Genomic DNA, 54,775 nt, shown 5'->3' on the forward strand with positions numbered 1-54,775 from the left:
GGGACGCGTGCGGCGCCTGGTGTACGGCAGCACCACGGGCGTCTACGGCGACTGCGGCGGCGAGCGGTTCGACGAGACGCGCCGCGTGCGGCCGGCCACCGCCCGCGCGCGCCGTCGCGTGCATGCCGAGGCGCAGCTGCGCGCCTGGGGCCGGCGCAGCGGCGTGTCGGTGACGATCCTGCGCATTCCGGGCATCTACGCGGTGGACCGCCCTGGCGGGCATCCGGCCGAGCGGCTCAAGCGCGGCAGCCCGGTGCTGCAGGCGGGGGACGACGTCTACACCAACCACATCCACGCCGACGATCTGGCGCGTGCCTGCGTGGCGGCGCTGCACCGTGGCGCGCCGCAGCGCGTGCTGCACGCCAGCGACGACACCGAGCTGCGCATGGGCGACTACTTCGACCTCGCGGCCGAGCTCTGCGGGCTGCCGCGGCCGCCGCGCATCCCGTGGCAGGAGGCGCGGCAGCAGCTCTCGCCGCTGCAGCTGAGCTTCATGGGCGAGTCGCGGCGCCTGGACAACCGGCGCCTGAAGCGCGAGCTGCGGCTGCGGCTGCGCTACCCCACGGTGCGCGAAGGCCTGCAGCAGCCGCTGCCCCCGGGGACGTAGGCGGCCGCGCTCAGATGCCTTCAGCCTTGCTCAGCGTGGTCATGCGGTCCACGCTGTGCACGGTGAAGCGGCGCGGCTGGCCGTCGCGGCGGACGTCCAGCGTCACCTCGCGCTCGGCCTGGCCGCCGCTCCACAGCTGCTTCCACAGCTGCTCCAGCGACTGCACGCTGGCGCCGTCGATGCGCTCGATGCGGTCGCCTGGCTGCAGGCCCGCGACCTCAGCCGGACTCTCGCTGTTGACGCGCAGCACCTGCACCTGGCCGTCGCTCTCCATGCAGTTCAGGCCCAGCCAGGCACGGCGGCTGGCGGTCGAGCTGCCCTGGCTGCGCAGCTCGGCCAGGATGGGCTTGAGCAGTTCCACCGGCACGAACATGTTGCCCGGCATCCGCGTGGCGCCGTCGCCGTCCAGCGCGTTGGCCACCAGCAGCGAGCCCACGCCCAGCAGCTCGCCTTCGGCGTTGAACAGCGCCGCGCCGCTGTGGTCGGCGCGCGGCGGGATGGTGAAGACAGCCTGGTCGATCTGGTACTCCCAGTAGCCGGAGAAGGGGCGGCGCGAGATCACCTGGGCCAGGCTCACGGCACCGCTGTCGCCGCCGCTGACGATCATGATCGGCTCGCCGTCGCGCAGCGCGGTGCTGTCGCCCATGGGCGCGGGCGACAGCGGCAGCGGCGTGAGCGCCTGCACCAGGCCGAAGCCGGTGGCCACGTCGTAGGCCACCACGCGCGCGGGCAGGCGGCGCTGGTCATCGAGCACCAGCTGCACCTGATCGGCCTCGACGATGAGGTAGCCGATGGTCAGCACCAGCCCGTCGTGGTCGATCACCACACCGGAGCCCTGACGCTCGCGACCCACGGAGTCGTTGGAACGCGCGTTCGGCAGTGCCAGCACTTCCACGCCCAGCACCGCGTCGCTGGCGCGGCGCAGCGCCAGCATGCGCTCCTGCTCGGACATACCGCCTTCGGTGGCGGAGGCGGCCGGCGGCTGCGCGGCGGCGTCCGGCGGCGGGCCCTCCTCCTGCGCTTGCGCCAGTGTCCACACCCCAGCACTGGCCAACGCCGCGAGCATCGTCAGGCACCATCGCAGGCGCGGTGCGGACAGCAGGTGGCGCAAGCGGCTGCGCGGCCGGGGGGACAGCAAGGAGGTCATGGCGCGCTCCCGGTAGGGGACTGCCTGAACTTAGGCAAGGCGCATGCCAATTCCCAGGTAGTGCGGGCGCGGCCGGCGTGCGGAACTTCACGAGGCGCAGGCCACCGGGCGGCCATCTCGGCGATGGCGTGACGGTTGGATGATGGTGACGGCCGTGGCGGCTGCCGCCACGAGGCGATCTCAGCGGCGGCGGCCGAAGGGCGCTTGGCCGCGCCAGTAGCGGATCATCAGGAATCCGCCAAGCATGCCGCCGAGGTGGGCGAAGTGCGCGATGCCGCTGCCGCCCTGCAGCCCCAGCAGCAGCTCCAGCCCGCCGAACACGGCCACGAAGACCTTGGCCTTCATGGGGATGGGCGGGAACAGCGGAATGATGGTTCGGTTGGGAAACATCATCCCGAAAGCCAGCAGCAGCCCGAACAGCGCACCGGAGGCGCCCACGGTGGGCGTCATCGAGCCGATGAGCTGCGTGAACACCAGCTGCGCTGCGGCGGCGGCCAGCACGCTGGCGACGAGGAACTGCAGGTAGCGGCGGCTGCCCCACAGCCGCTCGATCTCGCTGCCGAACATCCACAGCCCCAGCATGTTGAAGAACAGGTGCACGACGCCGCCGTGCAGGAACGCGTAGGTCACCACCTGCCAGGGCCAGAACTGGCCGCTGCCCAGCGGCCACAGCGCCAGCAGCAGATCCAGGAAGGCGAAGGGCAGCAGCAACTGGACGCAGAACATTCCCACGCAGGCCAGCATGAACGCTTTGGTGATGGGCGGCATCGGGGGCATGGCGGTGCGGCAGCGAGGCGTGCCGGGCGTCAGGGGCGGGGGAAAGCTGCGGGCCGGACCGGCGCGCAGCCGGGACGGTGTGCCGGCAGCCGGCGAAGGCGGCGTTGCTGTCGCAACCATGCGTGGTGCCCGGGGCCGGACTCGAACCGGCACGCCTTGCGGCGGGGGATTTTGAATCCCCTGCGTCTACCGATTTCGCCACCCGGGCCGTGGGTGCGAAGCAGCGCTCGCGTACTGGACGGGATTATGTCATGCGCGCCGGCATGCTCCGAGGTCGGCTGCGACAATGGCGCACAAACGCATCCATTGCCTGCCCCATGCCCACGTACAAGACCCTTGAAGAGTTCATCGGCGAGACGCCGCTGGTGCGGCTGCAACGCCTCGAAGGCGCGATGCTCGCCGGGCGCAACAACGTGCTGCTTGGCAAGCTCGAAGGAAACAACCCCGCCGGCTCGGTCAAGGACCGCCCGGCCATCAGCATGATCCGCCGCGCCGAGGAGCGCGGCCAGATCAAACCTGGTGACACGCTCATCGAAGCCACCTCGGGCAACACCGGCATCGCGCTGGCCATGGCCGCGGCCATCCGCGGCTACCGCATGCTGCTGATCATGCCGGAGGACCTTTCGGTGGAGCGCGCACAGACCATGAAGGCCTTCGGCGCCGAGCTCGTGCTCACGCCGCGCAGCGGCGGCATGGAGTACGCGCGCGACCTGGCCGAGCAGATGCAGCGCGATGGCAAGGGCCTGGTGCTGGACCAGTTCGCCAATCCCGACAACCCGCGCGTTCACTACGAAACCACCGGCCCCGAGATCTGGCGCGACACCGAGGGGCGCGTCACGCACTTCGTCAGCGCCATGGGCACCACCGGCACCATCACCGGCGTGAGCCGCTACCTCAAGGAGCAGAACCCGGCAGTGCGCATCGTCGGCGCGCAGCCTTCGGAAGGCTCGCGCATTCCCGGCATCCGCAAGTGGCCCGAGGCTTACCTACCCAAGATCTACGACCCCTCGGCCGTGGACGAACTGGTGCACGTGAGCCAGGCCGACGCGGAAGATATGGCGCGGCGCCTGGCGCGCGAGGAGGGCCTTTTTGCCGGCATCTCGGCCGCCGGTGCCTGCTGGGCGGCGTTGCAGATCGCACGCACGGTGCGCGACGCCACCATCGTCTTCGTCGTCTGCGACCGCGGCGACCGTTATCTTTCCACCGGCGTCTTCCCTGCCTGACTCCCCTTCCGCCAGAGCGACTCCCATGCAAGTGGACAAGGAAATCGACACCCGCGGCCTGAACTGCCCGCTGCCCATCCTCAAGGCCAAGAAGGCATTGGCCGAGATCGACAGCGGCCAGGTGCTCAAGGTGGTGGCCACCGACCCGGGCTCGGTGCGGGACTTCCAGGCCTTCGCGCGCCAGACCGGCCACGAGCTGGTGGAACAGACCAGCAGCGGCGACGAGTTCGTGCACTGCCTGCGCAAGCGATAGCCGAAAGAAAAACACCCGCGCCACGGGCGCGGGTGTTGGCTTCGAGCGCCGCCGGTGGCTTACAGAGTCAACTGTTTGAGGTAGCCGCGGAACCAGGTGCCTACCTCCGGGTGATCCAGCGCCAGCTCGACGTTGGCCTTGAGGAAGCCCTCCTTGCTGCCGCAGTCGTAGCGCTTGCCCTGGTAGCTGTAGGCGAATACCTTCTCGCGGCGCAGCAGTCCCGCAATGCCGTCGGTGAGCTGGATCTCTCCACCCACGCCCTGGTTCTGGTTGCGGATCTCATGGAACACGCCCGGCGTGAGGATGTAGCGCCCGGCCACGGCCAGCCGCGACGGGGCCTCCTCGGGCGACGGCTTCTCGACGATGCGATTGACCTCGGTCATGCAATCGCTCACCGCCGTGCCGGCGACGATGCCGTAGCGCTTGACGTAGGCCTGCGGCACCTCCTGCACCGCCAGGATGGAAGTGCGCCATTCGGCGAACTGCTCCACCATCTGCTGCAGCACGGGCTTCTCGCCCACCATCAGGTCATCGGCCAGCAATACGGCGAAGGGCTCATTGCCCACCAGACGCTCGGCGCACAGCACCGCGTGGCCCAGGCCCAGCGACTGCGCTTGGCGCACGTAGATGCACTCCATGTCGGCTGGCTTGACGCTGCGCACGACCTCCAGCAGCTCCTGCTTGTGGGCCTGCTCCAGGGTCTTTTCGAGCTCGAAGCTCATGTCGAAATGGTCCTCGATCGGGCGCTTGTGGCGCCCGGTGACGAAGATCATTTCTCGCACCCCTGCGGCATAGGCTTCTTCCACCGCGTACTGGATCAGCGGCTTGTCCACCACCGGCATCATTTCCTTGGGCTGCGCCTTGGTGGCGGGCAGGAAGCGCGTGCCAAGACCAGCAACCGGGAAGACGGCCTTCTTGATACTCATCATGAGGTTCGATGCTCCAACAAAGGGGCTTGCATGGGACACGGGTCATTCTGACACGGGCCCCGAAGCGCTCCGGCTACCGGGACCCGGGCTCAGCACGGGGTTCGGTCACAAGCAGAAGGCATGCCGCCGCGCCACCGCAGCGGCACCCGTGTCAGGCCGCGGGCAGACGCTGCAGCTGCTGCTGCAGCCGCTGCAGCGTCTGGCCGAAGTCGGCCAGGCGCTGGCGCTCCTGCTCCACCACGGCGGCCGGCGCGCGGGCCACGAAGCTCTCGTTGCTCAGCTTGGCGTTGGCCTTGGCGATCTCGCCTTCGAGCCGCGCCACTTCCTTGGACAGCCGCGCGCGCTCGGCGGCAACGTCGATCTCGACGTGCAGCGCCAGCCTGATGTCGCCTTGCACCGCCACCGGCGCCATCTGCGTGGCCTGCGCGAAGGCGCTTTCGTCAGCGAACACGCGCACTTCCGACACCTTGGCCAACGCCTTGAGCAGCGGTGCCGCGGCGTTGACGAAAGCTTCATCGCCGAAGGTGTAGAGCGGCACGCGCTCGGCCGGCGAAAGGTTCATCTCGCCGCGCAGATTGCGGCAGCTGCCCACCAGCGCTTTCAACTTGCCGACCCAGGCATCGGCTTGGGCATCCACGCGCTCCAGTTGCGGACGCGGGTAGGCGGCCGTCACGAGGCCCTGGCCGTCACCGGCCACCTTGCGCCCGGCCACCGGCGCCACGCGCTCCCACAGCTCGGCGGTGATGAAAGGCGTGATCGGGTGCAGCAGCCGCAGCACCGTCTCCAGCACGCGGATGAGCGTGCGCCGCGTGGCACGCTGCTGCTCGGCCGTGCCGGTCTGGATCTGCACCTTGGCGATCTCCAGGTACCAGTCGCAGTACTCGTCCCACACGAAGGAGTAGATGGCGTTGGCCACGTTGTCGAGCCGGTACTCGGCAAAGCCTGCTTCGACGGCCGCCTCCACGCGCTGCAGCTCGCCCGTGATCCAGCGGTCGGCCGGCGAGAAGTCCAGGTAGCCGCCGGGCACGCAGGCCTCGGCGCCGTGCTCGGCCAGGCCGCAGTCCTGGCCCTCGCAGTTCATGAGCACGAAGCGCGTGGCGTTCCAGAGCTTGTTGCAGAAGTTCCGGTAGCCCTCGCAGCGCTTGGAGTCGAAGTTGATGTTGCGCCCCAGGCTCGCCAGCGCGGCGAAGGTGAAGCGCAGCGCATCGGCGCCGTAGCCGGGAATGCCTTCCGGGAACTCCTTCTGCGTGTCCTTGCGCACGCGCGGCGCGGTCTCGGGCTTGCGCAGCCCGGTGGAGCGCTTCTGCAGCAGCGGCTCCAGCGCGATGCCGTCGATGAGGTCCACCGGGTCGAGCACGTTGCCCTCGGACTTGCTCATCTTCTTGCCCTGCGCGTCGCGCACCAGGCCGTGGATGTAGACGTGCCGGAAGGGCACCTGGCCGGTGAAGTGCACCGTCATCATGATCATCCGGGCGACCCAGAAGAAGATGATGTCGAAACCCGTGACCAGCACGGAGGAGGGCAGGAACAGGTCCAGCTCGGGCGTCTTCTCGGGCCAGCCCAGGCTGGAGAAGGGCACCAGCGCCGAGGAGTACCAGGTGTCGAGCACGTCCTCGTCGCGGGTGAGCTCGCCGCGGTAGCCGGCGGCCTCGGCCTTGGCGCGGGCCTCCTCCTCGTTGCGCGCCACGAAGATCTCGCCACCGCTGCCGTACCAGGCCGGAATCTGGTGGCCCCACCACAGCTGGCGGCTGATGCACCAGTCCTGGATGTTCTTCATCCACTGGTGGTAGGTGTTGATCCACTGCTCGGGCACGAACTTCACCGAGCCGTCATCGACCACCTGGATGGCTTTCTCGGCGATGGACTTGCCGTCGGCGCCGGGCTTGGTCATGGCCACGAACCACTGGTCGGTGAGCATGGGCTCGACGATCTGCCCGGTGCGTGCGCAACGGGGCACCATCAGCTTGTGCTTCTTGACCTCGGCCAGCAGACTCTGCGCTTCCAGGTCGGCCACGATGCGCTTGCGCGCCTCGAAGCGGTCCAGGCCGCGGTAGGCCTCGGGCGCCTGCTCGTTGAGCTTCGCATCGAGGGTGAAGATGTTGATCATGGGCAGGCCGTGGCGCTGGCCCACCGCGTAGTCATTCTGGTCGTGCGCGGGCGTGACCTTGACCACGCCGGTGCCGAACTCGCGGTCCACGTACTCGTCGGCGATCACGGGAATGGTGCGGCCCGTCAGCGGCAGCGTGACCTGCTTGCCGATGAGCGCGGCGTAGCGCTCGTCCTCCGGATGCACCATGACGGCCACGTCGCCCAGCATGGTCTCGGGGCGGGTGGTGGCCACGGTCAACTCGCCGGAGCCGTCGGCCAGCGGGTAGCGGATGTGCCACAGCGAGCCGTCCTCCTCCTCGCTCTCGACTTCCAGGTCGGAGACGGCGGACTTGAGCACCGGGTCCCAGTTGACCAGGCGCTTGCCGCGGTAGATCAGGCCTTCCTCGTGCAGGCGCACGAAGGTTTCCGTCACGACCTTCGAGAGCTTCTCGTCCATCGTGAAGTACTCGTGGCGCCAGCTCACGCTGTCGCCCATGCGGCGCATCTGCTGCGTGATGGTGGAGCCGCTCTTTTCCTTCCACTCCCACACGCGGGCCACGAAGTTCTTGCGGCCGAGCTCGTGGCGGTCGAGTCCCTGCTCCTGCAGCTGGCGCTCCACCACGATCTGCGTGGCGATGCCGGCGTGGTCCGTGCCCGGCACCCACAGCGTGTTGAGGCCGCGCATGCGGTGGTAGCGCGTGAGCGAGTCCATGATCGTCTGGTTGAACGCATGGCCCATGTGCAGCGTGCCCGTGACGTTGGGCGGCGGCAGCTGGATGCAGAAGGACTGCTTGCTCGGGTCCAGCGTCGGCTCGTAGGCGCCGCTCTTTTCCCACAGCGGGCCCCAGTGGGCCTCGATGGCAGCGGGTTCGAAGGATTTGGCGAGTTCGGTCATGGCGGAAGCAGTGGCGTGCCGGCGCGCACACGGAGCGCACGCCGACACCGGGAAATCATGGGGGTGCGGGATTGTAGGGTGCCGCTTTCCACCCCCTGGCAGGACCCCGATGGTCCCGCCGCGCCCGCCCGGCCGGGGTTGCGGGCGGGCGTCCAGGGCTCACATCAGCAGGTGCTCGCCCGCGTTCTCGCCGCCGAGGATGACGTAGTTCACCTTGCGCAGGTCGCGCAGCTCGCGCCCGCCAGCGTAGGAGATGGAGCTCTGCAGGTCCTCGCGCATCTCGCGCAGCGTGTCGGCGAGCTTGCCCTTGACCGGCTCCAGGATGCGCTTGCCCTCCACATGCTTGTACTCGCCCTTGTTGAAGTCCGAGGCCGAGCCGTAGTACTCCTTGTAGAGCTGCCCATCCACCTCCACCGTGCGGCCGGGGCTCTCCTCGTGGCCGGCGAAGAGCGAGCCCACCATCACCATCGCCGCGCCGAAGCGCACGCTCTTGGCGATGTCGCCGTGGTGGCGGATACCGCCGTCGGCAATGATGGGCTTCGTGGCCACGCGCGCGCACCACTTCAGCGCCGAGAGCTGCCAGCCGCCGGTGCCGAAACCGGTCTTGAGCCGCGTGATGCACACCTTGCCCGGGCCGATGCCCACCTTGGTGGCATCGGCGCCCCAGTTCTCCAGGTCGATCACGGCCTCGGGCGTGCCCACGTTGCCGGCGATCACGAAGGCCTGCGGCAGCCGCTCCTTGATGTAGCCGATCATGCGCTGGACGCTGTCGGCATGGCCGTGGGCGATGTCGATGGTGATGTAGTCCGCGCCCACGCCCTCGGCCGCCAGGCGGTCGATCACGGCACGGTCGGCCTCCTTCACGCCCGAGGAGATGGAGACGATCAGGCCCTGCTCGCGCATCGAGCGGGCGAAGGCGACGTTGTCCAGGTCGAAGCGGTGCATCACATAGAAATAGCCCTCGCGCGCCATCCAGGCGGCGATGCCCTCGTCGAGCACCGTCTTCATGTTGGCCGGCACCACCGGCAGCTTGAAGCGGTGCGGGCCGAACTGCACCGAGGTGTCGCACTCGCTGCGGCTTTCCACGCGGCAGCGGCGCGGCAGCAACAGCACGTTGTCGTAGTCGAAGATGTCCATGTGGCTCCAGAAAAAGGTCCAGAGGCGGCGCGTTGAAGCAGTGCGCGGCCCAATGGCTGCGAGCGCTTGACCTGGAGCCCGGCGGTCCCGCGAGGCCGTCGGCAAGGACGGTACGGGCACAAAAAACCGGGCTCCAAAAATTTGGGCCCGGTGACGCATTCTACGCAGGCGCGGCGCCGGGCTCCGGCGTCAATGACCCGCTGCCGAGCAGGGCCGCCAGGTCGGCACTGGAGCGCTGCCCGATGGCGTTGCCCTGCTGCGCCAGCCACTGCCGGGCATGCGCGCGGCCGCGGTCGCGCAGCGTCTCCAGGAAGGGGCGGTGCGGGATCAACTTGGTGTGCATGGGCAACCCGGCCAACTGCTCGTCGGCCTCGATCACGTGCACCCGCAGCGACGCCACGCGGCGGCGCCAGCCCCAGCCGCGCCACGCGCCCTGGCGCGCCAGCGATTGCAGCTGCTGCAGCCAGCGCAGCTCGTGCAGGAAGCAGGCGCTGAAGCCGATCTCCAGCGCGCGCTGCTGGATCTGCGCCGCCGTGCGCGGCAGTTGGCCGAACACGCGCGGGTTGAGCGTGAGGATCAGCAGGTCCGGCGCGTCGCTTTCGCACACCAGCGGCAGCAGCGCGGGGTTGGCGGCATAGCCGCCGTCCCAGTAGGGCTCGCCGTCGATTTCCACCGCCTGCATCAGCATCGGCAGGCAGGCCGAGGCCAGCGCCACCTCCACGCTGAGCTCGTGGCGCCGGAACAGCCGCAGCTGCCCGGTGTTGGCGTTGGTGGCGGCGATGAAGAGCTGCGGCCCGGCAGTCGCGCGCAGCCGTTCGAAATCGACCAGCCCTTCCAGCAGCCCGCGCAGCGGGTTGAGGTTGAGCGGATTGAGCGCATAGGGCGAGAGCAGCCGCGTCCACTGCATCAGCGCCTGTGCCGCCGGGTGCAGCGAGGGCACCTCGTCGCCGTTGCGGCCCGCGCGCACGGCGCCGGCGGGCAACTGCTGGCTCAGGGCGTGCCAATAGCGGTGCAACGCCTCGCGCGCGCCCTCGCGTCCGCCGTCGAGCAGCCCGTGCGCCAGGACGATGGCGTTCATCGCGCCGGCGCTGGTGCCGCTGAGAGCCCCGATGCGCAGGTCCGGCTGCTGCAGCAGCTCGTCGAGCACGCCCCAGGTGAAGGCGCCATGCGCGCCGCCGCCCTGCAGCGCGAGCGCGACCGGACGCGGCGCCGGCTCGCGGCGCCAGGGCCACAGGCCGCGGCTCAACGCCGCTGCCCCTTGCGTTCGGCTGCGGCGCTGAGGAACTCGTGCAGGATCGGATCGCCATCGAGCCGGCCCGGGTGCGGCGCGGCGCCGGCCATGAACTCCGGATGCCACTGCATGCCGAAAACGTAGCTTGGCCCCTGCCAGCGCACGGCCTCCACCACGCCATCAGGCACGCCGCGCGCTTCCACCACCAGGCCTTTGCCCAGGTCCTTGACCGCCTGGTGGTGGATGGAGTTGACCTCGCCGTGCGTGGCGCCGCCGTAGAGCTGCGACAGCCGCGAGCCGGGAATGATCTCGATGTCGTGGAACTGCTGGTCGTAGCGCATGAGGTCACGGTGCCCGAGCGCCTCGGGCAGCTGGGTGGGAATGTCCTGGTAGAGCGTACCGCCCAGCGCCACGTTGATGAGCTGGCAACCGCGGCAAATGCCGATCACGGGCTTGCCCGCGGCGACGAAGGCGCGGAAGAGCCCGATCTCGTAGCGGTCGCGGATGCGGTCGCCGCCCCAGTCCTCGTGCATCGGGTGCTCGCCGTAGCTTTGCGGCGACACGTCGTTGCCGCCCTGCAACACCAGGCCGTCGAGCTGCTCGGCGTAGTCGGCGATGTTGACCTCGCGCCGTTGCAGCAGGCCCTCGCGCTCGATGGCCGGGATCATCAGCGCCAGCACGTGCGGCTTGAGGATCCAGTGCGCGACCGACTGCTCCAGGTAGTGCAGCGTGCGCGTGAACACGCCCCCGGTGTCGGCGACCGGGGCCTGCGGGTAGTAAATCCGGGCGGAAATGCCAATGAGCAGGGGTGCCATGCCCAATGCGGAGCGAATGCGGTGCCTGGAGTCAGTGCCTTGACGGTACTCCAGGTGCTCCCCCGTGACATGGGGGGCGGCTCCTAAAATGCCCCATGGGTTCCCCGTCAATCACCGCTGAAGAGGCCGCCGCCGGCGTGCCTCCCGTGCCGAGCGCGCTGCTGCGCCATCTCAATCCCGAACAGCTCGCCGCCGTGACGCTGCCGTCGCAGCCGGCGCTGATCCTGGCCGGCGCCGGCTCGGGCAAGACCCGCGTGCTGACCACGCGCATCGCCTGGCTGCTGCAGACCGGCCAGGTCTCGCCCGGCGGGCTGCTGGCCGTGACCTTCACCAACAAGGCGGCCAAGGAAATGATGGCGCGCCTGTCGGCGCTGCTGCCGCTGAGCGTGCGCGGCATGTGGATCGGCACCTTCCACGGCCTGTGCAACCGGCTGCTGCGCGCGCACTGGAAGCAGGCCGGGCTGCCCTCGGGGTTCCAGATCCTGGACGCCTCCGACACCGTCTCCGCCATCAAGCGCGTCATCAAGACGATGAAGCTTGACGAAGAACGCTTCGTGCCCAAGCAGGTGAGCTGGTTCATCGCCAGCTGCAAGGAGGAGGGCAAGCGACCGCGCGACGTCGAGGCGCTGGACCCGCACACGCGCCAGCTCGTGGCCATCTACGCCGCCTACGAGGACCAGTGCCAGCGCGAGGGCGTGGTGGACTTCGCCGAGCTGATGCTGCGCAGCTACGAGCTGCTGCGCGACCACGAGCCGCTGGCCGCGCACTACCGCCAGCGCTTCCGCCACTTGCTGGTGGACGAGTTCCAGGACACCAACCGGCTGCAGTACGCGTGGCTGAAGATGCTCGCTCCCCCGGGCAGCGGGCAGAGCGTGTTCGCCGTGGGCGACGACGACCAGTCGATCTACGGCTTTCGCGGCGCGCGCGTGGGGAACATGGCGGATTTCGAGCGCGAGTACCGCGTGCAGAAGATCATCAAGCTGGAGCACAACTACCGCAGCTACGGCAACATCCTCGACGCCGCCAACGGCCTTATCGCGCGCAACAGCCGCCGCCTGGGCAAGAACCTGCGCACCGAGGCCGGCCCGGGCGAGCCCGTGCGCGTGCACGAGAGCGTGAGCGACCACGCCGAGGCGCAGTGGCTCGTGGAGGAGGCGCAGCTGCTGCACCGGGGCGGGCTGCCGCGCAGCGAGATCGCGGTGCTCTACCGCTCCAACGCGCAGAGCCGGGTGCTGGAGAGCGCGCTGTTCAACGCCGGCATCCCGTACCGCGTCTATGGCGGATTGCGCTTCTTCGAGCGCGCGGAGGTGAAGCACGCGCTGGCCTACCTGAGGCTGATCGAGAACCCGCACGACGACACCAGCTTCCTGCGCGTCGTGAACTTCCCGGCCCGGGGCATCGGCGCGCGCAGCATCGAGCAGCTCACCGACGCCGCGCGTGCCAGCGGGCGCAGCCTGCACCAGAGCGTGGGCGCGGTCGCGGGCCGTGCCGGGGCGAACCTGGCGGCCTTCAACAACCTCATCCTGCGCCTGCGCGAGGACACCAGGGGCCTGACGCTGCGCGAGATCATCGGCCGCATGCTGCAGGCCAGCGGGCTGCTGGACTTCTACCGCATCGACAAGGACGGCCAGGACCGCATCGAGAACCTGGAGGAACTGGTCAACGCCGCCGAGGCCTTCGTGACGCAGGAGGGTTTTGGCAAGGAGGCGGTGGCGCTGCCCGTGGACGAGTTGCGCCCCGAGGGCGCCGAAGCCATCGGCGCCGATCTGCTGCCCGATGCCGAGACGGGCGAGATCGTCAGCCCGCTGTCGGCCTTTCTCACGCACGCCTCGCTGGAGGCGGGCGACAACCAGGCGCAGGCGGGCTCGGACGCGATCCAGCTCATGACCGTGCACTCGGCCAAGGGCCTGGAGTTCGACGCCGTGTTCATCACCGGGCTAGAGGAGGGGCTGTTCCCGCATGAGAACTCGCTCTCCGACGCCGACGGGCTGGAGGAGGAGCGGCGGCTGATGTACGTGGCCATCACGCGCGCCAGGAAGCGCCTGTACCTGAGCTTCAGCCAGACGCGGCTGCTGCACGGGCAGACCCGCTACAACGTCAAGAGCCGCTTCTTCGACGAGTTGCCCGACGGGGCGCTGAAGTGGATCACGCCGCGCACGGGCCTGCAGGGCGGCATGGCCTTCACGCCGCGGCAGGCGTGGCAGCAGGCGGCCTCCTCACCCTTCCAGGCGCGGCGCGAGCCGGCGCCGCCGCCGCTGGTGCCCAAGGCGCCGCCCTCGCACGGGCTGACGGTGGGCAAGGCGGTGTTCCACACCCGCTTCGGCGAAGGCGTGGTGGTGACGCTGGAAGGCTCCGGCGAGGACGCCCGCGCCGAGGTGAACTTCGGCCGCCACGGGCGCAAGTGGCTGGCTTTGTCGGTGGCCAAGCTCACGCCGATCGACTGACCGGCCGGCCGGCGCGGGTCCTGGCGTCAGCGCTTCTCTTCCTCGTCGTCCCCGGCCACCGCATCCACCGACTTCTCGATCACCTTGCCGGTCACGGAGACGCCGGTGCTCACCACCGCGCCGGTGACGGAGATGGCCGCGCCGGCGACGGCGCCGGCCACCGAGACCACGGCACAGCCGGACAGCAGCAGGGGGACGGCCAGCAAGGCGAGGAGCGGAAAACGGAGTTTTTTCATGGGGCGCGATTGTCAGCCCCTGTCCCGAGGCACCCGGCGTGCGGGCGTCATGGATGCGTCACGGGTGTGACATGCGCCCGTCATCGGGCGCCGTCAGCGTGTGGGCCTGGCTGCGCGGCGCGCGACGGCTCAGGCCGCGCCGTTCGTGGGCGCCTGGTCCTTGGGTGCGCCGCCGTCGCCGGCGGGCTCCGCGCTCCAGCCAAAGCTGTCGCTGAAGGTGGCGTAGAGCGAGGCGTAGAAGGCGCAGCTGAACATCAGCCCGCCGGGCAGCGCCGCCACGCTGGTGAGCTCGCGCGCGCCCAGCAGCGCGAACACGGTGCTCGCCAACAGCGCGAAGCCCACCGCCAGCGCCACCCAGGTCAACCCGTAGACCAGCAGCGCGCCGCGGTTGCGCCAGCAGGCGACCCAGCTGGAGAACAGCGACTGCGCCGCGCTCTGCTGCGCCCACCACACCAGTGCCGGCGCGTGCCAGAAGGGCAGTGCCAGCAGCGTGGTCAAGCCCAGGCGCAGCACCAGCCCGAACTGCAGCCGCGCATCGCGCATCAGCGCCGCGGGCTCGCCGCCCTCGGTCACCATCTCGATGTGCAGTTGCTCGAAGCGGCCGCCGTCCACCCAGTCGCTCAGCCCGGCGATCAGCGCCGTGGCCACGCCGTAGACGAAGCACAGCTTGAGCAGCTCGCGCTGGCGCGCCTTGGGCCGCGCGCGCAGCAGCTCCGCGTACAGCCCCGGGTGCACTGCCTTGCCGCCCAGCAGCACGCCGCGCGTGGCCACCATGAAGGCCAGTGACAGCAGCGGCAACGCCATCATCACCAGCACCTGTCCCACCCAGGGCAGCGACATCACGAACAGCGCCACGAACAGGAAGGACAGGAACAGCAGCGTGTAGCCCATGGGGCGGCGCAGGAACAGCTGGAAGCCCCGCTGCACCCAGGCCGCGCCCTGACGTGGCGGCAGGCTCTGCAGCTGCAGCGGGGGCGTGGTGGCCAGCGGGGGGATGGTCATGCCTCGCGTTCTCCCTGGGGGTGCCACGGCACGGCGATGCGTGCACGCAGCACGCGCTCGAAGTGCGTGGGGTCGTGCGGCTTGAGCATGCTGGCGTCGCGCGGCAAGTGCAGGTCCCACAGCCGCGAAACCCAGAAGCGCAGCGCGCTCGCGCGCAGCAGCGCGGGCAGCAGCCGGCGCTCGTTGCCGGTGAGCGGGCGCACGCGCTCGTAGGCGGCGACGAACACCGCCGCGCGCTCGTCCACGCCACGGCCGCTGTCGAGGTCGATGCACCAGTCGTTGAGGCACACCGCGATGTCGAACAAGAACGTGTCGACCCCGGCGAAGTAGAAATCGAAGAAGCCGCTGAGCCGCTCGCGGCCGGGCAGCCCCTCGAACATCACGTTGTCCCGGAACAGGTCCGCGTGCACCGGGCCGCGCGGCAGGTCCTTGAAGGCCGCGGACTCGGCCAGCGTGGTCTGGAAGGCCAGTTCTTCCTCGATCAGCGTGCGCTGCTCGGCCGTGAGGAAGGGCAGCACCACCGGCACCGTCTCGCGCCACCAGGGCAGGCCGCGCAGGTTGGGCTGCGCGAGCGGGAAGTCCTTCCCGGCCAGGTGCATGCGCGCCAGCATCTCGCCGACCTGCTCGCAGTGGTGCAGGTCCGGGGCGAGTTGGTGGCCGCCGGGGAGCTTGTTGACCAGCGCGGCGGGCTTGCCCTTGAGTTGATGAAGGATCTGGTCGTTGTCGTCCGAGCGCGGCTCGGGCACCGGGATGCCGCGCTGCGCCAGGTGGCGCATCAGGTGCAGGTAGAAGGGCAGCTGCTCGAAGGTGAGGCGCTCGAACAGCGTGAGCACCCATTCGCCCTGCGTGGTGGAGACGAAGTAGTTGGTGTTCTCGATGCCCGCGCCGATGCCGCGCAGGGCCGTGACCTGGCCCACGTCGAGGGTGGCGACGAAGGCCGCGGCCTCGTCGAAGGTCACTTCAGTGAAGACGGCCATCGCTCAGAAATTGAAGACGTTCCACACGCGCTGCCCGACGGCACCGCGGCTGCTGCTCGGTCCGGCGCTGGTGTCGCGCCCGCCGCCCTCCGGGATCACCTCGTAGGCCGCGCCCTTGCGCGGCTGCACGTGGATGCGCTGCGTCTGTCCGCGCACGCGCAGCTCCTCGATGCGCGCGCCCTCGTCCTCGGTCACCAGGTGCTGGACATTCGGTTCGGGAGGGAGCTGGCGCGGGGCGTCGGTCTGTGCGGCCAGCGGCAGCGCTGCGCTCAGCACGGCCAGCGCCGCCGCGGGGCGGAGGAGGGCATTCATGGCGCCATTGTAGGAGCCGGCCCACAGCCGCTTCGGTCAGCGCGAGGGCGTGCAGCCCTGATTGACAATCCAGCAGATGAGCGAGAACAAGACCCTCCTGCTGGTGGATGGCTCCAGCTATCTCTACCGCGCCTACCACGCACTGCCCGACCTGCGCGGCCCCGGCGGCGTGCCCACCGGCGCGCTGCACGGCATGGTGGCGATGATGCAGCGCCTGCGCGAGCAGATTCCCGCGGCGCACGCGGCCTGCGTCTTCGACGCCTCCGGGCCCACCTTCCGCGATGACTGGTACCCGGACTACAAGGCGCAGCGCGCGCCCATGCCCGAGGCGCTGGCCGAGCAGATCGAGCCCATCCACGAGGTGGTGAGGCTGCTGGGCTGGCCGGTGCTGCAGGTCGAGGGCGTGGAGGCCGACGACGTGATCGGCACCCTGGCGCGCGTGGCCGCCGCCGCCGGCCACGAGGTGGTCGTCTCCACCGGCGACAAGGATTTGGCTCAGCTGGTCACGCCGCAGGTCACGCTCATCAACACCATGAGCAACGAGCGGCTGGACGAGGCCGGCGTGCTGGCGAAGTTCGGCGTGCCGCCCAACCTCATCGTGGACTACCTCACCCTCGTGGGCGACACGGTGGACAACATCCCCGGCGTGGAGAAGGTGGGCCCGAAGACGGCCGTCAAGTGGCTCACGGAGCACGGCTCGCTCGATGGCGTGATCGCGGCGGCGCCGAAGATCAAGGGCGTGGCTGGCGAGAACCTGCGCAAGGCGCTGGACTGGCTGCCCACGGGCCGCCGCCTGGTCACCGTGCACTGCGACTGCGACCTCGCCAAGCACGTGCCGGGCTGGCCGTCGCTGGACGCGCTGGTGCAGCGCCCGGTGCAGCGCGATGACCTGCTGGCCTTCTACAACCGCTACGGCTTCAAGACGCTCAAGCGCGAGTTGGAGGAGCAGATCGCGATGGAGGGCCGCGCCGACGCCGAGGGCGACCTGGTCACGCTCATGGAGACGGCCAGCACGCCCGTGGAGAAGCGCTACGAGACGGTGCTGACCATGGAGGCGCTGGAGCGCTGGATCGCCAGGATCGACGCCGCGCCGCTGACCGCGCTGGACACCGAGACCGATTCGCTGGACGCGCTGCGGGCCAACATCGTGGGCCTGTCGCTGTCGGTGGAGCCGGGCGAGGCCTGCTACGTGCCGCTGCGCCACGACTACGCCGGCGCGCCGGATCAACTGCCGCTGGACGTGGTGCTGGAGAAGCTGCGTCCGTGGCTGGAGAACCCGAAGAAGCCCAAGCTGGGCCAGCACGCCAAGTACGACCTGCACGTGTTCGAGAACGTCGGCATCCGCGTGCGCGGCTACGTGCACGACACGCTGCTGGAGAGCTACGTGCTGGAGGCCCATAAACCGCATTCGCTGGAGAGCCTGGCCGACCGCCACCTCAACCGCCGTGGTCTGAGCTACGAGGATTTGTGTGGCAAGGGTGCGAACAAGATCCCGTTCGCACAGGTGGACGTGGAGCGCGCGTCGGAATACGCCTGCGAGGACGCCGAGATGTGCCTGCAGGTGCATCGCGCGCTGTGGCCGCGCGTCGAGGCGGAGCCCGGGCTGCTGTACATCTACCGCGACATCGAGCTGCCGGTGTCGGCGCTGCTGGCGCGCATGGAGCGCACGGGGGTGCTGATCGACGCGCAGGTGCTGGCGCAACAGAGCCACGCCATCGGCCAGCGGCTGCTGGCGCTGGAGCAGGAGGTGCACGCGCTGGCCGGACAGCCCTTCAACCTGGGCAGCCCCAAGCAGCTCGGCGAGATCCTGTTCAACAAGCTGGGCCTGCAGCCGGTGAAGAAGACCGCCAGCGGCGCGCCCTCCACCGACGAGGAGGTGCTGGAGAAGCTGGCGCTGGACCATCCGCTGCCGGCGCGCCTGCTGGAGCACCGCGGGCTGGCCAAGCTCAAGAGCACCTATACGGACAAGCTGCCACAGATGGTCAACCCGGCCACCGGCCGCGTGCACACCACCTACGCGCAGGCGGTGGCGGTGACGGGGCGGCTTTCCAGCAACGAGCCCAACCTGCAGAACATCCCCATCCGCACGCCCGAAGGCCGGCGCGTGCGCGAGGCCTTCATCGCGCCCGAAGGTTGCGTGATCGCCAGCGCCGACTACTCGCAGATCGAGCTGCGCATCATGGCCCACATCAGCGGCGACGAAGGTTTACTCAGCGCCTTCACCGAGGGTGCCGATGTGCACCGTGCCACCGCCGCGGAGGTGTTCGGCGTGCCGGCGGCGGAGGTCAACGCCGAGCAGCGCCGCTATGCCAAGACCATCAACTTCGGGCTCATCTACGGCATGAGCGAATACGGGCTGGCGCGGCGGCTGGGCATCGAAACCAAGGCGGCGCGCATCTACATCGAGCGCTACTTCGCGCGCTATCCGGGCGTGAAGCGCTACATGGACGAGACCCGCGCCCAGGCCGCCGAGCAGGGCTACGTGGAGACGGTGTTCGGGCGGCGCCTCTACCTGCCCGAGATCCGTGGCGGCAGCGGCCCGCGTCGCGCCGAGGCCGAGCGCCAGGCCGTCAACGCGCCGATGCAGGGCACGGCGGCGGACCTGATCAAGCTCGCCATGCTGGCGGTGCAGCGCGCGCTGGACGAGCAAGGCAAGCTCACGCGCATCGTGCTGCAGGTGCATGACGAACTGGTGTTCGAGGTGCCCGAGGCCGAGCTGGCGTGGGTGAAGGCCGAGGTGCCGAAACTCATGGCCGGCGTGGCGCAACTGAAGGTGCCGCTGCTGGCCGAGGTGGGTGTGGGACGCAACTGGGACGAGGCGCATTGACACGGCACTGACGCCGGGCTGACGCGCCGCGGGGCGTTGCTAAGATGCGCGCCCCCGACCCGCCGTGCCCGCCGTGGCACGGTCCGTCCCTACTGCAGACCGCGCCCTGGCGCGGTCGCTCCTTTTCCCATGACTCTTGCGTACATCGTCGCTGCCACGCTGCTGGGCGGCCTGCTCTCGGTGCTGATCGCCGCGCAGCTCACGGTCAGCGTGCTGGGCCGGCTGGTCAAGAGCTTGGTGAGCTTGTCGGCCGGCGTGCTGCTGGGCACGGCGCTGATCAACGTGCTGCCCGAGGCCTTCGAGGAGGGGCCGGATCCGCACGGCCTGTTCCTGACGCTGCTCGCGGGCCTGCTGTTCTTCTTCCTGCTGGAGAAGGCGGAGCTCTACCGCCACGGCCATCACCACGAGGGCGACGACCCGCACCACCATCACCACCACGGCTTCGATGCCGAGCAGGCGGGCAAGGGCGGCTGGAGCGTGCTGCTGGGCGACAGCATCCACAACTTCTGCGACGGCGTCATCATCGCGGCGGCCTTCCTGTCGGACACGCAGCTGGGCATCGTGACGGCGCTGGCGGTGATCCTGCACGAGATCCCGCAGGAGGTCGGCGACTACATCGTGCTGCTCAACGCCGGCCTCTCGCGCCGGCGCGCGCTCTTCTACAACGCGATGTCGGGCCTGGCCTCGGTGGTGGGCGGCGTGGTGGGCTACCTGGTGGTGGAGCCTTGGAAGGAGTGGTTCCCGTACCTGCTGGTCATCGCCTCCAGCAGCTTCATCTACGTCGCGGTGGCGGACCTGCTGCCGCAGCTGCAGCGCCGCCTGAGCCTGCGCGACACGCTGGCGCAGCTGGGCTGGCTGGCCGCCGGATTGGGCGTGGTGCTGGTGGCCACGCGCACGCTGCACCACTGACCCAGAAAAACGCCGGGACGCGTCGTTCGCGGTCCCGGTGAAGGCCTCCAGCCGAGCGCGCAGGGCCTGGGCGCTCGGTGTCTCCCCTGTGGTCGGTCAGCGCACCACCAGCACCGGGATGGTGGCGTGGGTGAGCACCTTCTGCGTCTCGCTGCCCAGCAGCAGCGCGGCCACGCCGCGGCGGCCGTGCGAGGCCATGACGATGAGGTCGCACCCTTCGTTCTTCGCGTGCTCGCAGATGGCTTCCCAGGGGTGCAGCGCCTCGACGGTGATGGCCTTGCAACTCACGCCGGCCTGCTGGGCCGCGGCCAGCACGCTCTTGACGCGCTGGTCGGCGATGCGCTCCTGCGCATCGAAGAACTCCTGCGGCGGCGTGGGCTGCATCTCGGAGATGGCGCCGTAGGGGAAGGGCTCCTTGGCGCTGAGGGTCAGCACCTCGGCGCCGCACAGCTTGGCCAGATCGATGGCCTGGCGCACGGCCTTGGCAGTGATCTCGGAGCCGTCAGTGGGCACGAGGATGCGCTTGTACATATGTGATCTCCTTCAAGAGGCCCGTGCGGGCGATGGGACCAGTGTCGCGCCGCCACCTGCCGGTGTCTTGATGCCCATCAAGACCGTGCGACGGGCCGCGCCGGGTCGCTGCACCACTCGCTCCACGATCCGGAATACAGCGGCGTCACACCCAGTCCGGCGTGCTCGAAGGCCAGCACGTTATGGCAGGCGGTCACGCCCGATCCGCATTGCTGCACCAGCCGCGCGGCCTCGCCGCCGGCCAGCAGCGGCGCGAGCTCCGCGCGCAGCGCCTCGGCCGTCTTGAAGCGGCCATCGGGCTGCAGGTTGAGCTTGAAGAAGCGGTTCAGCGCGCCGGGGATGTGGCCGGCCACGGCGTCCAGCGGCTCCACGTCGCCGCGCCAGCGCTCGGGGGCGCGGGCATCGAGCACGCGCAGCCGGCCCAGTTGCGCCAGCAGCTCGCCCGCCTGCAGCGTGGGCATGGTGGCGGTGCCGGCGGGATAGGCGGGGGCGGCGGCGTCGCGCGCGGGCACGGCGGTGTCGAGGGCGCCGCCGGCCTCGACCCAGGCCTGGCGCCCGCCGTCGAGCACCGCCACCGCATCGTGGCCCAGCCAGCGCAGCAGCCACCAGGCGCGCGCGGCAAACATGCCGCCCTGCGCGTCGTAGGCCACAGCCTGCATGTCGGGGTGCAGCCCCAGGCGGCCCAGCAGCGCCGCCAGCGCCTCGCGCGCGGGCAGCGGATGGCGGCCGGGGAAGCGTCCTTGGGCGTCGCGCACGGCCGGGGCGCTGAGTTCGCGCTCCAGGTGCACGTAGTGCGCGCCGGGCAGGTGGCCTTCGGCGTAGGCGCGCTCGCCGGCGCCGGGGTCGGCCAGGTCGAAGCCGCAGTCCAGCAGCAGCAGGGGCTGGTTGGAGCGCTGAAGGGCTTGCAGCTCGGCGGCGGTGATCAGGGTGCGGTGGGCCATGGGCGAGGGTCTCCTTGTCGACGAGCGGCATTGTGTGTGGCGGCGCGGCCTGCGCCGTTGCGGGGGCTCAGCGGCTCTGCGCTGTCGCGGCGGGAGCGGCCGGTGCGTCTTGCGCGGGTCGGCTGCGCAGCCAGGTGGCGGCCAGGCCGGCGGCGATGATGAGCGCGATGCCCGCCAGCGCACCGGGCGTGAGCGGGTCGCCGAACACCAGCACGCCCAGCACGCAGGAGAAGACGATGCCGCTGTACTGCAGGCTGGCGTTGCTGAGCGTGCGGCCTATGGCGTAGGCGCGCGTCATCATCATCTGCGCCACGGTGGCCAGCAGCCCGATGGCAGCCAGCAGCAGCAGGCCGCGCGCGCTGTGCGCGTGGACGCTGGTGAACGCCATGGCCAGCGCGCCGGCGGCCATGCCGCCCAGCGAGAAGTAGAAGACGATGCGGTACTCGGGCTCGCCCGCGCGCCCCAGCGCCTGCACCTGCAGGTAGGCTGAGGCGGCGAGCATGCCCGACACCAGTCCGGCCACGCCGAAGCCGAGCTGCTCGCGCGACAGGGTCGGCTTGAGCACCAGCACCACGCCGGCAAAGCCCGCCAGCACCGCCGCCACCAGCCGCGCGTCCACGTGCCGGCCGCGACCCAGCAGCAGCGCGCTCCCCACCAGGAGGGCCGCCATCCACACCGAGGACATGTAGTTCAGCGTCATGGCGGTGGCTAGCGGTAGCCCGGCCAGGGCGTGGAACCACAGGCCCAGCGCGCACACGCCGGTGAGGCTGCGCTTGCCGTGCTGCGCGATCAGCCGCGTGCGCAGCGTGCCGCCGCGCAGCAGCGTCATCCCGGCAATGAAGATCGCGCCGACGAGGCCGCGGTAGAACACGATCTCCGCCGTGGCGTAGTGCGCCGAGGCGAGCTTGATGCACAGCCCCATGACGGCGAAGAGAAGTGAGGCGCAAAGGATCAACAACGGGGCGGCCATCCCGCGATTGTCGATGCCTCAAAAACAACGGCCGCCGAAGCGGCGGCCGTGGGCAAGAGGAGGGCGCTTGGAACCGGGCGGATCAGGCCGCCTCGCGCAGCGGCATTTCGTCGGGTTGGGGCCGGGACTGCAGGCGCTGCAACTGGGCGCGCGCGTGCGGCAGCAGGCGCTCGCGGCGGTCCACGTAGGCATCGAGCAGCGCCTCTGCGTCGCGCGGGGGGTCCATGCGGCGCAGCAGCATTTCTTCCCAGCGCATGCCAGCCAGCAGGCGGCGTCGGCCCTCGGCGAAGAAGCTCCACCACGCGGGGCTGTTGGGCTCCAGGCGCAGGCCCTGGAAGAGGGCATGGCGGCAAGCGCGTCGTCGAGCCTGCAGCGCCTGCGCCGCATGCTGGGGCGCGCCGGCCAGCGGGAGCACTTCCGCCAGCGCCGCGTCGCGCGCGGCGACAAAGGCCAGCAGCTCCCGCAGCGCGGCGCAGCGCAACTGCGGACGCTCGCGCTTGAGGCCTTCAATCTTGTCGAGGTAGATGCGGATCGTCTGGTGATCGTCGCGAACGGTGTTGCTCAGCGCCTGCATGGGTTGGATACCTCCCAAAGGGGGATTTTCAGCGTGAGCAAACGGTATGCCAGACCTTCGGATGCCGGGGGCATTCCGGGCCGCCTCCAACCGCGAACGGAGGGAGGCGGCAGGCTGCCGCCGCGTGCGCACTCGGCAGCGGCGGGGCTCACCGGGCGGTGAGCGCCTCGCCCATGACGCGGCGGTACCACTCGTGGAAGTGCTGCATGCCGTCTTCCATCGGACTCTGGTAGGGGCCGACCTCGTCCTCGCCGCGCTTGAGCAGCGCCAGCCGGCCGGCGTCCATGCGCTCGCCGATCTCGTCGTCCTCGATGCAAGTCTCCATGTAGGCGGCCTGCTGTGCCTCGACGAACTCGCGCTCGAAGGCGGCGATTTCCTCGGGGTAGTAGAACTCGACGAGGTTGATGGTCTTGGTGGTGCTGACCGGGAACAGCGTGGAGATCACCAGCACGTTCGGGTACCACTCGACCATGATGTTCGGGTAGTAGGTCAGCCAGATCGCGCCCTGCGTCGGCCGATTGCCCTGGCCGTACTTGAGCACGGCCTCGTGCCACTTCTTGTACACGTCCGAGCCCGGCTTGAAGGCGCCGTTGACGCCCACGGTCTGCACCGAGTACTCCTTGGCGAACTCCCAGCGCAGGTCGTCACAGGTGACGAAACCGCTGAGGCCCGGGTGGAACGGGCCGACGTGGTAATCCTCCAGATAGACCTCGATGAAGGTCTTCCAGTTGTAGTTGCACTCGTGCACCTGGACCTTGTCGAGCACGTAGCCTTCGAAGTCCAGCGCCGCGCGCGGGCCCATGCCGGCGAGGTCGGCCGCGATGTCCCGGCCGTTGTCCTCGAACACCAGGCCATTCCAGGTCTTGACCTTGTAGTTGTTGAGGTTCAGGCAGGGGTCGTGCGAGAAGTGCGGCGCGCCCAACAGCTGTCCGTGCAGGTCGTAAGTCCAGCGGTGCAGCGGGCACACCACACTTTGCTTGGTGTTGCCACGGCCACGCAGCATCACGGCTTGGCGGTGGCGGCAGACGTTGGAGATCAGCTCCAGCCCCTTGGGGGTACGGACCAGGGCCCGGCCTTCGCCTTCCTGCGGCAGCGCGTAGTAGTCGCCCACCTCCGGCACCGCCAGCTCGTGCCCGAGGTAGCGCGGGCCAGGCTGGAAGATCAATCGCTGTTCATTTCGGAACAACGCCTCGTCGAAGTAGGTGGAAACGGACAGTTGCGAGCGGCTGCGCTCAAGAGCTTCAAGGCTGATGCTCAGGTCGGACATGATCCCCAGGATCTCCAAAAACCAATGTCAACCCGCCCACCTCATGACTTGCAGGTGGGATGGAAATATGCCTTCCAAACGGAAGGCAAGAGGCGGATTGTAGCTGGGCCCCCCTCGGGGGCCTTGACATGAGCAAAGCCCTTGAAAACAGCCGGTGGTCCCTAGCGTGACGTAACACCTTGACGCAATGGGCTTGTTGCGCTCTCGCCACGGGCCTGGGCGGCCGTGTGGAAAGGGCGAGAAAGGCGGGCTGACTACAATCACGCCTCGCTTTTTTCGCACCACGAAATGCCGCGCCCGCCAGCTTCTGACAAACAACCCCCGGTCCCCGCCAGCTACGAAGACGCGCTGGCTGAGCTGGAGCGCCTGGTGCAGGCGATGGAAGACGGCCAGCTTCCGCTGGACCGGCTCCTCGACAGCTACAAGCGCGGCGCCGAACTGCTGGCCTTGTGCCGCGGCCGGCTGCAGGCGGTGGAGGAGCAAGTGAAGCTGCTGGAGGACGGGCAGCTCAAGCCCTGGACGGGCACATGAACACATCAAATCTGGATAACTGGGTGCACGCCGTGCTCGACGAGGTCGAGTCGGCGCTGCAGCGCTGGGTGCCGGCGGATGCGCCGGCGGGGCTGGGACAAGCCATGCGCTACGGCGTGCTCGATGGCGGTAAGCGGCTGCGCCCGCTGCTGGTGCTGGCAGCCTGCGAGGCCGTGGACGGCCAACGCGAGGCGGCGCTGCGCGCGGCGGTGGCGGTGGAACTGATCCACGCCTACTCGCTGGTGCACGACGATCTGCCCTGCATGGACAACGACGTGCTGCGCCGGGGCAAGCCCACGGTGCACGTGCGCTACGGCGAGGCGCAGGCGATGCTCGCCGGCGACGCGATGCAGGCCCTGGCTTTCGAGGTGCTTACGCCCGAAGACGCTGCGATCGACCCGCCGCTGCAGGCCCGGCTGTGCGCCCTGCTGGCGCGTGCGGCCGGGCACGCGGGCATGGCTGGCGGCCAGGCCATCGACCTCGCCAGCGTGGGGCGCGCGCTCGACGAAGAGGCACTGCGTGACATGCACCGGCGCAAGACCGGCGCGCTGCTGCAGGCCAGCGTGGTCATGGGCGCGGCCTGCGGCCACCCGTCGGCCGAGGCGCTGGCGGCGCTGTCGGAGTACGGCGCGGCGCTGGGCCTGGCCTTCCAGGTCGTGGACGACATCCTGGACGTGACGCAAGAGTCCCATACGCTGGGCAAGACCGCCGGCAAGGACGAGCACGCCAACAAGCCGACCTATGTCTCGGTGCTGGGCCTGGACGCGGCGCGGCGCCACGCTTGCGAGCTGCGTGACCAGGCCCGTGCGGCGCTGGCACGCTCCGGGCTGGCTTCCGCCCGCTTGGCCGCCCTGGCCGACAAGGTCGTGGACCGCGACAGTTGACGAGAGGACCGGCGCTGCGCGCCGCACCACTGCACCGATGAACGCCCATCCCCTGCTCGAAACGATCAACGCCCCGGCCGAGTTGCGCCGCCTCTCGCGCGCGGAGCTCAAGCTGCTGGCGCACGAGCTGCGCGACTTCGTGCTGCAGAGCGTGAGCCGCACTGGCGGCCACCTCTCCAGCAACCTCGGCACGGTGGAGCTCACCATCGCGCTGCACGCGGTCTTCGACACGCCCTACGACCGCCTGGTGTGGGACGTGGGCCACCAGACCTACCCGCACAAGATCCTCACCGGCCGGCGCGAGCGCATGGACACGCTGCGCCAGCTCGGCGGGATCAGCGGCTTCCCGCGCCGCGACGAGAGCGAGTACGACACCTTCGGCACCGCGCACAGCTCCACCTCCATCTCCGCGGCGCTGGGCATGGCGCTGGCCTCGCAGCTCAAGGGCGAGAACCGGCGCGCGGTGGCCATCATCGGCGACGGCGCCATGACCGCCGGCATGGCCTTCGAAGCGCTGAACAACGCCGGCGTGCCGCACGCGGGCATCCCGGCCAACATGCTGGTGGTGCTCAACGACAACGACATGTCGATCAGCCCGCCGGTGGGTGCGCTCAACAAGTACCTGGCACGGCTGATGAGCGGCAAGTTCTACGCTGCCGCGCGCGAAGGCGCCAAGAGCGTGCTCAGGAACGCGCCGCCGCTGCTGGAGCTCGCGCGCCGGCTGGAGGAGCATGCCAAGGGGATGGTGATCCCGGGCACGATCTTCGAGGAGTTCGGCTTCAACTACGTCGGCCCCATCGACGGCCACGACCTCGACGCGCTGATTCCCACGCTGGAGAACCTGCGCGACAAGAAGGGCCCGCAGTTCCTGCACGTGGTGACGAAGAAGGGCTACGGCTACAAGCTGGCCGAAGCCGACCCGATTGCCTACCACGGCCCCGGCAAGTTCGACCCGGCATTGGGCCTGGTGAAGCCGGCGACGCCGCCCAAGCCGACCTTCACCCAGGTCTTCGGCCAGTGGCTGTGCGACATGGCCGCGGCCGATCCGAAGCTGGTGGGCGTCACGCCGGCGATGCGCGAGGGCTCGGGCATGGTGGAGTTCCACCAGCGCTTCCCGCAGCGCTACTTCGACGTGGGCATCGCCGAGCAGCACGCCGTGACCTTCGCCGCCGGCCTGGCCTGCGAGGGCCTCAAGCCCGTGGTGGCGATCTACTCCACCTTCCTGCAGCGCGCCTACGACCAGCTCATCCACGACGTGGCGCTGCAGAACCTGCCGGTGGTGTTCGCGCTGGACCGCGCCGGCCTGGTGGGCGCCGACGGCGCCACGCACGCCGGCGCCTACGACATCGCCTACCTGCGCTGCATTCCCAACGTCAGCCTGCTGGCGCCGGCTGACGAGGACGAGTGCCGCACCGCGCTGACCACCGCCTACCGCCAGCAGCACCCGGTGGCCGTGCGCTACCCGCGCGGCGCCGGCGTGGGCAAGGCCGTGCAGCCGGGCTTCGCCGAGTGGGCCTGGGGCAAGGGCGAGGTGCGCCGCCGCGGGCAGCGCGTCGCGATCCTGGCTTTCGGCACGCTGCTGTACCCGGCGCTCGAAGCCGCCGAGAAGCTCGATGCCACTGTGGCGAACATGCGTTTCGTCAAGCCGCTGGACACCGACCTGGTGGCGGAGCTGGCGCGCACGCACGAGGCCATCGTTACCGTGGAGGAGGGCTGCCTGCCGGGCGGCGCCGGCGCGGCGGTGATGGAGGCGCTGCACGCCGCTGGGCTGGACACGCCGGTGCTCTCGCTGGGCCTGCCCGACGAGTTCATCGAGCACGGCGACCCGGCCAAGCTGCTGTCGATGGTGGGCCTGGACGCTGCGGGCATTGAGCAGGCGGTGCTCAAGCGCTTCGGCCAGAAGCCGGTGCTGGTGTCGTCGGTGCGCCCGGCCGTCAACTCATGACCCATCCTTCCGACGCGCTGCACATCCCCGACACCCAGAGCGAGCGCGACGAGCGGCGCCTGGCGATCCAGCGCGTGGGCGTCAAGGATGTGCGCTACCCGCTGCTGCTGCGCGTGGCCGGCCAGGCTCAACCCGTCACGGCGCAGTGGGACTTGGACGTGCGGCTGCCGGCCGACCAGAAGGGCACGCACATGTCGCGCTTCGTGGCCTGGCTCAACGAGCTCGACGCTGCGCAGCAGCCGCTGGACGCGCCGCTGCTGCAGGCGCAGCTCGCGGCGATGCTGGACAAGCTGCAGGCGGACGAGGGCCGCATCGAGGCGCGCTTTTCATTCTTTTTGAAGAAGCGCGCGCCGGTGTCGGGCGTGCAGAGCCTGCTGGACTACCAGGGCCGCTGGATCGCCGAAGCGCGCGGCGGCCGCACGGCGGTCTGGGCCGAGGTGGGCGTGCCGGTGAAAAGCCTGTGCCCCTGCAGCAAGGAGATTTCCGACTACGGCGCGCACAACCAGCGCTCGCTGGTGACGATCCGCGCCGAGCTGCTGCAGCCCATCGAGTGGCACGAGCTGGTGCGCTTTGCCGAGGACAGCGCCTCCAGCGAGATCTGGCCGCTGCTCAAGCGCAGCGACGAGAAGTGGATCACCGAGCGCGCCTACGAGAACCCGCGCTTCGTCGAGGACCTGGTGCGCGAGGTGGCGCTGCGCCTGAACGCCGAGCCGCGCATCGGGCGCTACAGCGTGGACGTCGAGAACTTCGAGAGCATCCACAACCACTCGGCTTACGCGCGCATCGAGCGCGAGTAGGCCGCCGCGGGCTCAGCGCGCCGTTGCCCGGCGTCGCACGCACTCCAGGTAGGCCTGCCCGTCCGGCGGCAGTCCCGTGCGCTGGGAGGCCCAGATCATCTCGCCCAGGCACTCCATCACCTCGTGCTGCGCCTCGTGCGCCGACCCCAGCTTGGCCGCCAGCAGCTCGAAGGCCTGCTTGATGCCGCGCGGCTGGTCGATGGACACCTGCTCCGAGATGGACAGGTGCATGGACAGGTGCAGGAAGGGGTTCACACGCCCGTCCTCCACCTTGTAGTCCGCCGCCAGCGCGGCCTCCACGTCGGCGAGCTCGCCGTGGTACTCGGGGTGCTCGGCCACCCAGGGCGCGGCCACGGCTTCCATTGGGGTGAGCACGCCGCCTTCGCGGTGCTTGCGCCAGACCTCGCAGAAGAAGCGGCGCACGTCATGTTGGGAAGGTTGGAACATCCCGCGATTGTCGCCGCCGGCCATTCCCCGGGCCGGGGCGCCGGCATGAGGCGCGCACCCGGGCCGATCCCGCAGCCGCCCGTGCCAGCCCTCCGCTGGAACGGTGCAGGGCAGGGCGTACGTGCCTGCCGGTGCGCTGCGGCTCAGCGCCGGTCGTCGTCGATGCGCCAGGCCGGCACGCGCCAGTCCAGCGCCAGCGCTACCAGGCGCAGGCTGCTGGCCACCAGCACGCCGGCGGCCAGGGCCGCCTCGTCCGAGCCGCCCAGCGCGTGGACGCCCACCACGGCCCAGCCGCCGACAAAGGCCAGCACGGCATAGGGACGGTGGTCGCTGAAGGCGGACGGGATCTGGTTGCACACGATGTCGCGCAGCACGCCGCCGAAGGTGGCCGTCATCACGCCCATGACCACGGCGATGAGCGCGGGCATCTGCGCCTGTAGCGCGATCTGCGTGCCGCTGGCGGCGAACAGGCCCAGCCCCAGCGCGTCCGGCCACAGCATGGCGCGCTCGGTGGGCCGCAGGTGCCGCGCGCGCATGAACTGCATCGCCACCAGCGTCAGCCCCAGCAGCACCCAGACCCAGCCCGCGTGCTGCACCCAGAAGAATGGCCGCCGGTCCAGCAGCACGTCGCGCAGCGTGCCGCCTCCAAAGGCCGTGAGCCCGGACACCACGCACACGCCCACCGCATCGAGCCGCTTGCGCGCGGCCTCGACCAGGCCCGAGAGCGCGAAGGCCAGCGTCGCCATGATCTCGATGGCCAACTGTGCCGTGGACAATGCGCCCCACCAGTCCGGAAGTTTTCCCATCCCCTGCCTGCCCTCCAGTGCCGCGGCGCGCATTGTCGTCGTGGCCTCGGCCTTGCCGCCGCCCCGTCCCGCACCCCCTCGCCATGCTGTTGCCGCCCGTGATCACCGACCCCTCCTTCTACGCCGTGGCGGTGCCGGCGGTGCTGCTCATGGGGCTGGCCAAGAGCGGCTTCGGTGCCGGCTTCGGCGCGCTGGCGGTGCCGCTGATGGCGCTCGCGGTGCCGGTGCCGCAGGCCGCGGCCATCATGCTGCCGCTGCTGGCCATCATGGACGCGCTGGGCCTGGCGGTGTTCCTCAAGGAGTTCGACCGCGGCCTGGTCAAGCTGCTGCTGCCCGCCGGGCTGCTGGGCACCGTGCTGGGCACGCTGCTGTTCGACCTGCTCTCGGCCAAGGTGGTGGCGGGAATGGTGGGCGTGATCACGCTGGCGTTCCTGGCCATCCGCTGGTTCTTCCCGCCGCGCGCGGACGCGCCGCCGCCGCCGCGCTGGCTGGGCTTCGTGCTCGGCCTGACCTCGGGCTTCACCAGCTTCGTGGCGCACGCGGGCGGGCCCCCGGCGGCCTTCTACCTGCTGCCGCTGCGGCTGTCGCCGATCCAGTTCACGGCCACGACGGCGGTGTTCTTCACCGCGGTGAACACCTCCAAGTGGATTCCCTACGCGTGGCTGGGCCTGATCGACCTGCGCAACCTCGCCACCTCGCTGGTGCTGATGCCGCTGGCGCCCGTGGGCGTGTGGCTGGGCGTGCATGTGGTGCGGCGCATCTCGCAGCGCGTCTTCTACGGCCTGTTCTCGCTGGGGATGCTGCTGACGGGCGTGAAGCTGGTGTGGGACGCGGTGGCGTGAGCGCCTGATTCACCCCGCCGCCGGTGGTTGCGAAGGCGCCGCGGCGGGCGAGGGCGGCGGCGCCTTCACGGTGGAACCCTCGCGTGCCGCCGCCAGTGCCTCCTCGCGCTCGGCGCGCTCGCGGGCCCACAGCGCTTCCAGCTGCTCCCGCCCCTGACGTGCCATGTCGATCATCCGCTGCTCGTCGCGGAAATAGGGCGCCATCTGCTCCATCAGCCCCACGCTGTGCGCGCGGAAACGCCGCGCCTGGTTACGCGCGTAATCCTGGTCGTAGCCCATGAGCTCCAGCACGCTGCGGGCGCTGGCCAGCGCGGCCTCGAAGGTTTCGCGCTCGACCAGCGTCACGCCCCGCGCGCGCAGGCCGTAGTAGTGCGACACGTTGCGCGCCCGCGCGACGATCTGCAGCTGCGGGAAGTGCTGCTTCACCAGGTCCACCACCGCCAGGCTCTGCGCCACGTCGTCGATGGCCACCACGATCACGCGCGCGTGCTCCGCGCCGGCGGTGCGCAGCAGGTCCAGCCGCGTGGCGTCGCCGAAGAACACGCGCCAGCCGAAGCGGCGCACCGTCTCCACCTGGTCGGCATCGTGTTCCAGCACGGTGGCGGCCAGGCCCTGCGCCGCCAGCAGCCGGCCCACCACCTGCCCGTAGCGGCCAAAGCCCGCGATGATCACCGGCGCCTGCTGCAGCTCCTCCAGCACGGGCAGCTCGCCGTGCACACGCTGGCGCGCCAGGCGCGGGCACAGCCAGCGGTCGCTGGCCTTGAGCAGCAGCGGCGTGAGCGCCATCGACAGCGCCACCGCCGCCACCAGCAGCGAAGCGGTGCTCGCATCCATCACTCCGCGCTGCGCCGCGGCCTGGAACACCACGAAGCCGAACTCGCCACCCTGTGCCAGCAGCAGCACGAACACCGGGCGCTCGGCCGGCGGCAGCTTCATCGGCACCGTCATGGCGGCCAGCAGCAGCGCCTTGAGCGACACGAACACCACCACCACCGCGACCAGCGCCAGCGGGCGCTGCATCACCACGGCGAAGTCCACGCCCATGCCCACGGCCATGAAGAACAGGCCCAGCAGCAGGCCCTTGAAGGGTTCCAGGTCGGTTTCGATCTGGCGCCGGTACTCGCTGTCGGCCAGCAGCACGCCGGCGAGGAAGGCGCCCAGCGCCATCGACAGCCCCGCGGCCTGCATCAGCGCCGCGGTGGCCACCACCAGCAGCAGCGAGGCGGCGGTGAACACCTCCGGCGTGCGGCTGCGCGCGCTCCAGCGCAGCGCCGGGCGCAGCAGCAGCCGGCCGCCCAGCACCACGGCGCCGATCACCAGCGCCGCGCGCAGCGCCGCCGGCCAGCCGGCCCAGCCGTCCGCGTGCACGGCCTCGCGCGGCACGCCGGCCAGCAGCGGGATCAGCGCCAGGATCGGGATGGCGGCGATGTCCTGCATCAGCGCCACGCCCAGCACGCCCCCACCCGCGGCCGTGCCCTTGAGGTTGCGCTCGGCCAACTCGGTCAGCCCGATGGCGGTGGAGGACAGCGCCAGCCCCAGCGCCGCGATCAGCGCCATGCGCCCGGGCGCGCCACCCAGCAGCATCGCGGCGCCGGCCACCAGCGCCGCGGAGCCCAGCATCTGCACGCTGCCCCACCCGAAGATGGGCCGGCGCAGCGCCCACAGCCGCCTGGGCTCCAGCTCCAGCCCGACCAGGAACAGCATCAGCACCACGCCGAACTCGGAGAAATGCAGCATCGCCTCCGCATCGCCGGCGAGGTTCAGCCCCCAGGGGCCGATGGCGATGCCCGCGCCCAGGTAACCCAGGATCGAGCCCAGCCCCAGGCGCCGTGCCAGCGGCACCGCAATCACGGCCGCTCCCAGGTACACCAGGCTCGATATCAGCCAGCCGCTGGAGGGCTCTTCCATCACAGGCTCCCGGGAGTGAAACGGCGGAAGACGGACGGCGGCAACGGCAACTGCAGGGGCATCGTCGGAAGGGCGTGCGGGACGGGAGAGACGTCACGATAGCCCATGCCGCCGCGGTAACCGGTTGTGACTTTCTCCTGTGCAACCCGGCAGTACGCTGGGGGTCATATGTGCACTGGAGATCGGCGATGAAAGTGCTTCTCGTGGACGACCACCCCCTGATCCTGTCGGCGCTGCAGGGTGTCATTAGCGGACTGGGCAGCGACGTGAGCGTGAATACTGCCGCCAGCGCGCGCGAGCTGCGGCGCAAACTGGCCGAGGACGCGGACTACGACCTGTTGCTGCTGGACCTGCAGCTCGGCGACGCCGAAGGCTTCGAGGTGCTCTCGGAAATGCGACGCGAGCACCCGGCGCTGCCGGTGGTGGTGGTGTCGGGCAGCGACCGCGCCGCCGACGTGCTGCGCGCCATCGATCTGGGCGCCATGGGCTTCGTGCCCAAGCGCGCCTCCAACGAACTGCTGTTCGAAGCGCTGCGGCTGGTGATGTCGGGTGGCATCTTCGTGCCGCCGGTACCTGCGGGCCTGGGCAGCGGCCTGTCCGGCCCCGACACGGTGCAGGAGCCCGCGCCGCCGCTGCTGCAGCCGCGCCCGCTGCAGGTGCAGGCCGGGTCGGCCGGCACGGCGATCAGCGTCGCGGGCCTGACGCCGCGCCAGAACGAGGTGCTGGGCAAGCTGCTGCAGGGGCTGCCCAACAAGCTCATCGCGCGCGAGCTCAACCTGTCGGTGGAAACCGTCAAGGACCACGTGGCGGCCGTGCTGCGCGTGCTCAACGTCAGCACCCGCACCCAGGCCGTGCTCGCGGTGAGCCGCTTGTCGCAGCAGCAGCAAGGCGGCAGCACGCCCACGCCGCCGGCGCAGCGCTACTGAGGCCATGAGCACCGTGCTGCCGACGGCCGCGGCGGAGCTGCCGGCCGCCGCGGCGGTCACGGCGCCCTCGCCGCAGGCCCTGCAACTGGAGCACGCGCGCGCGCTGTACACGCAGACACCCGCCACGCTGGCGGGCAACCTGGTGGGCGTGCTGCTGGTGGTGTTCTTCTTCGGTGGCGTGGCCGATCCGCTGCGGCTCTTCGGCTGGGTCGGCGTGATGGCGCTGCTGTGGTGCGTGCGCCTGGGCCACTACCTGCGCTTCCGGCGCCAGCCCGACGCCGACGACGCCACGCTGCTGGCCTGGCGCAGCAGCTGGCGCGCGCTGGCGCTGTTGCTGGGCGCCTGTTGGGGTGTGGCGGCGTGGCTGTTCTGGGGGCTGGGCACGCCCTCGCACCAGGTGGCGCTGCTGCTGATCATCTACAGCTACTGCGTGGGCTCGGTGCAGCTGCTGGCCGGACAGCCGCGGGTGTTCGCCGCCTTCCTGTGCCTGGTGCTGCTGCCCACCGTGGGGCGCGTGGCCACCGACATCGGCCATCCTTTCCACCTGGAGCTGGCACTGATCATCTGCGTGCTCTTCGGCGCCGTGTGGCTCATGGGCCATACCTACCGCAGCGCGTTGGCGCAGGCCATCGACCTCAAGCTGCGCACCGACCAGCTGGCCGCGCAGCTGCGCGTGGAAAAGGCCGCCGCCGAGGAAGCGCGGCGCGCCGCCGAGGCCGCCAGCCGCGCCAAGACCCAGTTTTTCGCTGCCGCCAGCCACGACTTGCGCCAGCCGCTGCACGCCATGGGGCTGTTCGCCGAGACGCTGCGCCAGCGCTGCAGCGACCCCGACGTGGCCTCGCTGGTCAACAGCATCAACGAGAGCGTGGACGCGCTGGAGGGCCTGTTCGGCGAGTTGCTGGACATCACTCGCATCGACACCGGCGGCGTGGAGCTCAAGCCCGAGGCGGTGCGATTGCGTGACGTGTTCGCGCGGCTGCGGCTGCATTTCGAGCCGGCCGCCTTCGAGAAGGGCCTGGCGCTGGGCTTCCGCGGCGAGGCCCACGTGGTGCAGGCCGACCCGGTGGTACTGGAGCGCATCCTGCGCAACCTGGTGAGCAACGCCATCCGCTACACCGAGGACGGCGGCGTGCTCGTGAGCTGCCGCCGCCGTGGCGACCGACTGCTGCTGCAGGTGTGGGACAGCGGCATCGGCATCGCCGAAGCCAGCCTGCCGCGCATCTTCGACGAGTTCTACCAGGTCAACAGCCACCGCCCGCTGGAGCCGCACCAGCGCAAGGGCCTGGGGCTGGGGCTGGCCATCGTCAAGCGGCTGGCCGACCTCATGGGCGCGCCGCTGACGGTGCGCTCGCGCGTGGGCCACGGCACCGTCTTCAGCCTGGAAGTCCCGCCGGGCCGGATCGAGGCGCCGCCGGCCGAACCCCTGGCCGCGAGCCCCAAGATGCCGCTGGGCCTGAGCCTGCAGGGGCGGCTGATCGTGGTGGTGGAGGACGAGCCGCCCGTGCGCGAAGGCCTGACCGTGCTGCTCAAGGCCTGGGGCGCGGACGTGCTGGACTTCGACACGGTGGGCGCCGTGGAGGCCTGGCTACGCGGCGCCGAGCTGCCGCGGCCGGACCTGCTGATCGTGGACTACCGGCTGCCCGAGGCGCGCACCGGGCTGGAGGCGCTGGACTTGATCCGCGCGCACTGGCCGGATCAGCGGCTGCCGGCCATCGTCATCACCGGCAGCAGCCTCAGCGGCCACGAGAACGAGGCCGAGGCGCACGACTTCCACCTGCTGATCAAGCCCGTGCTGCCCAACAAGCTGCGGGCCATGATCGGTTTCAAGCTCAACGAGCGCGCCGGGCGGAAGTAGCAAGGAAAAGGGCCGCCCATGAACGGCAAGGCGGCCCCGGGAGCAGGTTGCCGCCGGCTCCGGAAGAGCCGGCGGCGCGCGTCACGCTACTTGCACAGGCCCAGGATGCGCTCCTGCTGCGGGCACTGCGTGGCGGGCGCGGGATTGACCACGGGCTGGATCACGCGGCCGGCGCGGGCATGCTCGCTCACGCAGCTGTTGAACTCGCGCACCATGGGCGCGTAGTAGCTCCAGCCCTTGCCCAGCGGCGGCAGCGCGAGGTTCACCTCCTTCCACTTCGGATGGCCTTCGGCCTGCAGCGTGGGGAAGTTCTGGCACAGCGAGCGCGCGAAGCGGCTGAGGTGGGCGGTGGTTTCGCTGCGGCCGTAGTTGAAGGTGACGAGGAAGGCCTTCACCGCCACGCCGGGGACGTCCTCGGCGAGCAGGTTGGGGTAGTTGCTGGCCTTCACCACCGAGGGGAAGTAGGTCTGCAGCGCGGCCTTGCTGGCGGGGTTGGCGGCATCGAACTTGAGCAGCCGGATGAGCTGGCGCGCCTCGGGTTTCATGTCCACCAGCAGCTTGGCCGGCTGCCCGGCCACGGCCACCACCACGTCGATGCTCTTGTCCACCGTGAGCTTGACCAGCGCGTCCTCGTTGCTGAGGTAGCTGACCTGGTCTTCGGGCAGCGGCTTGCCGAACATCTGCTTGTACAGCGTGGTGGCCGACAGCGCGGTGCCGCTGAGCAGCGGGCCGACGTTGATCTTGGCGTCCTTGATCTCGTGCACGTTCTGCAGCGGCGAGTCGGCGCGGGTGATGAAGTAGATCTCCTCGTTGTAGAGCGGCATGACCACGCGCAGCGGCCTGATGGTCTCGGCCGCCTGCGGGTTGCCGGCCGCGGCGCGGTCGAGGAAGGCCTGGTAGACGTCGGACTGCACCAGCGCGAGCTTCACGCCGGGCTCGCTGCGCAGCCGCTGCACGTTCTCGGCCGAGCCGGCGGAGGGCAGCGCCTCCAGCGCGATGTCGGCCTGCGGTGCCACGAAGCGCGCCAGGTCGCGGCCGATCTGGATGTAGGTGCCGCGCTCCGAGGCGGTGACGATCTTGTATTCGATGGACGCGGCCTGTGCCGCCAGCGCGAGCAGGGTGCCCAGGGCCGCGGCGACGCTCTTGCGGATGGTGGATCTCATGGTCTCTCTCCCTCCCGTGGTGGATCAGGGTTCACACAGGCCCAGCGCCGCCACCGTGGCGTTGCAGGGCATGGCGGCCGGTGCGCCGCGCGCCGTTGCGCCCGGAACGGCCGCGGCCTGCGGGGCCACGGGCCTGGCCGGTGCGGTCTGGGCCATGGCCGTGGCCGGCACCGTGGCGGTGGCGGCCACCGGCTGCGACGGCAGGGCCGGCGCCAGCGGAGCCACGGCCTGCTGCACTTGGCCCAGGCCGTTCTGCGCGGGCTGGATGGCGTCGGCGCCCGGCGGCGTGGCGGTGGTGTGCAGGGTGGCCGGTGCGGTGCCCAGGGTGGCGGCGGTGGCCATCGCGGGCGCCGGGGCCTGGTAGCCGGCCAGCGGCGCGGACGGGGCGCTGCTGCTGCGGCCCAGCAGGTAGCTGCCCGAGCCCACGATCGCCGTGAGCGCCAGCATGGCGCCGGCGACGGTGACGTTGCTCCAGTTCACGCGGCCCGCGGGCGGCGGCAGGTCGCCTTGCGGGGATTGCGGCTGCGGCCCGGGCAGGCTGAAGTGGAATTCGGCATGCGGCTGCTGCCGTGCCGCGTGCGCGGACGAGTCGGCACCGTAGGGGGCTGCCGTGTCGGCATTGCCGGCGTCAGGCGAGGTGTAGCGCGGCGCGATGGCAAGGCTGTTGTCGTCGTTGAAATGGAGCATGAAGCCCTTGGGCTCGGGCGGGTCGCCGGCCGCGGCATCCGGCGCGGCGGTGGCCGAGGCCCGGGCCGCCGCGGCGGCGGGCGACTGCAGCGGAGCGCCGCAGACACTGCAGAAATGGGCTCGCGCCGGGTTGCTGTGATGGCAGGCGGCGCATTCGGCCACCCAGGAAGCGGAAGGTGTGGTGGGCATGCTTGCAATCCCGCCCGGCCGGGAGAGGCCCCGCGGTCCGGGCTGCACGCGCCGCAGGGCGGCGTCCCCCGCCATGTCCCAAACACATGGCCCGTCGAGGGTATGCGCTCGCACCACAGGCTCAGCGCCGCCTCCCCCCGCTTGCAGGGGATGCGGATTCGCCCCTCAGGGGGAGGACAAAAGTCATGTTCCGCCGCTAGGGCGCAACGTGGCACGTGCCGTGCCGGGCGCTGCCCGGTGTGCCCTGCGGGATCGTCCCGGGTCGGCCTGCCTACCCGGCGCCGACGGCCTCGGCGCTGTCCGAAACCGGCGCGGCCAAGCGCACGTAGATGGGCGCGAAGGCCTCGGCCTGCGTGATCTCCAGCAGCCGCTCGCGCGCGAGCTCCAGCATGGCGACGAAGGTCACCACCAGCACCGGCAATCCGCGCCGGACGTCGAACAGCCCCTCGAACTCCACGTAGGGCCGCTCGCGCAGGCGGCGCAGCACGATGCCCATGTGCTCGCGCACCGAGAGCTGCTCACGCGTGATGGTGTGGTGCTGGTTGAGCTTGGCGCGGCGCACGATGGCCAGCCAGGCGTCGCGCAGGTCCTCCGGGCGCACCTGCGGCAGCGGCGGCTCCAGCGCCAGCTCGATGGCCACCTGCGCGGGCATGAAGTCACGCCCCAGCGTGGGCAGCGCGTCGATGCGCGCCGCCGCCGCCTTCATCTGCTCGTACTCCAGCAGCCGGCGCACGAGTTCGGCGCGCGGGTCCTCGGGCTCGGCGCCGTCCTCGGTCTTGGGCGGCGGCAGCAGCAGCCGGCTCTTGATCTCGATGAGCATGGCCGCCATGAGCAGGTACTCGCTGGCGAGCTCCAGGTTGCGCTTGCGGATCTCCTCGACGTAGCCCAGGTATTGGCGCGTGACCTCGGCCAGCGGGATGTCGAGGATGTTGAAGTTCTGGCGCCGGATCAGGTAGAGCAGCAGGTCCAGTGGGCCCTGGAAGGCGTCGAGGAAGACCTCCAGCGCATCGGGCGGGATGTAGAGGTCCTGCGGCAGCCTGAACAGCGGCTCGCCGTACAGCCGTGCCACGGCCACCGCCTCGGCGCTGCGCGCGGCCTCCGCCGCGGACGGCGACTCGGCGTCCGTCGCCCCCGCCGCCGTCGCTTCGGAGGCAGGCAGGGACGCGCCCGCGCCCAGCGCGGGCACGGGCGGTGCGTTCGAGGTTCCGGACCCGGCCGCCTCGGCGGAGGAGGGGTCGTCGGGTGTCAGGAGGGATGCGGCGGATACGGCCATGGATGCTGCTGGGGCGGCCGTCGCGGGCGGTGAGCGCCCGCGCGCCGGTCACTTGCTCTTGGTCTGGTAAACGTAGGGTTGCTGCGGCACGCGCGCTTCGCGCCACTGGGCGGAGGCCTCGCGGTCCTGCGGGCGGTCCCACAGCAGGGCGCGGCCGGCGCGTTGCTGCGCTTCGAGTTGCGGGTTCTTGGCCTTGAGCTCGTCAAGGAACTGGCCGAACTCCGACTTGTAGGGCTTCCAGAAGAGAGGCATGGCGCGCAGCGGGACAATGTTGGAAAACCCGGATTTTAACTTTTGGGGAGTCCCGACTTGCGGTGGATGAAGGTAGCGATGCTGGCACTACTCGGGGGTCTGTTGGCCGGCTGCGACGCGCAGCGCATCGCCAAGCTCGAAGAAGGCGTGGCCACCGAGGCCGACGTGCGGCGCGAATTCGGCGAGCCCGAGCGCGTGCGCGAGGAGAGCGACGGCTCGCGCACGCTGGAGTACCCGCGCCAGCCCGCCGGGCGGCAGAACTACCTCATCACCATCGGCCCCGACGGGCGCATGAGCGCGCTGCGCCAGATGCTGTCGGCGCGCTACTTTGCGATGGTGCAGCCCGGCATGACGCGGCAGCAGGTGCGCGACCTGCTGGGCCGCCCCGCCAAGCGCACGCCCTACAGCCTGAGCCGGACCGAGGTCTGGGACTGGCAGTACCTCGACGGCCAGCAGGAAAAGCTCTTCAGCGTCACCTTCGACGCCGACGGCCTGGTGCAGAACACGGGCAGCATGGACCAGCTGCCCGGCGACCGCTGACGCCGGCCGGCCGCTTGCCGCCTTCCCATCCACACCTCCCGGCCGCCGCGCGGCGATCCGAACACTGCCCATGAGCACCGAAACCGAACTGAAATTCCAGATCCCGCCCGCCGCCCGCGCCGCCGTGCATGCCGAGGTCCAGGCCGCCGGCGGCCGGCCGCTGCGGCTGCAGGCGCGCTACTTCGACACCGCCGATCGCGCGCTGGCGACGGCCGGCATGGCGCTGCGGCTGCGCCGCGAGGGCGCGGTGTGGGTGCAGACGCTCAAGGGCCGCGGCGACGGCGTGATGCAGCGCCTGGAGCACGAGGTGGTGCTGGACGCGAGCGAGCCGCGGCTGGACCCGTCGCACCACGACGGCACGCCCGCCGGCGCCGCGCTGCGCCGCGCGCTGGGCACGGCCGAACTGGCACTCACCTTCGAGACCGACGTGCGGCGCACCGTGCTGGCGCTGGACCAGGCTGACGCCGTGATCGAGCTGGCGCTGGACGAGGGCGTGCTGCGCGCCGGTAGCGCCGAGGCGCCGCTGTACGAGCTGGAGTACGAGCTGCTGCAGGGCCCGGTGGCCGCGCTGCTGGCGCTGGCCGGCGAGGGCGTGCTGCGCCATGGGCTGTGGCTGGACGTGCGCAGCAAGGCCGAGCGCGGCGAGCGCCTGGCGCGCGGCCTCAAGACCGTGCCGCCGCTGCGGCTGGCGGGCGACACGCTGGCATCGGCGCTGGAGCAGATGCTGGTCAACGCCTGCGAGCTGGCGGAAGGCCTGGGTGACGAGGGCCACCTGCAGGCGCTGCGCGAGGCGGTGGAGGAGGGCCTGCGCGCCGCCGCGCTGCTGCCGGTGGCCACGGGGCTGCAGGGGCTGCGGGCGCAGCTCGATGCGATCGCGGCGCACCCGCGCGGCGAGTGCCTGGCCGCCGCCGGGGAGCTGCTGCGCGCGCCGGGGTTCAACCGGCTGGCGCTGGAACTGGTGGGGGTGGTGGAGGAGTGAGGCCGGACGGGCTGATCCAGCCCGGGTCCGCCTACGCCTCGGCCATCGCGGTGCGTCCGGGAGTGGGGCGGCCTTCCACGGTCCGCCGCGCCAGCCCCAGTGCCTCGCCCAGCGTCGCCACGATGCACTCCGCCCCCAGGATCTCCTCCAGCCCCGCGCGCTTGAGCAGCGACAGCGGCTGCTCGTTGGGGTCGGCCAGCACCAGTGCGATGCTGCGGCGGCGCAGCGCGCGCGCGAGCTGCGTCAGGCTGTCCACGCCGGTGCTGTCCAGCGACACCAGGCGGTGCATCTCCAGCACCAGCACCCGCGTACCCGGCGCGATCTGCTCGGGCAGCGCCTCCAGCTTGCCCACGGCGCCGAAGAACAGCGCGCCGTAGGCCTGCATCACCTGCACGCCCGGCAGAGGTTCCGGCAGCGCCAGCGGCTCGATGCGGAACAGGTTGCTCATGCGCAGGATGAAGAAACCGCAGGCCATCAGCAGCCCGGCCTCCACCGCCACCGTCAGGTCGAACACCACCGTGAGCACGAAGCTGCCCAGCATCACCGCGCGATAGGGCAGCTTGAACTGGCGCAGCCGCGCGAACTCGTGCCACTCGCCCATGTTCCAGGCCACGAACAGCAGGATCCCCGCCAGCGCCGCCAGCGGCACGTGCACCGCCAGCGGAGCGGCCACCAGCACGATGGCCAGCAGCGTGAACGCGTGCACCATGCCCGCCACCGGCGTGCGCGCGCCCGAGCGCACGTTGGTCGAGGTGCGGGCGATGGTGCCGGTGGCGGGCATGCCGCCGAACAGCGGCGCGACGAAGTTCGCCACCCCTTGCGCCATCAGCTCCTGGTTCGGGTCGTGGCGCGGCAGGTCGCTCATGTTGTCGGCCACGCGCGCGCACAGCAGCGACTCGATGGCGCCCAGCAGCGCGATGGTCAGCGTGGGCATGAGCAGCTGCTTCACGCCGACCCAGTCGAAGCTCGGCAGCTCGAAGCTCGGCAGCGACTGTGGAATGCCGCCGAAGCGCGAGCCGATGGTCTCGACCTCCAGCCCCAGGATGCGCGCCACGAGCGTCGCCAGCACCAGCGCTATGACGGTGCCCGGCACCTGCGCGGCATGGCGCTTCACCTTCTCCAGCAGGTTGTGGGGCGGGCTGGGCATGCGGTAGGACTTGGGCCACACCACCACCAGCGCCAGGCTGCCCAGCCCCAGGGCCAGCGCCGCGATGTTGACGGTGTGCAGGTGCGCCCACAGCGCCGCGATCTGCGCGAAGAAGTCGGCGGGCATCTTCTCGATGCTCAGGCCCAATAAATCCTTCAGCTGCGACAGGCCGATGAGCACCGCGATGCCGTTGGTGAAGCCGATCACCACTCCCACCGGGATGTAGCGCACCAGCGCCCCCAGCCGCAGCAGCCCCAGCGCGAACAGCAGCACGCCGGCGAGCATGGTGGCGATGATCAGGTTCGCCAGCCCGTACTGCGCCTGGATGCCGTAGACGATGACGATGAAGGCGCCGGCCGGGCCACCGATCTGGACGTTGGAGCCGCCCAGCGCCGAGATCAGGAAGCCGGCGATGACGGCGGTGAAGATGCCCTGTTCGGGCTTGAGCCCGCTGGCGATGGCGAAGGCCATGGCCAGCGGCAGGGCGACGATGCCGACCGTCAGGCCGGCGCCCAGGTCGGCGATGAACTGGCCGCGGGAATAGCCGCGCATCGCCTGGACGAGGCGCGGCTGGAAACGGTGCAGAGCGAGCATGGGACCTCCGGAATACAGCGATGGCGAACGCGCGTCATGGCTCGCGCCGCCGGAGGTCCGCAGTGGTGCCGCAGGGCGATAAAGCGGCGCCGGCGCGAGGGCCCAGCCACCAGGCTGAGCCGCTGCGGCGCCGGCCACCGCGCCATGTCAGCGCACCCGCATGCCGGGCTGCGCGCCCGGCCAGGGTTCGAGGATGTGGATGCCGGGCTGCGCCTTCTCGTCGGCATGGCTGGCCGCCAGCACCATGCCTTCGCTCACGCCGAACTTCATTTTTCGCGGCGCCAGGTTGGCCACCATCACGGTGAGCTTGCCCACGAGCTGCTCGGGCGTGTAGGCGGACTGGATGCCGCTGAAGACGTTGCGCGTGCGGCCCTCGCCCACGTCCAGCGTGAGCTGCAGCAGCTTGTTGCTGCCCTCGACCTTGCGCGCTTCCACGATGCGGGCGATGCGCAGGTCGATCTTGGCGAAGTCCTCGATGCCGATGGTGGGCGCGATGTCCTCGCCGCCGGGCAGCGCGGGTGCCTCCGGGGCGGCCGGGGCCGCGGCAGCCGCCGCCGGCGCGCTCGGCTCGAACAGCGCGTCCAGCAGCTTCGGGTCCACCCGCTGCATCAGGTGTTTGTAAGTGCCGATGCGGTGCGCGCCCAGGGCCCGTGCGGCGTCGGCGAAGCTCAGCGGGCTCACCTGCAGGAAGTCCTCCACCTGCGCCGCCACGGAGGGCAGCACGGGCTTGAGGTAGATGGTGAGCAACCTGAAAGCTTCGATGCAGGTGCTGCACACGTCATGCAGCGCCGCGGAGAGCTCCGGCTTCTTGGCCAGCTCCCAGGGCTTGTGCTGGTCCACGTAGGCGTTGACGCGGTCGGCCAGCGCCATGACCTCGCGCACCGCCTTGCCGAACTCGCGCTCCTCGTACAGGCGCTCGATGTCCTCGCGGGCCGCGCGCAGCCCGTCCAGCAGCGCGCGGCCTTCCACGCCCAGGTCGGCGCTGAGGTGGCCCTCGAAGCGCTTGGCGATGAAGCCTGCGGCGCGGCTGGCGATGTTGACGTACTTGCCCACCAGGTCCGAGTTCACCCGCGCGACGAAGTCCTCGGGGTTGAAGTCCACGTCCTCGACCTTGGCGTTGAGCTTGGCGGCGATGTAGTAGCGCAGCCACTCGGCGTTCATGCCGATCTCCAGGTACTTCAGCGGGCTGATGCCGGTGCCGCGCGACTTGCTCATCTTCTCGCCGCTGACGGTGATGAAGCCGTGCACGAACACGTTGCTGGGCTCCTTGCGGCCGCTGAAATGCAGCATCGCCGGCCAGAACAGCGTGTGGAAGTACGTGATGTCCTTGCCGATGAAGTGGTACTGCTCCACTGCCGGATCGGCCATGAACTGCTCGAAGCTGCGGGTCTCGCCGTCGCGCTGGCGCGGGCCGCCCCGGTCGAACCAGGCCTTGAGCGAGGCCAGGTAGCCCACGGGCGCGTCCAGCCAGACATAGAAATACTTGCCCGGGGCGTCGGGAATCTCGATGCCGAAGTAGGGCGCGTCGCGGGAGATGTCCCAATCCGACAGGCCCACGTGGCCCTCGTCGTCGGCGGCGAACCACTCCTTGATCTTGTTGAGCACCTCGGGCTGCAGCCGTCCGGGCTCCTGGGTCCAGCGCTGCAGGAACTCCAGGCAGCGCGGCGAGGAGAGCTGGAAGAAGTGGTGCTCGGAGCTCTTCATCACCGGCGTGGCGCCGGTGAGCGTGGAGTACGGGTTCTTGAGCTCGGTGGGCGCGTACACCGCGCCGCAGACCTCGCAGGAGTCGCCGTACTGGTCCTTGGCGCTGCAGCGCGGGCACTCGCCCTTGATGTAGCGGTCGGGCAGGAACATCGACTTCACGGGGTCGAAGAACTGCTCGATGTTGCGCACGGCGATCAGGCCCTCGCGGCGCAGCGCGCGGTAGATGTCCTGTGCGAGCTGGTGGTTCTCCGGCGCGTCGGTGGAGTGCCAGTGGTCGAAGGCGATGTGGAAGCCGTCCAGGTACTGCTTGCGCCCGGCGGCGATCTCGGCCACGAACTGTTGCGGGGTTTTCCCGACCTTCTCGGCGGCGATCATGATCGGCGCGCCGTGCGCATCGTCGGCGCCGACGAAGTGCACCGTGTTGCCGCGCATGCGCTGGAAGCGCACCCAGATGTCGGCCTGGATGTATTCCATGATGTGGCCGATGTGGAACGCGCCATTGGCGTAGGGCAGGGCGGTGGTGACGAAAAGCTGGCGTGTCATCAAGGGTCTCTTGGGCGCGCGGGGCAAACCCAGATTCTAGGCCGCACGTCAAGGTCGGCCCCCCTGGGCTAGACTGCTTTCCCTCTCAAGAACCCCCCTGTTGTCACCCCCTTATGGCCGCCACCGAAGCCGCGCTGCTGGACGCGCTCAAGACCGTCGTCGATCCCAACACCGGGCGCGATTTCGTCTCCACCCGCCAGCTCAAGAACCTGCGCATCGACGGCGACGAGGTCAGCTTCGACGTGGTGCTGGGCTACCCGGCCAAGAGCCAGATCCCGGTGCTGCGCCGCGCGCTCATCAATGCCGCGCGCACGGTGCCCGGCGTGGGCAACGTCAGCGCCAACCTGGGCGTGGAGATCACGGCGCACGCGGTGCAGCGCGGCGTGCAGCTACTGCCCAAGGTGAAGAACATCGTCGCCGTGGCCTCGGGCAAGGGCGGCGTGGGCAAGAGCACCACCACCGTGAACCTGGCGCTGGCACTGGCCGCCGAGGGCGCGCGCGTGGGCATCCTGGACGCCGACATCTACGGCCCCAGCCAGCCCATGATGATGGGCATCGAGGGCCGCCCCGAGAGCGCCGATGGCCAGACCATGGAGCCGCTGGAGAACTACGGCGTGCAGGTCATGTCCATCGGCTTCCTGATCGAGGCCGACAACCCCATGATCTGGCGCGGCCCCATGGCCACCCAGGCGCTGGAGCAGCTGCTGCGGCAGACCAACTGGGACCAGCTCGACTACCTCATCGTCGACATGCCCCCGGGCACCGGCGACATCCAGCTCACGCTCTCGCAGAAGGTGCCGCTCACCGGCGCCGTGATCGTGACCACGCCGCAGGACATCGCGCTGCTGGACGCGCGCAAGGGCCTGAAGATGTTCGAGAAGGTGGGCGTGCCCATCCTGGGCGTGGTGGAGAACATGGCCGTGCACGTGTGCTCCAACTGCGGCCACGCGGAGCACATCTTCGGCGCCGAGGGCGGCAAGAAGATGGCGGCCGAGTACGGCGTGGACTACCTGGGCGCGCTGCCGCTGTCCATGGGCATCCGCGAGCAGGCCGACAGCGGCCGCCCCACCGTGGTCAACGACCCCGATGGCGAGATCGCCGGCATCTACAAGGCCGTGGCGCGCCAGGTGGCGGTGAAGATCGCCGCCAAGGCCAAGGACTTCAGCAGCAAGTTCCCCACCATCACCATCTCCAAGGGCACCTGAGATGTCGCAGCGGCCGTCGGTCCGGGTCGCGGTCCTGATGGAGCGCGAACACCAGCCCAACCGCTGGGAGGACTGGCGCCACCGCATCGCCGAGGTGCTGCCCGACGAGGGCGCTTTCGGCACCGAGGCGCGGCTGCTGCGCGACGACGGCAAGACCGCGAGCTTCCTCTTCCCCGGCTTCGAGCTGGAGCTGTTCAGGGACGAGGCCGAGGGTTACTACCTCAACCTCAGCGCCGGCACGCCGGTGTGGTTCGTGATGTGGCGCGTGGATGACGAGGACCCGTCGCGCGCGCGCCCCGAGATCGTGAGCCTGTCCTACAACGAGGCCGGCCGCTGGCTCGATGCGCAGGAGCGCGTGGACAACGTGCCGCTGCACCCGCAAGTGCGCGACTGGCTGCAGGCCTACGTGGACGAGCACTACCGGCCCGAGCCCAAGAAGCGCCAGCGCCCGGCCTCGTTCCAGCGTCCCGAGGAGCGCGGGCGCGGCGGCTGAGGCTCCCCGAGCGCCCTCCGCCCCCTCGGACCATCAGGAGTTTCAGCATGGCCGAAGACGGCTTCTTCTCGCGCTGGTCGCGGCGCAAAACGCAGGTCGCGCGCGGCGAGCAGCCGCCTGAGCCGCCGCCTGAAAAGCCCAGGGCGCCCGAAGCCGCGCCGCCCCTGGCCGCCGCGCCGGCGCAGCCCTTGGCCGAGGCGCCGCCGCAGCCGGCCGAGCCCCCGCCCACGCTGGAAGACGTCGCCAGGCTCGGCCGCGATTCCGACTACTCCCGCTTCGTCGCCCCCGACGTCGCGCCGGAGGTGAAGAACGCCGCGCTGAAGAAACTCTTCACCGACCCGCACTTCAACGTGATGGACGGGCTCGACATCTACATCGACGACTACGGCAAGCCCGATCCGATCCCGCCGGCCATGCTGCGCCAGCTCGCGCAGTCCAAGCTGCTGGGCCTCTTCGACGACGAGGAGGACAAGCACCAAGACACCGAAGCCGGCACGCCCGAAGGCGCCGCGACCGCCGCTGCCGGCCCGATGCCGCCGGCGGCCGACGCGCCCGCCCTGCCGGACGACCCGGCGGACCCGCCGCCCCTGACGAATACCGCTACCGCATCCCATGAAGACGCTGATCTGCAACTGCAACCGCACCATGCCCCTGGACGGCCCGGCGCTGGCGAAGGCCCTGCCGCAGGCTGAAGGGCTGCAGACCGTCCACAACCTGCTGTGCCGCCACGAGGCGGTGCAGTTCCAGCGCGCGGCCAAGGCGGCGGCCGCCGCCGGCGAGCAGCTCCTGGTGGGCTGTACGCAGGAGAAGCGCCTGTTCCTGGAGCTCAACGCGCAGACCGAAGGGGCGCTGCCGGCCGAGGAGCAGCCCATCCGCTTCGTCAACCTGCGCGAGAGCGGCGGCTGGTCACGGGACGCGCGCGGCGCCACGCCCAAGCTCGCCGCGCTCATCGCCGCCGCGCAGCTGCCCGATCCGGACCCGGTGCCCACGGTGAGCTACCGCTCGGCCGGGCGGCTGCTGGTGATCGGCGCCGCCGAAGCGGCCGAGCGCGCCGCGGCCATGCTTTCCGACAAGCTCGACGTGAGCCTGCTGCTGAGCGAGGCGGGCAGCGCGCTGCCGCAGGTGCGCGAGCGCGCGGTGCACGCCGGGCGCGTCACCGGCCTGAGCGGCTGGCTCGGCGCCTTCGAGGTGCGCTGGGAGAGCGGCAACCCGATCGACCTGGACCTGTGCACCCGCTGCAACGCCTGCGTGGAAGCCTGCCCCGAGGGCGCCATCGGCTTCGACTACCAGGTGGACCTCTCGCGCTGCGCCGCGCACCGCGCCTGCGTCAAGGCCTGCGCCGTGGCCGGCGCCATCGACTTCCAGCGCGAGCCGGAGCGGCTGTCGGAGACCTTCGACCTGGTCCTGGACCTGCGTCCCGCGCCGGCCTTCGTCCAGCACGCCAAGCCCCAGGGCTACTTCCACGTCGGCGCCGATGCCGGGAAGCTGTTCGACGCGGTGCTGAAGCTGCGCGAGCTCACCGGCGAGTTCGAGAAGCCGAAGTTCTTTCAGTACAAGCAGAAGATCTGCGCCCACAGCCGCAACGAGCGCGTGGGCTGCGACGCCTGCGTGCAGATCTGCTCCGCGCGCGCCATCGCCAGCGAGGCCTCCACCACGGGCGGCGTCCGCGTCGAGCCGCACCTGTGCGTGGGCTGCGGCGCCTGCACCACCGTGTGCCCCACCGGCGCGCTGGCCTACGCCTACCCGGACGCGCCCGCCACGGGGCGGCGGCTGCGCGCGCTGCTCACCACCTACGCCCGCGCCGGCGGGCGCGACGCCGCGCTGCTGCTGCACAGCGAGGGGGCCGGATCGCGGCTGCTGATGGAGCTGGGCCGCGCGGCGCGCACCGACGCGTCCATTGACGGCCTGCCCGCGCGCGTGCTGCCGGTGGCGCTCTGGCACACCGCCAGCGTCGGCCTGGAGCTGTGGCTCACGGCCAAGGCGCAGGGCGCCTCGCAGGTGTTCATCCTGCTGACCGAGGAGGAGGCGCCCGAGTACCGCGCCGCGCTGGCGGAGCAGGCCGAGGTGGCCAACGCGCTGCTGGCCGGGCTGGGCTACGCCGGCGTGCACGTGCAACTGGTCGAGGCCCGCGACGCGCGCGACCTGGCCGCGCTGGACGCCACGCTGTGTACGGCGGTGCCGGCGACGACGGTGCGCCTGCCCGCGGCCTACGCGGTGCAGAGTGAAAAACGCGCCACGCTGGAGCTGGCGCTGGAGCACCTGCTGGCGCAGGCGCCGCGGGCGCTGCCGGAGAGCGTGGCGTTGCCCGCGGCCAGCCCGCTGGGCGGCATCAGCGTGGATACGGGCCGCTGCACGCTGTGCCTGAGCTGCGTGGGCGCCTGCCCTTCGGCCGCGCTGGCCGACAACCCCGACAAGCCGCAGCTGCGCTTCATCGAGAAGAACTGCGTGCAGTGCGGCCTGTGCGCGAGCACCTGTCCCGAGGACGCCATCGCGCTGCAGCCGCGGCTGTGGCTGGCGGAGGAAGGCAAGGCCCGCAAGCAGGCCCGCGTGCTCAACGAGGCGCAGCCCTACGCCTGCATCCGCTGTGGCAAACCCTTCGGCACGCTGCAGGCGGTGGAGGCCATGCTCGGCCGCCTGGCGGGGCACCCGATGTTCCAGGGCGAGGCGCTGCAGCGGCTGAAGATGTGCGGCGACTGCCGCGTCATCGACATCTATTCCAACCCCAACGAAGCGCGGATCACGGACCTGTGATTCCCATTCCTGCCAATGGCTAAAAAACCCCCGTCACACCCGCACAGGCGGGTGTCCACGCGCTCCGGGCGGCATTCCGGCCAGCGTGGATGCCCGCCTGCGCGGGCATGACGAGGACATGTTTCAGCTGCGAGCCACAAGTCGAATGAGCGAACAAAACCTTCAGGCCCTGAGCCTGTCCACCATGGACGACGCCGAGGAACTGGCGCGGGCCGAGACCTACGGCGTGCTGGCGCGGCTGTGGTGGGCGCCGCCGGACGAGGAGCTGTTCAGGCAGTTCGCGGTCGCGGTGACCGAGGCGCCGCAGCCGGGCGGCTTCCTGGAGGCGCCGTGGCAGGCGCTGGTGGGCGCCATGCGCGCCAGCAGCGTGGCGGCGGCGCGTGAGGAGTACGTGGCGCTGTTCGAGGGCATCGGCAAGCCGGAGGTCTTCCTCTACGGCTCGTACTACCTGGCGGGCTTCCTCAACGAACGCCCGCTGGTGGCGCTGCGCGACGACCTCGCGCGCCTGGGCCTGGAGCGCGATCCCTCGCGCGGCGAGACCGAGGACCACGTGGCCTGCGTGTTCGAGGTGATGCGCTTCCTCATCGCCGGCGACGACGTGGCGCTGTGCAACCTGGAGCAGCAGCGCCGCTTCTTCCGCGCCCACGTGCAGCCCTGGGTGGAGAAGCTCTGTGAGGCGGTGCAGGCGCAGCCGCGGGCCAGGCTCTACGCCGCGCTGGCGGGTTTCACCGCCGCCTTCATGCAGGTCGAGACCCAGGCCTTCGACTTGATCGAGTAGGGCCGGGGCAGGGGTTCAGCAGGCGCAGTCGGCCGCTTCTTCGACGCGGTGGCCGGGTTGCGGGCGGTGTACGGGGGCGCCGGTATGTCGGCCGTACCGGGGCCTTTCCCGCAGGTACTGCTCAATGGCCTCCGTCGCGGTGGGGGAGATGGAGGTGAAGCGCATGCCCACCATGAAGCCGTTCTCCTTGCCGCTGAACATGATGTTCATGACCTGGGCCCGTGCCATGACGGTGTAGGCCCCGTCCGGGCCACCGGGCAGGCCGAGCCGGATGTTGCACACCGACTGCAACGGCAGGTTGGCCGGCACCAGCAGCCGCAAGCCGCCGACGCTGATGTCCACCGCGCGGGCTTCGACGATGCGGCGGCCCGGAAGCATCACGTGCACGGTGCAGACGAGGCGCCCGCGCGCATGCTCGCGGAACTCGCGCAAGGGCGCCTTGTGGTCCTTGTTGCTGATAAAGCCATTCATCTCAAAACCGTTCCTGACACTCGACCCTCGCGCGCCTGCACGCATTGTTGCTTCCGCGTGCCTGTCATGCGCTCCGCTGGCCGTGAACGGTGCCGCACTGGAGGCCGGTTCAGTGCTTGCGGATCAGCGGGTCGGACGCGGCCAGGCCGTCGTGACCGTGGCCGGCGTCGTCGGCGCGGTTGCGCGGGCGGCCGGGCTGGGGGTGGCGGTGGATGTCGCGTGCCTGCAGGTAGCGCAGCAGGGCGGCACGCGAGGCGGAGGGAAAGGTGGTGAAGCGCAGGCCGGCCAGGAAGCCGTGCACGCGGCCGCTGCACACGATGCTGGTCACCTGCGCCCGGGCCGTGATCACCTTGGCGCCCATGGGAATGGCCGGGATGGTGAGCGACAGCGCGCACTCGCCGTGCAGCGGCAGGCTCTCCGGCAGCACCAGCTGCATGCCGCCCAGGCTGATGTCCAGGGTCCGTCCCCGCAGGACGCGCTGGTCGGACAGCGTGAGCTGCACGGTGGTGGCGAAGCGCTCGCGCACGTGCCGGCGCAGCGCGGTGTTCGAGGAACCGGCGGGCTGTTGATGGCGAACGGGCATGGCAGGCAAAGCAGCGGATGAGGTAATCCGCATTGTTTGGCCACAGTCGCCACCAGTTGTTACATGACCGCTTCCAACCCCCGTGCCTGGGCGCCACCTTCGCGGGCGAGCTGGTCGAGCGTGAGCGTCACCAGCGCGCGCATGCCCACGGCCAGGGCCTTCTCGTCGAAGTCGAAGCCGGCCGAGTGGTTGGGCGCGGCCGTGGCGGCCGTCTTGCCTTCGGGCATGGCGCCGAGGATGAAATAGAAGCCCGGCACCACCTTCTGGAACTCGGAGAAGTCCTCCGAGGCGCTCAGGCGCGGCAGCGGCACCACCTTGCCCCCCGTGGCGCGGCGCAGCGAGGGCAGGGCGCTTTCCACCAGCTGGGGCGGGTTGTGGGTCACGGCGTAGGCGGTGGGACCGAACTGCACGCTGGCCTTGGCGCCGGCGGCCGAGGCGATGGCCTCGACCGTGCGCGCGATGCGGCGCTTGGCATCGGCGCGCATGTCCTCGTCGAAGGTGCGCAGCGTGCCGGCCATCTCCACCGACTCCGGGATGACGTTGTCGCGGTTGCCGCCGTGGATGGAGCCGATCGTGAGCACCGCGGGCTCCCGCGTGATGTCGAGCTGGCGGCTGACGATGGTCTGCAGCGAGGTGACGATCTGCGCTGCCACGGGGATCGGGTCCACGCCGTTCCAGGGCATGCCGCCATGCGCGGACGTGCCCTTGACGCTGATGCGCATCGAGTCGGCGCCGGCCATCAGCACCCCGCTGCGCCAGCCCACGGCGCCCACGGGCAGGCTGGGCGCGATGTGCAGCCCGAAGATCGCATCCACCTTCGGGTTGTCGAGCACGCCCTGCTCGACCATGGCCTTGGCCCCCCAGCTGGCGCCGGCGGCCGGCTGGTCCTCGGGGATGCCTTCCTCGGCGCCCTGGAAGATGAACTTCACGCTGCCGCGCAGCCGCTCCTTCATGCGGCTCAGGATCTCGGCCGTGCCCATGAGCAGCGCCGTGTGGCCGTCGTGGCCGCAGGCGTGCGCCACCGGCACCAGCTGGCCCTGGTGGCGGCCCTTGGCGCGCGAGGCGAAGGGCAGCCCCGTGGCCTCCTCCACGGGCAGCGCGTCCATGTCGGCGCGCAGCGCCACCACGCGCCCGGGCTGGGCGCCCTTGAGCAGCGCGACCACGCCGTGCCCGCCCACGCCGGTGCGCACCTCCAGGCCCAGCGCGCGCAGGTGCTGCGCCACCAGGCGCGCGGTGCGCGCCTCCTGCCCGGAGAGCTCGGGCTGGCTGTGGATGTCGCGCCGCCAGGCCACGGCCTTGGGCTGGACCTGGTCGATGAGCGCCTGCAGCGCCTGGGCCTCGGCGCCGTCCTGGGCGCTCGCGGCGCCGCACAGCAGCCAGGCCAGCAGTGCCGGCAGCGCGCGCCGGGCAAGGGAAAGGGATCGCAGCATGGGGAAAGCGGAGAGGCGTTTTTTGTTCGTGCCGGCGCGCCGCCGCGCATGGCTGCGGCGGCCCGGGCTCATTCCATTTCCGGCTGCCGGCTCACCTGGCGCAATTGCGAGGGCGGCATGCTTTCGCATTTGTTCCAGTTGGAGCGGAAGGCCTGCATGCTGCTGAAACCGCAGCGCTCGGCAATGCGCTCCAGCGTGAGCGTGGAGCCGGTGATGAGCCGCCGCGCCAGGTCCATGCGCAATTCCATCTGGTAGCGCTTCATGGTGATGCCCGTCTCGGCCTTGAAAATGCGGGCCAGGTGGCGGCTGCTGAAGCCGGATTTTCGCGCCAAGGCCTCGCAGGTCCAGGCACGGGACAAGTTGTTGGAAATCTCGTCCTGCATGGTGTGGACGAGTTGGTTGCCGTGGGCGCGGTAGCGGAATTTCACGGCCAGTTCCGGGTCGTTGCTGAAGCGGCGGAAATGCACCACGTTTTCGCGAGCGACCTGGATCGCCACGTGGTCGCCGAAGGACTGCGCGATCAATTGCAACGCCAGGTCGATGCCCGAGGCCACGCCGGCGGAGGTCCAGAGTTTGCCGTCATGCACGCAGATACGGTTGTCCACCACCTGCGCCGCCGGATGCAGGCGCCGCAACTGTTGCATGAACTGGTGGTGTGTGGTGCACAGGCGCCCATCCAGCAAACCAGCCTGGCCCAATAAGAAGGTGCCGGTGCAGATACCGGCCACGCAAGGCGGATCCTTTTGGTTCATTACTTGGTTCTTGAGCCAGGTGGCCGTATCGAACCAGGCGTGCGAGGACATGAGCTCGGTGTCGAGCTTGCTGCCGATCACAAAAACAACGTCCTCCGCATCAAGTTCCTCGGGCAGCGGCGCCAGTTGGCCCAGCATCACCCGCTGGAATGCTTTCACGTCGGTTTGCGGGCCGATGCAATGGATTCCGAGGCCGGATATGCCCAGCTCGGCCAACGTCGTGATGATTTGCAGCGGGCCGGCCAGGTCGAGCATGTGCACGTTGGGCAGCACCAGAAAGAAAGCCCTATTCATCATCCACTGCCTCCATTGCGTCCGCCGCTGCAAGCCGGCTCAATGGGAATGTCATCTTTATTGCCTTCCTAGGTGGGTTAACGGATTTTTACATGGGGAAGGCCCGTGGTGTGCGCTCCTGTTTTCGAATGTCCGTTTTTTTGTCATCCGTGGCTGGATACTTGCTATTTGGTGCTTGATCCCCTTGTTAGTATCGGTAACCGAAATTTATACGAGACCGTTGATGGACTCTGACGTGAAATATGGTTGGATATCCGGTCTGGTTGCTTCCGACGGCCATGCGATTATCGGCCTGATCGATGAGGCGGTGGCTGACGAGGGGACGCTGGGTTATGCGGCACCCATGAGCGTGGCGGAAGCGGATGCTTATGTCCGGAGCCTGAATCTTCGCCTGGCCTCGGGCGATTGCCATGTTTTCCTGGTGCGCGTGGGCGGTGAGCCGGCTTTCATGGCGATATTGAGCGTCACGGGCATGCACAACTGCCGCCACCGCGCCGAGATCAGCAAGGGTATTGCGGCACCCCGGTTTCGTGGCCGGGGGCTGGTGGATCTGGCGTTCAGGGAAATCGTCAAGCGTGCCGAGATGCTTGGCGTGGAGCAATTGGTGCTGGACGTGCGCGAAGGCACACGCGCCCACCGGTTGTGGCAGCGATATGGTTTCCAGACCTACGGTGTGCTGGAGGACTATGCCCGCTTCGGCGGAGTCAGTCATCGCGGCCATTTCATGGTGCAAACCACCGCCGCACTGCGGGCGCGCGTGTTTCCGCAAGGCTGACCGTTCCCACAAGGAGTATGAGCATGATGGACAAGAAGGTTTTCAAGGAAGCGCTGCGGGAAGAGCTGCATCGCCACCTGACGCTGTCGCATCCTATTTTCAAGCTGCTGTTCGATGATTTGAACCCGGACCTGGACCTGCTGCGCAAGGTGGCGCTGCAGGGTTATCAGTTGACCAAGTATTTCCTGGGCTACATCGACCACCTGTATTTCCACTGCCCGTTGCCCAAGTACAAGACGGCGCTGCTGTACAACCTGTGGGAGGAGCAGACCGGGCGGTTGTCGAAGACCGACAACCACGAGGCGCTGATGCGGAATTTCATCCGCGCCCTGGGTGTGTCGGACGAGGAGCGCGACGCGGTGCAGCCGCTGCCGGCCACGCGCGAGCTCATCGAGTACCGCCTGGCGGCGGTGCGCGACCCGGCGCGCTACCACGTCGGCGCCGCGGCCGTGATGATCGCCAGCGAGGGCCAGAACCTCGAAACCTCCGACGGCGAGCCGCGCCACGAGCTGCTGGCGCGCGCCTACGGCCTGCGCGCCGAGGACCTGCTGTTCTTCTCCGTGCACCAGCAGGAGGACGTGGGGCACGTGGAGCAGGGCCTGGACCTGGTGTCCGAGCTTTGCGGCACCGAGCGGATGCAGCGCGAGGCGCTGGAGGCCGTGGGCCGCACCTGCGGGCTGTTCTACGCGATGTACGAGAACATGTTCCGCGAGTACTGCGGCGGTGGCTCGGCTGCCGTGCGCGAGCCCGTGGCCGCCCTGGCCTGACGGGAGCGGACATGACCGGCAACGACCGCTACCTCATCCACCGCCTGGTGACGCTGGGCTTCGTGGTGATGTTCCTGTCCACCACGATCAAGGGCGCGTACCAGATGTACTTCGTGCCGCTGGCCGAGCACTTCGGGCGCGGGCGCACGGACTTCGCCTGGTCGGGCGCGCTGTTCATGCTCGTCACGGGGCTGATGTCGCCCGTGGTGGGCGCGCTGAGCGACCGCATCGGTCCGCTGCGCACGGTGGTCCTCGGTGCGGTGGCGGGGGGGGTGTCGATGCTGGGCACCACGGCGTTCGCGCACTCGCTGCCGGTGTTCATCCTGGCCTACGGCATCGGCGGGGCCTTCGCGCTGGCGGCCATGACCTACG

52 protein-coding genes and 1 tRNA gene (1 of these 53 cut by a window edge) are annotated in these 54,775 nt (G+C 70.2%); 23 read left to right on the forward strand and 30 right to left on the reverse strand.

Going from position 1 to position 54,775, the window contains the following annotated elements:
* On the forward strand, nucleotides 1-607 hold a 607-nt coding region (locus Q0741_RS04300), incomplete at its 5' end, for an NAD-dependent epimerase/dehydratase family protein (RefSeq protein ID WP_298231959.1).
* A gap of 10 nt (nucleotides 608-617) precedes the next feature.
* Here the strand turns inward: Q0741_RS04300 and Q0741_RS04305 are convergent.
* The 3 genes from Q0741_RS04305 to Q0741_RS04315 all read right to left on the reverse strand — a co-directional run bounded on the left by Q0741_RS04305 (nucleotide 618) and on the right by Q0741_RS04315 (nucleotide 2,739).
* Nucleotides 618-1,754, reverse strand: coding sequence for a S1C family serine protease (locus tag Q0741_RS04305; RefSeq protein ID WP_298231960.1), 1,137 nt, complete (start codon nucleotides 1,752-1,754; stop codon nucleotides 618-620).
* A gap of 180 nt (nucleotides 1,755-1,934) precedes the next feature.
* Nucleotides 1,935-2,531, reverse strand: coding sequence for a rhomboid family intramembrane serine protease (locus Q0741_RS04310; protein WP_298231961.1), 597 nt, complete (start codon nucleotides 2,529-2,531; stop codon nucleotides 1,935-1,937).
* Nucleotides 2,532-2,654: 123 nt separating this feature from the next.
* A tRNA-Leu gene (locus Q0741_RS04315) sits at nucleotides 2,655-2,739 on the reverse strand.
* A gap of 109 nt (nucleotides 2,740-2,848) precedes the next feature.
* Between Q0741_RS04315 and cysM the strand changes: the two genes are divergently transcribed.
* Together cysM and Q0741_RS04325 are read left to right on the forward strand one after the other, a co-directional pair.
* The gene (gene cysM, locus Q0741_RS04320; RefSeq protein ID WP_298231962.1) at nucleotides 2,849-3,754 is read left to right on the forward strand and encodes a cysteine synthase CysM; all 906 of its coding nucleotides are present in this window, start codon (nucleotides 2,849-2,851) and stop codon (nucleotides 3,752-3,754) included.
* Nucleotides 3,755-3,779: 25 nt separating this feature from the next.
* Entirely contained in the window at nucleotides 3,780-4,007 is a 228-nt protein-coding gene (locus Q0741_RS04325) for a sulfurtransferase TusA family protein (protein ID WP_157268095.1), read from the forward strand.
* A gap of 59 nt (nucleotides 4,008-4,066) precedes the next feature.
* Here the strand turns inward: Q0741_RS04325 and galU are convergent, their stop codons facing one another.
* The 5 genes from galU to Q0741_RS04350 all read right to left on the reverse strand — a co-directional run bounded on the left by galU (nucleotide 4,067) and on the right by Q0741_RS04350 (nucleotide 11,102).
* The gene (gene galU, locus Q0741_RS04330; protein ID WP_298232063.1) at nucleotides 4,067-4,933 is read right to left on the reverse strand and encodes a UTP--glucose-1-phosphate uridylyltransferase GalU; all 867 of its coding nucleotides are present in this window, start codon (nucleotides 4,931-4,933) and stop codon (nucleotides 4,067-4,069) included.
* 154 nt (nucleotides 4,934-5,087) lie between these two features.
* Nucleotides 5,088-7,919 carry a valine--tRNA ligase gene (locus Q0741_RS04335; RefSeq protein WP_298231963.1) on the reverse strand — a complete coding sequence of 944 codons (2,832 nt, stop codon included), beginning with the start codon at nucleotides 7,917-7,919 and terminating at the stop codon, nucleotides 5,088-5,090.
* Nucleotides 7,920-8,078: 159 nt separating this feature from the next.
* The gene (locus tag Q0741_RS04340) at nucleotides 8,079-9,056 is read right to left on the reverse strand and encodes a GMP reductase (RefSeq protein ID WP_298231964.1); all 978 of its coding nucleotides are present in this window, start codon (nucleotides 9,054-9,056) and stop codon (nucleotides 8,079-8,081) included.
* A 160-nt stretch (nucleotides 9,057-9,216) separates the two neighbouring features.
* Nucleotides 9,217-10,302, reverse strand: a complete 1,086-nt coding sequence (locus Q0741_RS04345) for a patatin-like phospholipase family protein (protein ID WP_298231965.1) — start codon at nucleotides 10,300-10,302, stop codon at nucleotides 9,217-9,219.
* Nucleotides 10,299-11,102: a gamma-glutamyl-gamma-aminobutyrate hydrolase family protein gene (locus Q0741_RS04350; RefSeq protein WP_298231966.1), complete on the reverse strand. Its 804-nt coding sequence runs from the start codon at nucleotides 11,100-11,102 to the stop codon at nucleotides 10,299-10,301. Before Q0741_RS04350 ends, Q0741_RS04345 begins: the two co-directional genes overlap by 4 nt.
* 95 nt (nucleotides 11,103-11,197) lie before the next feature.
* On the opposite strand from Q0741_RS04350, the gene Q0741_RS04355 reads away from it, so the two are divergent.
* Nucleotides 11,198-13,546 carry a UvrD-helicase domain-containing protein gene (locus Q0741_RS04355; protein WP_298231967.1) on the forward strand — a complete coding sequence of 783 codons (2,349 nt, stop codon included), beginning with the start codon at nucleotides 11,198-11,200 and terminating at the stop codon, nucleotides 13,544-13,546.
* 26 nt (nucleotides 13,547-13,572) lie between these two features.
* Here Q0741_RS04355 and Q0741_RS04360 read toward each other — a convergent pair whose 3' ends face one another.
* From Q0741_RS04360 to Q0741_RS04375, 4 genes are all read right to left on the reverse strand, one after another.
* Entirely contained in the window at nucleotides 13,573-13,782 is a 210-nt protein-coding gene (locus Q0741_RS04360; RefSeq protein ID WP_298231968.1) for a hypothetical protein, read from the reverse strand.
* Nucleotides 13,783-13,911: 129 nt separating this feature from the next.
* Entirely contained in the window at nucleotides 13,912-14,784 is an 873-nt protein-coding gene (locus tag Q0741_RS04365; RefSeq protein WP_298231969.1) for a BPSS1780 family membrane protein, read from the reverse strand.
* A complete protein-coding gene (locus tag Q0741_RS04370; protein ID WP_298231970.1) occupies nucleotides 14,781-15,761 on the reverse strand; it encodes a homoserine kinase in 981 nt (326 codons plus the stop codon). The genes Q0741_RS04365 and Q0741_RS04370 overlap by 4 nt, the downstream gene beginning before the upstream one ends.
* Nucleotides 15,762-15,764: 3 nt before the next feature.
* A complete protein-coding gene (locus tag Q0741_RS04375) occupies nucleotides 15,765-16,073 on the reverse strand; it encodes a DUF2782 domain-containing protein (RefSeq protein ID WP_298231971.1) in 309 nt (102 codons plus the stop codon).
* Between the two features lie 76 nt (nucleotides 16,074-16,149).
* Here Q0741_RS04375 and polA point away from each other — a divergent pair, with 76 nt between their 5' ends.
* A complete protein-coding gene (polA, locus tag Q0741_RS04380) occupies nucleotides 16,150-18,900 on the forward strand; it encodes a DNA polymerase I (RefSeq protein ID WP_298231972.1) in 2,751 nt (916 codons plus the stop codon).
* Between the two features lie 129 nt (nucleotides 18,901-19,029).
* Nucleotides 19,030-19,809: a ZIP family metal transporter gene (locus tag Q0741_RS04385; RefSeq protein ID WP_298231973.1), complete on the forward strand. Its 780-nt coding sequence runs from the start codon at nucleotides 19,030-19,032 to the stop codon at nucleotides 19,807-19,809.
* 96 nt (nucleotides 19,810-19,905) lie between these two features.
* On the opposite strand, the gene Q0741_RS04390 is transcribed toward Q0741_RS04385, so the two are convergent.
* From Q0741_RS04390 to Q0741_RS04410, 5 genes are all read right to left on the reverse strand, one after another.
* Nucleotides 19,906-20,340, reverse strand: a complete 435-nt coding sequence (locus Q0741_RS04390; protein ID WP_298231974.1) for a universal stress protein — start codon at nucleotides 20,338-20,340, stop codon at nucleotides 19,906-19,908.
* A gap of 77 nt (nucleotides 20,341-20,417) precedes the next feature.
* Nucleotides 20,418-21,281 (reverse strand): sulfurtransferase, encoded by an 864-nt coding sequence (locus Q0741_RS04395; RefSeq protein ID WP_298231975.1) that lies wholly within the window; start codon nucleotides 21,279-21,281, stop codon nucleotides 20,418-20,420.
* Between the two features lie 67 nt (nucleotides 21,282-21,348).
* On the reverse strand, nucleotides 21,349-22,251 hold the full coding sequence (locus Q0741_RS04400) for a DMT family transporter (RefSeq protein ID WP_298231976.1): 903 nt from the start codon (nucleotides 22,249-22,251) through the stop codon (nucleotides 21,349-21,351).
* Between the two features lie 82 nt (nucleotides 22,252-22,333).
* Nucleotides 22,334-22,825, reverse strand: coding sequence for a hypothetical protein (locus Q0741_RS04405; protein WP_298231977.1), 492 nt, complete (start codon nucleotides 22,823-22,825; stop codon nucleotides 22,334-22,336).
* A 148-nt stretch (nucleotides 22,826-22,973) separates the two neighbouring features.
* On the reverse strand, nucleotides 22,974-24,092 hold the full coding sequence (locus Q0741_RS04410; RefSeq protein ID WP_298231978.1) for an aromatic ring-hydroxylating dioxygenase subunit alpha: 1,119 nt from the start codon (nucleotides 24,090-24,092) through the stop codon (nucleotides 22,974-22,976).
* Nucleotides 24,093-24,380: 288 nt separating this feature from the next.
* Between Q0741_RS04410 and xseB the strand changes: the two genes are divergently transcribed.
* The 4 genes from xseB to folE2 are packed head-to-tail and all read left to right on the forward strand — an operon-like array spanning nucleotide 24,381 to nucleotide 28,249.
* Entirely contained in the window at nucleotides 24,381-24,623 is a 243-nt protein-coding gene (gene xseB / locus Q0741_RS04415) for an exodeoxyribonuclease VII small subunit (RefSeq protein ID WP_028999436.1), read from the forward strand.
* The gene (locus Q0741_RS04420) at nucleotides 24,620-25,507 is read left to right on the forward strand and encodes a polyprenyl synthetase family protein (RefSeq protein ID WP_298231979.1); all 888 of its coding nucleotides are present in this window, start codon (nucleotides 24,620-24,622) and stop codon (nucleotides 25,505-25,507) included. Before xseB ends, Q0741_RS04420 begins: the two co-directional genes overlap by 4 nt.
* A 37-nt stretch (nucleotides 25,508-25,544) precedes the next feature.
* Nucleotides 25,545-27,452 carry a 1-deoxy-D-xylulose-5-phosphate synthase gene (gene dxs / locus Q0741_RS04425; RefSeq protein ID WP_298231980.1) on the forward strand — a complete coding sequence of 636 codons (1,908 nt, stop codon included), beginning with the start codon at nucleotides 25,545-25,547 and terminating at the stop codon, nucleotides 27,450-27,452.
* Nucleotides 27,449-28,249, forward strand: coding sequence for a GTP cyclohydrolase FolE2 (gene folE2, locus Q0741_RS04430; RefSeq protein ID WP_298231981.1), 801 nt, complete (start codon nucleotides 27,449-27,451; stop codon nucleotides 28,247-28,249). Before dxs ends, folE2 begins: the two co-directional genes overlap by 4 nt.
* A 12-nt stretch (nucleotides 28,250-28,261) precedes the next feature.
* On the opposite strand, the gene Q0741_RS04435 is transcribed toward folE2, so the two are convergent.
* Nucleotides 28,262-28,696 carry a DUF1841 family protein gene (locus Q0741_RS04435; protein WP_298231982.1) on the reverse strand — a complete coding sequence of 145 codons (435 nt, stop codon included), beginning with the start codon at nucleotides 28,694-28,696 and terminating at the stop codon, nucleotides 28,262-28,264.
* A gap of 143 nt (nucleotides 28,697-28,839) precedes the next feature.
* A complete protein-coding gene (locus Q0741_RS04440) occupies nucleotides 28,840-29,502 on the reverse strand; it encodes a trimeric intracellular cation channel family protein (protein WP_298231983.1) in 663 nt (220 codons plus the stop codon).
* An 86-nt stretch (nucleotides 29,503-29,588) separates the two neighbouring features.
* On the opposite strand from Q0741_RS04440, the gene Q0741_RS04445 reads away from it, so the two are divergent.
* A complete protein-coding gene (locus Q0741_RS04445; protein ID WP_298232064.1) occupies nucleotides 29,589-30,344 on the forward strand; it encodes a sulfite exporter TauE/SafE family protein in 756 nt (251 codons plus the stop codon).
* 9 nt (nucleotides 30,345-30,353) lie between these two features.
* On the opposite strand, the gene kefC is transcribed toward Q0741_RS04445, so the two are convergent.
* Nucleotides 30,354-32,252, reverse strand: coding sequence for a glutathione-regulated potassium-efflux system protein KefC (gene kefC, locus Q0741_RS04450; RefSeq protein ID WP_298231984.1), 1,899 nt, complete (start codon nucleotides 32,250-32,252; stop codon nucleotides 30,354-30,356).
* 188 nt (nucleotides 32,253-32,440) lie between these two features.
* On the opposite strand from kefC, the gene Q0741_RS04455 reads away from it, so the two are divergent.
* Both Q0741_RS04455 and Q0741_RS04460 read left to right on the forward strand, forming a co-directional pair.
* Nucleotides 32,441-33,178, forward strand: coding sequence for a response regulator transcription factor (locus Q0741_RS04455; RefSeq protein WP_298231985.1), 738 nt, complete (start codon nucleotides 32,441-32,443; stop codon nucleotides 33,176-33,178).
* A 4-nt stretch (nucleotides 33,179-33,182) separates the two neighbouring features.
* The gene (locus Q0741_RS04460) at nucleotides 33,183-35,033 is read left to right on the forward strand and encodes an ATP-binding protein (RefSeq protein WP_298231986.1); all 1,851 of its coding nucleotides are present in this window, start codon (nucleotides 33,183-33,185) and stop codon (nucleotides 35,031-35,033) included.
* Nucleotides 35,034-35,119: 86 nt separating this feature from the next.
* Here the strand turns inward: Q0741_RS04460 and Q0741_RS04465 are convergent, their stop codons facing one another.
* The 4 genes from Q0741_RS04465 to Q0741_RS04480 form a co-directional block, all read right to left on the reverse strand.
* Nucleotides 35,120-36,196 carry a TAXI family TRAP transporter solute-binding subunit gene (locus Q0741_RS04465; protein ID WP_298231987.1) on the reverse strand — a complete coding sequence of 359 codons (1,077 nt, stop codon included), beginning with the start codon at nucleotides 36,194-36,196 and terminating at the stop codon, nucleotides 35,120-35,122.
* A gap of 24 nt (nucleotides 36,197-36,220) precedes the next feature.
* Nucleotides 36,221-37,072, reverse strand: coding sequence for a zinc ribbon domain-containing protein (locus Q0741_RS04470; RefSeq protein ID WP_298231988.1), 852 nt, complete (start codon nucleotides 37,070-37,072; stop codon nucleotides 36,221-36,223).
* A 271-nt stretch (nucleotides 37,073-37,343) separates the two neighbouring features.
* Nucleotides 37,344-38,345: a ScpA family protein gene (locus tag Q0741_RS04475; RefSeq protein ID WP_298231989.1), complete on the reverse strand. Its 1,002-nt coding sequence runs from the start codon at nucleotides 38,343-38,345 to the stop codon at nucleotides 37,344-37,346.
* A 48-nt stretch (nucleotides 38,346-38,393) separates the two neighbouring features.
* Nucleotides 38,394-38,597: a DUF3460 family protein gene (locus Q0741_RS04480; protein ID WP_298231990.1), complete on the reverse strand. Its 204-nt coding sequence runs from the start codon at nucleotides 38,595-38,597 to the stop codon at nucleotides 38,394-38,396.
* Nucleotides 38,598-38,675: 78 nt separating this feature from the next.
* Here Q0741_RS04480 and bamE point away from each other — a divergent pair, with 78 nt between their 5' ends.
* A complete protein-coding gene (gene bamE / locus Q0741_RS04485; RefSeq protein ID WP_298231991.1) occupies nucleotides 38,676-39,137 on the forward strand; it encodes an outer membrane protein assembly factor BamE in 462 nt (153 codons plus the stop codon).
* A gap of 70 nt (nucleotides 39,138-39,207) precedes the next feature.
* The gene (locus tag Q0741_RS04490; RefSeq protein WP_298231992.1) at nucleotides 39,208-40,116 is read left to right on the forward strand and encodes a CYTH domain-containing protein; all 909 of its coding nucleotides are present in this window, start codon (nucleotides 39,208-39,210) and stop codon (nucleotides 40,114-40,116) included.
* Between the two features lie 31 nt (nucleotides 40,117-40,147).
* Here Q0741_RS04490 and Q0741_RS04495 read toward each other — a convergent pair whose 3' ends face one another.
* Entirely contained in the window at nucleotides 40,148-41,857 is a 1,710-nt protein-coding gene (locus tag Q0741_RS04495; RefSeq protein WP_298231993.1) for a SulP family inorganic anion transporter, read from the reverse strand.
* A gap of 147 nt (nucleotides 41,858-42,004) precedes the next feature.
* Nucleotides 42,005-44,104, reverse strand: coding sequence for a methionine--tRNA ligase (metG, locus tag Q0741_RS04500; RefSeq protein ID WP_298231994.1), 2,100 nt, complete (start codon nucleotides 44,102-44,104; stop codon nucleotides 42,005-42,007).
* A gap of 113 nt (nucleotides 44,105-44,217) precedes the next feature.
* Here metG and apbC point away from each other — a divergent pair, with 113 nt between their 5' ends.
* From apbC to Q0741_RS04525, 5 genes are all read left to right on the forward strand, one after another.
* On the forward strand, nucleotides 44,218-45,309 hold the full coding sequence (gene apbC / locus Q0741_RS04505) for an iron-sulfur cluster carrier protein ApbC (RefSeq protein ID WP_298231995.1): 1,092 nt from the start codon (nucleotides 44,218-44,220) through the stop codon (nucleotides 45,307-45,309).
* Nucleotide 45,310: 1 nt separating this feature from the next.
* Nucleotides 45,311-45,802, forward strand: coding sequence for a DUF3305 domain-containing protein (locus tag Q0741_RS04510; RefSeq protein ID WP_298231996.1), 492 nt, complete (start codon nucleotides 45,311-45,313; stop codon nucleotides 45,800-45,802).
* A gap of 47 nt (nucleotides 45,803-45,849) precedes the next feature.
* A complete protein-coding gene (locus Q0741_RS04515; protein ID WP_298231997.1) occupies nucleotides 45,850-46,494 on the forward strand; it encodes a DUF3306 domain-containing protein in 645 nt (214 codons plus the stop codon).
* A complete protein-coding gene (locus Q0741_RS04520) occupies nucleotides 46,415-48,553 on the forward strand; it encodes a 4Fe-4S binding protein (protein ID WP_298231998.1) in 2,139 nt (712 codons plus the stop codon). Before Q0741_RS04515 ends, Q0741_RS04520 begins: the two co-directional genes overlap by 80 nt.
* 145 nt (nucleotides 48,554-48,698) lie before the next feature.
* Nucleotides 48,699-49,331, forward strand: a complete 633-nt coding sequence (locus Q0741_RS04525) for a molecular chaperone TorD family protein (RefSeq protein WP_298231999.1) — start codon at nucleotides 48,699-48,701, stop codon at nucleotides 49,329-49,331.
* Nucleotides 49,332-49,346: 15 nt separating this feature from the next.
* Here the strand turns inward: Q0741_RS04525 and Q0741_RS04530 are convergent, their stop codons facing one another.
* The 4 genes from Q0741_RS04530 to Q0741_RS04545 form a co-directional block, all read right to left on the reverse strand.
* On the reverse strand, nucleotides 49,347-49,847 hold the full coding sequence (locus Q0741_RS04530; RefSeq protein WP_298232000.1) for a PilZ domain-containing protein: 501 nt from the start codon (nucleotides 49,845-49,847) through the stop codon (nucleotides 49,347-49,349).
* Nucleotides 49,848-49,911: 64 nt separating this feature from the next.
* Nucleotides 49,912-50,385: a PilZ domain-containing protein gene (locus Q0741_RS04535; RefSeq protein WP_298232001.1), complete on the reverse strand. Its 474-nt coding sequence runs from the start codon at nucleotides 50,383-50,385 to the stop codon at nucleotides 49,912-49,914.
* Nucleotides 50,386-50,444: 59 nt separating this feature from the next.
* Nucleotides 50,445-51,815, reverse strand: coding sequence for an amidohydrolase (locus Q0741_RS04540; RefSeq protein ID WP_298232002.1), 1,371 nt, complete (start codon nucleotides 51,813-51,815; stop codon nucleotides 50,445-50,447).
* A gap of 68 nt (nucleotides 51,816-51,883) precedes the next feature.
* Nucleotides 51,884-52,861: a GlxA family transcriptional regulator gene (locus tag Q0741_RS04545; protein ID WP_298232003.1), complete on the reverse strand. Its 978-nt coding sequence runs from the start codon at nucleotides 52,859-52,861 to the stop codon at nucleotides 51,884-51,886.
* Nucleotides 52,862-53,084: 223 nt separating this feature from the next.
* Between Q0741_RS04545 and Q0741_RS04550 the strand changes: the two genes are divergently transcribed.
* The 3 genes in view from Q0741_RS04550 to Q0741_RS04560 are tightly spaced (at most 26 nt apart) and all read left to right on the forward strand, a layout consistent with a single transcriptional unit that may run on beyond the window.
* Complete coding sequence (locus Q0741_RS04550; protein WP_298232004.1) at nucleotides 53,085-53,636, forward strand: GNAT family N-acetyltransferase; 552 nt, start codon at nucleotides 53,085-53,087, stop codon at nucleotides 53,634-53,636.
* 26 nt (nucleotides 53,637-53,662) lie between these two features.
* On the forward strand, nucleotides 53,663-54,403 hold the full coding sequence (locus tag Q0741_RS04555) for a TenA family transcriptional regulator (protein WP_298232005.1): 741 nt from the start codon (nucleotides 53,663-53,665) through the stop codon (nucleotides 54,401-54,403).
* An 11-nt stretch (nucleotides 54,404-54,414) separates the two neighbouring features.
* A protein-coding gene (locus Q0741_RS04560) for an MFS transporter (protein ID WP_298232006.1) crosses the window boundary here: on the forward strand, nucleotides 54,415-54,775 show its start. 884 nt of this gene lie beyond the right edge of the window; only the first 361 of its 1,245 coding nucleotides appear in the window; its start codon is at nucleotides 54,415-54,417; the stop codon falls past the right edge of the window.

The organism is uncultured Azohydromonas sp. (assembly GCF_937926365.1).
GTDB lineage: Bacteria > Pseudomonadota > Gammaproteobacteria > Burkholderiales > Burkholderiaceae_C > Azohydromonas.

Excerpts from the sequence above, each read along its gene's own strand:
- Q0741_RS04395 (WP_298231975.1), bottom strand. The coding sequence starts at position 21,281 with ATGGCCCACCGCACCCTGATCACCGCCGCCGAGCTGCAAGCCCTTCAG.
- Q0741_RS04340 (WP_298231964.1), bottom strand. The coding sequence starts at position 9,056 with ATGGACATCTTCGACTACGACAACGTGCTGTTGCTGCCGCGCCGCTGC.
- dxs (WP_298231980.1), top strand. The coding sequence starts at position 25,545 with ATGAACGCCCATCCCCTGCTCGAAACGATCAACGCCCCGGCCGAGTTG.
- Q0741_RS04410 (WP_298231978.1), bottom strand. The coding sequence starts at position 24,092 with ATGTCCGACCTGAGCATCAGCCTTGAAGCTCTTGAGCGCAGCCGCTCG.
- Q0741_RS04435 (WP_298231982.1), bottom strand. The coding sequence starts at position 28,696 with ATGTTCCAACCTTCCCAACATGACGTGCGCCGCTTCTTCTGCGAGGTC.
- Q0741_RS04440 (WP_298231983.1), bottom strand. The coding sequence starts at position 29,502 with ATGGGAAAACTTCCGGACTGGTGGGGCGCATTGTCCACGGCACAGTTG.
- Q0741_RS04510 (WP_298231996.1), top strand. The coding sequence starts at position 45,311 with ATGTCGCAGCGGCCGTCGGTCCGGGTCGCGGTCCTGATGGAGCGCGAA.
- Q0741_RS04355 (WP_298231967.1), top strand. The coding sequence starts at position 11,198 with ATGGGTTCCCCGTCAATCACCGCTGAAGAGGCCGCCGCCGGCGTGCCT.
- metG (WP_298231994.1), bottom strand. The coding sequence starts at position 44,104 with ATGACACGCCAGCTTTTCGTCACCACCGCCCTGCCCTACGCCAATGGC.
- Q0741_RS04375 (WP_298231971.1), bottom strand. The coding sequence starts at position 16,073 with ATGAATGCCCTCCTCCGCCCCGCGGCGGCGCTGGCCGTGCTGAGCGCA.
- Q0741_RS04530 (WP_298232000.1), bottom strand. The coding sequence starts at position 49,847 with ATGCGTGCAGGCGCGCGAGGGTCGAGTGTCAGGAACGGTTTTGAGATG.
- cysM (WP_298231962.1), top strand. The coding sequence starts at position 2,849 with ATGCCCACGTACAAGACCCTTGAAGAGTTCATCGGCGAGACGCCGCTG.
- Q0741_RS04385 (WP_298231973.1), top strand. The coding sequence starts at position 19,030 with ATGACTCTTGCGTACATCGTCGCTGCCACGCTGCTGGGCGGCCTGCTC.
- galU (WP_298232063.1), bottom strand. The coding sequence starts at position 4,933 with ATGAGTATCAAGAAGGCCGTCTTCCCGGTTGCTGGTCTTGGCACGCGC.
- kefC (WP_298231984.1), bottom strand. The coding sequence starts at position 32,252 with ATGGAAGAGCCCTCCAGCGGCTGGCTGATATCGAGCCTGGTGTACCTG.
- Q0741_RS04365 (WP_298231969.1), bottom strand. The coding sequence starts at position 14,784 with ATGACCATCCCCCCGCTGGCCACCACGCCCCCGCTGCAGCTGCAGAGC.
- Q0741_RS04370 (WP_298231970.1), bottom strand. The coding sequence starts at position 15,761 with ATGGCCGTCTTCACTGAAGTGACCTTCGACGAGGCCGCGGCCTTCGTC.
- Q0741_RS04420 (WP_298231979.1), top strand. The coding sequence starts at position 24,620 with ATGAACACATCAAATCTGGATAACTGGGTGCACGCCGTGCTCGACGAG.
- Q0741_RS04400 (WP_298231976.1), bottom strand. The coding sequence starts at position 22,251 with ATGGCCGCCCCGTTGTTGATCCTTTGCGCCTCACTTCTCTTCGCCGTC.
- Q0741_RS04305 (WP_298231960.1), bottom strand. The coding sequence starts at position 1,754 with ATGACCTCCTTGCTGTCCCCCCGGCCGCGCAGCCGCTTGCGCCACCTG.
- Q0741_RS04555 (WP_298232005.1), top strand. The coding sequence starts at position 53,663 with ATGGACAAGAAGGTTTTCAAGGAAGCGCTGCGGGAAGAGCTGCATCGC.
- bamE (WP_298231991.1), top strand. The coding sequence starts at position 38,676 with ATGCTGGCACTACTCGGGGGTCTGTTGGCCGGCTGCGACGCGCAGCGC.
- Q0741_RS04540 (WP_298232002.1), bottom strand. The coding sequence starts at position 51,815 with ATGCTGCGATCCCTTTCCCTTGCCCGGCGCGCGCTGCCGGCACTGCTG.
- folE2 (WP_298231981.1), top strand. The coding sequence starts at position 27,449 with ATGACCCATCCTTCCGACGCGCTGCACATCCCCGACACCCAGAGCGAG.
- Q0741_RS04405 (WP_298231977.1), bottom strand. The coding sequence starts at position 22,825 with ATGCAGGCGCTGAGCAACACCGTTCGCGACGATCACCAGACGATCCGC.
- Q0741_RS04350 (WP_298231966.1), bottom strand. The coding sequence starts at position 11,102 with ATGGCACCCCTGCTCATTGGCATTTCCGCCCGGATTTACTACCCGCAG.
- Q0741_RS04360 (WP_298231968.1), bottom strand. The coding sequence starts at position 13,782 with ATGAAAAAACTCCGTTTTCCGCTCCTCGCCTTGCTGGCCGTCCCCCTG.
- Q0741_RS04325 (WP_157268095.1), top strand. The coding sequence starts at position 3,780 with ATGCAAGTGGACAAGGAAATCGACACCCGCGGCCTGAACTGCCCGCTG.
- Q0741_RS04335 (WP_298231963.1), bottom strand. The coding sequence starts at position 7,919 with ATGACCGAACTCGCCAAATCCTTCGAACCCGCTGCCATCGAGGCCCAC.
- Q0741_RS04515 (WP_298231997.1), top strand. The coding sequence starts at position 45,850 with ATGGCCGAAGACGGCTTCTTCTCGCGCTGGTCGCGGCGCAAAACGCAG.
- Q0741_RS04525 (WP_298231999.1), top strand. The coding sequence starts at position 48,699 with ATGAGCGAACAAAACCTTCAGGCCCTGAGCCTGTCCACCATGGACGAC.
- Q0741_RS04475 (WP_298231989.1), bottom strand. The coding sequence starts at position 38,345 with ATGGCCGTATCCGCCGCATCCCTCCTGACACCCGACGACCCCTCCTCC.
- Q0741_RS04470 (WP_298231988.1), bottom strand. The coding sequence starts at position 37,072 with ATGCCCACCACACCTTCCGCTTCCTGGGTGGCCGAATGCGCCGCCTGC.
- Q0741_RS04460 (WP_298231986.1), top strand. The coding sequence starts at position 33,183 with ATGAGCACCGTGCTGCCGACGGCCGCGGCGGAGCTGCCGGCCGCCGCG.
- Q0741_RS04490 (WP_298231992.1), top strand. The coding sequence starts at position 39,208 with ATGAGCACCGAAACCGAACTGAAATTCCAGATCCCGCCCGCCGCCCGC.
- Q0741_RS04480 (WP_298231990.1), bottom strand. The coding sequence starts at position 38,597 with ATGCCTCTCTTCTGGAAGCCCTACAAGTCGGAGTTCGGCCAGTTCCTT.
- Q0741_RS04390 (WP_298231974.1), bottom strand. The coding sequence starts at position 20,340 with ATGTACAAGCGCATCCTCGTGCCCACTGACGGCTCCGAGATCACTGCC.
- xseB (WP_028999436.1), top strand. The coding sequence starts at position 24,381 with ATGCCGCGCCCGCCAGCTTCTGACAAACAACCCCCGGTCCCCGCCAGC.
- Q0741_RS04495 (WP_298231993.1), bottom strand. The coding sequence starts at position 41,857 with ATGCTCGCTCTGCACCGTTTCCAGCCGCGCCTCGTCCAGGCGATGCGC.
- Q0741_RS04465 (WP_298231987.1), bottom strand. The coding sequence starts at position 36,196 with ATGAGATCCACCATCCGCAAGAGCGTCGCCGCGGCCCTGGGCACCCTG.
- Q0741_RS04535 (WP_298232001.1), bottom strand. The coding sequence starts at position 50,385 with ATGCCCGTTCGCCATCAACAGCCCGCCGGTTCCTCGAACACCGCGCTG.
- Q0741_RS04550 (WP_298232004.1), top strand. The coding sequence starts at position 53,085 with ATGGACTCTGACGTGAAATATGGTTGGATATCCGGTCTGGTTGCTTCC.
- polA (WP_298231972.1), top strand. The coding sequence starts at position 16,150 with ATGAGCGAGAACAAGACCCTCCTGCTGGTGGATGGCTCCAGCTATCTC.
- Q0741_RS04310 (WP_298231961.1), bottom strand. The coding sequence starts at position 2,531 with ATGCCCCCGATGCCGCCCATCACCAAAGCGTTCATGCTGGCCTGCGTG.
- apbC (WP_298231995.1), top strand. The coding sequence starts at position 44,218 with ATGGCCGCCACCGAAGCCGCGCTGCTGGACGCGCTCAAGACCGTCGTC.
- Q0741_RS04520 (WP_298231998.1), top strand. The coding sequence starts at position 46,415 with ATGAAGACGCTGATCTGCAACTGCAACCGCACCATGCCCCTGGACGGC.
- Q0741_RS04545 (WP_298232003.1), bottom strand. The coding sequence starts at position 52,861 with ATGAATAGGGCTTTCTTTCTGGTGCTGCCCAACGTGCACATGCTCGAC.
- Q0741_RS04455 (WP_298231985.1), top strand. The coding sequence starts at position 32,441 with ATGAAAGTGCTTCTCGTGGACGACCACCCCCTGATCCTGTCGGCGCTG.